General features: G+C 43.0%; 44 protein-coding genes and 1 other annotated feature. Of the genes, 18 read left to right on the plus strand and 26 right to left on the minus strand.

Going from position 1 to position 54,810, the window contains the following annotated elements; genetic code table 11:
• Positions 1–413: 413 nt before the first annotated feature.
• A complete protein-coding gene (locus tag LKE01_RS06655; protein WP_054769774.1) occupies positions 414–1,598 on the plus strand; it encodes a thiolase family protein in 1,185 nt (394 codons plus the stop codon).
• A 54-nt stretch (positions 1,599–1,652) separates the two neighbouring features.
• On the opposite strand, the gene LKE01_RS06660 is transcribed toward LKE01_RS06655, so the two are convergent.
• Positions 1,653–3,236 (minus strand): hypothetical protein, encoded by a 1,584-nt coding sequence (locus tag LKE01_RS06660; protein ID WP_056981536.1) that lies wholly within the window; start codon positions 3,234–3,236, stop codon positions 1,653–1,655.
• Positions 3,237–3,412: 176 nt separating this feature from the next.
• Here LKE01_RS06660 and LKE01_RS06665 point away from each other — a divergent pair, with 176 nt between their 5' ends.
• The 3 genes from LKE01_RS06665 to LKE01_RS06675 all read left to right on the plus strand — a co-directional run bounded on the left by LKE01_RS06665 (position 3,413) and on the right by LKE01_RS06675 (position 4,620).
• A complete protein-coding gene (locus LKE01_RS06665) occupies positions 3,413–3,619 on the plus strand; it encodes a CsbD family protein (RefSeq protein WP_054769775.1) in 207 nt (68 codons plus the stop codon).
• Between the two features lie 233 nt (positions 3,620–3,852).
• On the plus strand, positions 3,853–4,386 hold the full coding sequence (locus LKE01_RS06670; protein WP_056981539.1) for a GNAT family N-acetyltransferase: 534 nt from the start codon (positions 3,853–3,855) through the stop codon (positions 4,384–4,386).
• A 42-nt stretch (positions 4,387–4,428) separates the two neighbouring features.
• Positions 4,429–4,620: a hypothetical protein gene (locus tag LKE01_RS06675; RefSeq protein ID WP_054769776.1), complete on the plus strand. Its 192-nt coding sequence runs from the start codon at positions 4,429–4,431 to the stop codon at positions 4,618–4,620.
• Positions 4,621–4,715: 95 nt separating this feature from the next.
• On the opposite strand, the gene LKE01_RS06680 is transcribed toward LKE01_RS06675, so the two are convergent.
• From LKE01_RS06680 to LKE01_RS06690, 3 genes are read right to left on the minus strand one after another with little or no spacing between them, the layout of a single operon-like run.
• The gene (locus LKE01_RS06680; protein WP_054769777.1) at positions 4,716–5,861 is read right to left on the minus strand and encodes a trans-sulfuration enzyme family protein; all 1,146 of its coding nucleotides are present in this window, start codon (positions 5,859–5,861) and stop codon (positions 4,716–4,718) included.
• A 32-nt stretch (positions 5,862–5,893) separates the two neighbouring features.
• On the minus strand, positions 5,894–9,649 hold the full coding sequence (gene addA / locus LKE01_RS06685; RefSeq protein ID WP_056981541.1) for a helicase-exonuclease AddAB subunit AddA: 3,756 nt from the start codon (positions 9,647–9,649) through the stop codon (positions 5,894–5,896).
• On the minus strand, positions 9,639–13,199 hold the full coding sequence (locus tag LKE01_RS06690) for a PD-(D/E)XK nuclease family protein (protein ID WP_056981542.1): 3,561 nt from the start codon (positions 13,197–13,199) through the stop codon (positions 9,639–9,641). The genes addA and LKE01_RS06690 overlap by 11 nt, the downstream gene beginning before the upstream one ends.
• A 923-nt stretch (positions 13,200–14,122) precedes the next feature.
• On the opposite strand from LKE01_RS06690, the gene LKE01_RS06695 reads away from it, so the two are divergent.
• Complete coding sequence (locus LKE01_RS06695) at positions 14,123–14,884, plus strand: acetoin reductase (protein WP_056981546.1); 762 nt, start codon at positions 14,123–14,125, stop codon at positions 14,882–14,884.
• Positions 14,885–14,935: 51 nt separating this feature from the next.
• On the opposite strand, the gene LKE01_RS06700 is transcribed toward LKE01_RS06695, so the two are convergent.
• Complete coding sequence (locus LKE01_RS06700; RefSeq protein ID WP_054769305.1) at positions 14,936–15,289, minus strand: hypothetical protein; 354 nt, start codon at positions 15,287–15,289, stop codon at positions 14,936–14,938.
• 18 nt (positions 15,290–15,307) lie between these two features.
• The gene (locus tag LKE01_RS06705) at positions 15,308–15,865 is read right to left on the minus strand and encodes an NAD(P)H-binding protein (RefSeq protein WP_054769306.1); all 558 of its coding nucleotides are present in this window, start codon (positions 15,863–15,865) and stop codon (positions 15,308–15,310) included.
• Positions 15,866–15,964: 99 nt separating this feature from the next.
• Between LKE01_RS06705 and LKE01_RS06710 the strand changes: the two genes are divergently transcribed.
• From LKE01_RS06710 to LKE01_RS06725, 4 genes are all read left to right on the plus strand, one after another.
• Positions 15,965–16,906, plus strand: a complete 942-nt coding sequence (locus LKE01_RS06710) for an aldo/keto reductase (protein WP_056981548.1) — start codon at positions 15,965–15,967, stop codon at positions 16,904–16,906.
• Between the two features lie 213 nt (positions 16,907–17,119).
• Positions 17,120–18,430 carry an NCS2 family permease gene (locus LKE01_RS06715; RefSeq protein WP_054769307.1) on the plus strand — a complete coding sequence of 437 codons (1,311 nt, stop codon included), beginning with the start codon at positions 17,120–17,122 and terminating at the stop codon, positions 18,428–18,430.
• Between the two features lie 233 nt (positions 18,431–18,663).
• Positions 18,664–19,182: a QueT transporter family protein gene (locus tag LKE01_RS06720; protein WP_056981549.1), complete on the plus strand. Its 519-nt coding sequence runs from the start codon at positions 18,664–18,666 to the stop codon at positions 19,180–19,182.
• Between the two features lie 129 nt (positions 19,183–19,311).
• On the plus strand, positions 19,312–20,412 hold the full coding sequence (locus LKE01_RS06725) for a glycerol dehydrogenase (RefSeq protein ID WP_056981551.1): 1,101 nt from the start codon (positions 19,312–19,314) through the stop codon (positions 20,410–20,412).
• 290 nt (positions 20,413–20,702) lie between these two features.
• Here LKE01_RS06725 and LKE01_RS06730 read toward each other — a convergent pair whose 3' ends face one another.
• Positions 20,703–21,389: a GTP pyrophosphokinase gene (locus LKE01_RS06730; protein ID WP_054769308.1), complete on the minus strand. Its 687-nt coding sequence runs from the start codon at positions 21,387–21,389 to the stop codon at positions 20,703–20,705.
• A gap of 18 nt (positions 21,390–21,407) precedes the next feature.
• The gene (gene cls / locus LKE01_RS06735; RefSeq protein ID WP_056981553.1) at positions 21,408–22,868 is read right to left on the minus strand and encodes a cardiolipin synthase; all 1,461 of its coding nucleotides are present in this window, start codon (positions 22,866–22,868) and stop codon (positions 21,408–21,410) included.
• 262 nt (positions 22,869–23,130) lie between these two features.
• Here cls and LKE01_RS06740 point away from each other — a divergent pair, with 262 nt between their 5' ends.
• Positions 23,131–24,705, plus strand: coding sequence for an MFS transporter (locus LKE01_RS06740; protein ID WP_056981555.1), 1,575 nt, complete (start codon positions 23,131–23,133; stop codon positions 24,703–24,705).
• Positions 24,706–24,866: 161 nt separating this feature from the next.
• Here LKE01_RS06740 and LKE01_RS06745 read toward each other — a convergent pair whose 3' ends face one another.
• The 3 genes from LKE01_RS06745 to LKE01_RS06755 form a co-directional block, all read right to left on the minus strand.
• Positions 24,867–25,652: a carbon-nitrogen family hydrolase gene (locus LKE01_RS06745; protein ID WP_054769309.1), complete on the minus strand. Its 786-nt coding sequence runs from the start codon at positions 25,650–25,652 to the stop codon at positions 24,867–24,869.
• Between the two features lie 80 nt (positions 25,653–25,732).
• Positions 25,733–26,044 carry a SemiSWEET family transporter gene (locus LKE01_RS06750; protein ID WP_054769310.1) on the minus strand — a complete coding sequence of 104 codons (312 nt, stop codon included), beginning with the start codon at positions 26,042–26,044 and terminating at the stop codon, positions 25,733–25,735.
• A 56-nt stretch (positions 26,045–26,100) separates the two neighbouring features.
• Positions 26,101–26,439, minus strand: coding sequence for an iron chaperone (locus tag LKE01_RS06755; protein ID WP_054769311.1), 339 nt, complete (start codon positions 26,437–26,439; stop codon positions 26,101–26,103).
• A gap of 102 nt (positions 26,440–26,541) precedes the next feature.
• Positions 26,542–26,809: a binding site (T-box leader), on the plus strand.
• A gap of 186 nt (positions 26,810–26,995) precedes the next feature.
• Between LKE01_RS06755 and trpD the strand changes: the two genes are divergently transcribed.
• From trpD to LKE01_RS06790, 7 genes are all read left to right on the plus strand, one after another.
• The gene (trpD, locus tag LKE01_RS06760; RefSeq protein ID WP_054769312.1) at positions 26,996–28,021 is read left to right on the plus strand and encodes an anthranilate phosphoribosyltransferase; all 1,026 of its coding nucleotides are present in this window, start codon (positions 26,996–26,998) and stop codon (positions 28,019–28,021) included.
• Positions 28,018–28,806, plus strand: coding sequence for an indole-3-glycerol phosphate synthase TrpC (trpC, locus tag LKE01_RS06765; protein ID WP_054769313.1), 789 nt, complete (start codon positions 28,018–28,020; stop codon positions 28,804–28,806). Before trpD ends, trpC begins: the two co-directional genes overlap by 4 nt.
• A 19-nt stretch (positions 28,807–28,825) precedes the next feature.
• Complete coding sequence (locus LKE01_RS06770; RefSeq protein ID WP_056981557.1) at positions 28,826–29,413, plus strand: phosphoribosylanthranilate isomerase; 588 nt, start codon at positions 28,826–28,828, stop codon at positions 29,411–29,413.
• Entirely contained in the window at positions 29,410–30,627 is a 1,218-nt protein-coding gene (trpB, locus tag LKE01_RS06775) for a tryptophan synthase subunit beta (protein ID WP_056981560.1), read from the plus strand. The genes LKE01_RS06770 and trpB overlap by 4 nt, the downstream gene beginning before the upstream one ends.
• Entirely contained in the window at positions 30,620–31,411 is a 792-nt protein-coding gene (gene trpA / locus LKE01_RS06780; RefSeq protein WP_054769315.1) for a tryptophan synthase subunit alpha, read from the plus strand. Before trpB ends, trpA begins: the two co-directional genes overlap by 8 nt.
• Positions 31,412–31,858: 447 nt before the next feature.
• Positions 31,859–32,374 carry an NADPH-dependent FMN reductase gene (locus LKE01_RS06785; protein WP_056981562.1) on the plus strand — a complete coding sequence of 172 codons (516 nt, stop codon included), beginning with the start codon at positions 31,859–31,861 and terminating at the stop codon, positions 32,372–32,374.
• 12 nt (positions 32,375–32,386) lie between these two features.
• Positions 32,387–33,244, plus strand: a complete 858-nt coding sequence (locus tag LKE01_RS06790) for a hypothetical protein (protein WP_054769316.1) — start codon at positions 32,387–32,389, stop codon at positions 33,242–33,244.
• Between the two features lie 51 nt (positions 33,245–33,295).
• Here LKE01_RS06790 and LKE01_RS06795 read toward each other — a convergent pair whose 3' ends face one another.
• The 6 genes from LKE01_RS06795 to LKE01_RS06820 all read right to left on the minus strand — a co-directional run bounded on the left by LKE01_RS06795 (position 33,296) and on the right by LKE01_RS06820 (position 40,382).
• The gene (locus LKE01_RS06795; RefSeq protein ID WP_056981564.1) at positions 33,296–34,903 is read right to left on the minus strand and encodes a putative polysaccharide biosynthesis protein; all 1,608 of its coding nucleotides are present in this window, start codon (positions 34,901–34,903) and stop codon (positions 33,296–33,298) included.
• A 182-nt stretch (positions 34,904–35,085) separates the two neighbouring features.
• Positions 35,086–35,349, minus strand: a complete 264-nt coding sequence (locus LKE01_RS06800; RefSeq protein ID WP_054769317.1) for a hypothetical protein — start codon at positions 35,347–35,349, stop codon at positions 35,086–35,088.
• A gap of 194 nt (positions 35,350–35,543) precedes the next feature.
• Positions 35,544–36,011, minus strand: coding sequence for a hypothetical protein (locus LKE01_RS06805; RefSeq protein WP_054769318.1), 468 nt, complete (start codon positions 36,009–36,011; stop codon positions 35,544–35,546).
• A 78-nt stretch (positions 36,012–36,089) separates the two neighbouring features.
• Positions 36,090–38,045 carry a S53 family peptidase gene (locus LKE01_RS06810; protein WP_056981566.1) on the minus strand — a complete coding sequence of 652 codons (1,956 nt, stop codon included), beginning with the start codon at positions 38,043–38,045 and terminating at the stop codon, positions 36,090–36,092.
• A 183-nt stretch (positions 38,046–38,228) separates the two neighbouring features.
• A complete protein-coding gene (locus tag LKE01_RS06815; protein WP_054769319.1) occupies positions 38,229–38,969 on the minus strand; it encodes a glucose 1-dehydrogenase in 741 nt (246 codons plus the stop codon).
• Between the two features lie 108 nt (positions 38,970–39,077).
• Positions 39,078–40,382 carry an MFS transporter gene (locus tag LKE01_RS06820; RefSeq protein ID WP_056981568.1) on the minus strand — a complete coding sequence of 435 codons (1,305 nt, stop codon included), beginning with the start codon at positions 40,380–40,382 and terminating at the stop codon, positions 39,078–39,080.
• A 100-nt stretch (positions 40,383–40,482) separates the two neighbouring features.
• Here LKE01_RS06820 and LKE01_RS06825 point away from each other — a divergent pair, with 100 nt between their 5' ends.
• Positions 40,483–41,484 carry a helix-turn-helix domain-containing protein gene (locus LKE01_RS06825; protein WP_056981571.1) on the plus strand — a complete coding sequence of 334 codons (1,002 nt, stop codon included), beginning with the start codon at positions 40,483–40,485 and terminating at the stop codon, positions 41,482–41,484.
• Between the two features lie 43 nt (positions 41,485–41,527).
• Here LKE01_RS06825 and LKE01_RS06830 read toward each other — a convergent pair whose 3' ends face one another.
• The 9 genes from LKE01_RS06830 to LKE01_RS06870 all read right to left on the minus strand — a co-directional run bounded on the left by LKE01_RS06830 (position 41,528) and on the right by LKE01_RS06870 (position 54,476).
• A complete protein-coding gene (locus LKE01_RS06830) occupies positions 41,528–43,408 on the minus strand; it encodes a S53 family peptidase (RefSeq protein ID WP_056981572.1) in 1,881 nt (626 codons plus the stop codon).
• Positions 43,409–43,688: 280 nt separating this feature from the next.
• On the minus strand, positions 43,689–45,485 hold the full coding sequence (locus LKE01_RS06835) for an oligopeptide ABC transporter substrate-binding protein (protein WP_054769320.1): 1,797 nt from the start codon (positions 45,483–45,485) through the stop codon (positions 43,689–43,691).
• 97 nt (positions 45,486–45,582) lie between these two features.
• Positions 45,583–46,536 carry an ABC transporter permease gene (locus tag LKE01_RS06840; RefSeq protein WP_054769321.1) on the minus strand — a complete coding sequence of 318 codons (954 nt, stop codon included), beginning with the start codon at positions 46,534–46,536 and terminating at the stop codon, positions 45,583–45,585.
• A 13-nt stretch (positions 46,537–46,549) separates the two neighbouring features.
• Complete coding sequence (locus LKE01_RS06845; RefSeq protein WP_054769322.1) at positions 46,550–47,509, minus strand: ABC transporter permease; 960 nt, start codon at positions 47,507–47,509, stop codon at positions 46,550–46,552.
• The gene (locus LKE01_RS06850; RefSeq protein ID WP_054769323.1) at positions 47,509–48,489 is read right to left on the minus strand and encodes an ATP-binding cassette domain-containing protein; all 981 of its coding nucleotides are present in this window, start codon (positions 48,487–48,489) and stop codon (positions 47,509–47,511) included. Before LKE01_RS06850 ends, LKE01_RS06845 begins: the two co-directional genes overlap by 1 nt.
• Positions 48,476–49,507 carry an ABC transporter ATP-binding protein gene (locus tag LKE01_RS06855; RefSeq protein ID WP_056981574.1) on the minus strand — a complete coding sequence of 344 codons (1,032 nt, stop codon included), beginning with the start codon at positions 49,505–49,507 and terminating at the stop codon, positions 48,476–48,478. The genes LKE01_RS06850 and LKE01_RS06855 overlap by 14 nt, the downstream gene beginning before the upstream one ends.
• Positions 49,508–49,725: 218 nt before the next feature.
• Positions 49,726–51,333 carry a hypothetical protein gene (locus LKE01_RS06860; protein WP_054769324.1) on the minus strand — a complete coding sequence of 536 codons (1,608 nt, stop codon included), beginning with the start codon at positions 51,331–51,333 and terminating at the stop codon, positions 49,726–49,728.
• Entirely contained in the window at positions 51,330–52,685 is a 1,356-nt protein-coding gene (locus LKE01_RS06865; RefSeq protein WP_082619711.1) for a glycosyltransferase, read from the minus strand. The genes LKE01_RS06860 and LKE01_RS06865 overlap by 4 nt, the downstream gene beginning before the upstream one ends.
• 135 nt (positions 52,686–52,820) lie before the next feature.
• Positions 52,821–54,476 carry a Cna B-type domain-containing protein gene (locus LKE01_RS06870; protein ID WP_056981576.1) on the minus strand — a complete coding sequence of 552 codons (1,656 nt, stop codon included), beginning with the start codon at positions 54,474–54,476 and terminating at the stop codon, positions 52,821–52,823.
• Between the last annotated feature and the right edge of the window lie 334 nt (positions 54,477–54,810).

Consider the following 54,810-nt stretch of genomic DNA (forward strand, 5'->3'; position numbering starts at 1 on the left):
CCTCAATCAAAAGATCGAAGCGCCCTGCACATTTGTTTGTCGAAAATTTTGTTCAGTTTTCAAAGGTCTACATTGAAACACAAACATTTTTGATGAAACGATGAAAATCGTTCGCATATTCAAATCCTTACGTTCCTTGCCTCTAACAGCAATAACAATTATATAACAGCCAATCTTGCAAGTCAACAAAAACTTTTTAATTGGCAATTGGTATATGTGTTCATGTCATTGAAGCAACGAATAATATATTATCAGGAATTTGAACCGAGGTCAACAACTAATTTGAAATTCATTCAATTAATCGACAAATTGAAAGGTTAAAGATTGTTAATAGTGAGGTCAAAACCTCCCCAAAGCCCCTCGGATACCTGTATACTTGCAATTGAAATCATCACGAAAGGAACTGTAAGCTTTTGAAAAAAATCGTAATCATTGATGCCAAACGATCACCCATTGGCAGACTAAATGGTGCATTATCTTCATTAACGGCTGAACAACTTGGTTCAACAGTTGTAAAGAAATTACTGGCTTCAACTGTCATTGCACCCAGTCAGGTTGACCAGGTAATATTCGGAAATGCCATTCAAGCCGGAAATGGTCAAAACATTGCTCGACAAATTGAACTTAATAGTAGAATTTCTCAAAATAAAACAGCATATACCGTCAACCAGGTCTGTGGCTCCGGGCTTCAAGCCATCCATCAAGCATGTTCTTCACTTCTACTTGGCGAAGCTCAAACAATCGTTGCCGGTGGAACCGAAAGTATGTCCAACGTCCCTTACTTGAACATGTCGCAGCGAAAATCAACCAAGTTCGGCCCAGTTACCCTATACGATGGACTCCAACGAGACGGTCTCAATGACTCACAGACAAATGAACCCATGGGCATGACAGCCGAAAACGTTGCTGACCAGTACCACGTGTCACGGAATGAGCAGGATCAATTCGCCTTGCAGTCACATCAACGAGCCGCATTTGCAACTGCCCATCATTACTTTGACAAAGAAATGGTACCAATCGAAATGTCTCAGCGGAAAGCCAACAGTACAATCACCGTCAACCAGGATGAATCAATACGAACCGATACCAGTATTGAAAAGCTGGCTAAACTGCCTCCCGTGTTTAAATCAGGTGGAACAGTCACCGCGGGAAACAGTGCCCCGTTAAATGACGGTGCCTCCGCACTCTTAATGATGACTGAAGATCGGGCAAACGAACTGGGGCTGACACCAATGGCTGAAGTCCTCGGTTACACCGAATGTGGGATTGATCCAACTGTCATGGGATATGCACCCTATCTGGCAATTAATAAATTGGTTGCTCAGTTAAAAATGAACGTATCCAATATTGATTTATACGAAATTAACGAAGCATTTGCATCTCAATCAGTGGCCGTCGTTCGTGATTTGGGGATTTCAATGGATCGCGTCAATATTAACGGCGGGGCAATTGCATTGGGTCACCCGCTTGGTGATTCCGGTGCCCGGATTGTTACGACACTACTGCATAATCTGAAACGAACAAATCAGGAACTGGGGATTGCCGCTTTATGTATGGGTGGCGGTATGGGTTCCGCTCTTGCAGTGAAATTAATTTAAAGATACAAATAGACCGTCACCAAGTTGCAATTGGTGACGGCCTTTTAATTTACATTAGATTTTTGCGTGTTCATCGTCAGGTAAGCTGTCCTTAAATGACGATTGATACAACCAATAATATAAATGCTTGGTGGCTTTTGTCATATCCGCATATGCCGGATTAACGGCTTTGACTTCAGGTGCTACCCGCATTAAATGGCTGAACGCACTGAAAGTGCCTGCTTGTGATAATCCTTCGTAGTCTTTTTGACCGCGTTCAACTAATCCCATGAGCTGATCGATTTGATAACGCGCCAACGCATCCACATACTCAAGAAGATTGTCGACAAGATCAAAGTTCGGCTTGGAAACATTTCGGCTGGTTGTGTACTGACCATCAGCAATTTGCTGAAGCAGCTGATTTCGGATAGTTGTGTATTGAACCATTAGCGGCAGCAGAAAACTGTTTTGTAAGATGTGATGAGTCGTTTCAAAGATTCCATAGCTGACTTTAACCGTTTCACCACGATCATTGACTGCCGGCTGATCCTTTTCCAATACCCGGCTGTATCGTAATCGGTAATTCTGGTGTTTGGCATTTCGGGCACTTCCGGCATTACTTAAATCAAGAACGCCTAATTTGTCAGCCAAATCAGCACAGGATTTTGGTAAATCAAAATAACGGCCAACTTTTAAAATTGCTGTTCGCGTCTGTGATATAACGGTTTCCTGATCAATCGAATCAGTCGCCGGAGCACCGACCAAATCAGGGTTGGCTGGATTGAAGTCCTGATAAACGAGGGCATAGAGGCCTAGAGATGCCAGTGCATTCAGCATTCCCGACAAAGTATTATTAACGAAGGCATTGATGTCACCACTCAGAGAAACTTTCCCAATTGAATCAGTCATCATCTTGGGTAAGTCGTGCTCATCCGTGAAATCATCTTCATTATAGGAATAATTTTCAAGAAGTGACTTCTGTGAATCGCCAACTGGATGATTATTTAAATACCCATCGTTGATTTCTTTCGAAACTCCGGCAGCAATTGCTTCATCAGAATCCGATGCTTTCTTGGTTTCATTGTTAATCGGTTTAAAGGGAGAGGCCCCGTTCATATACGAATTGACTTGGTTAAACCATTTGTTGACGAGATCGTTTTGCTGGTTAAGATCCAGTTTCTGCAAGGCAGAATTAATCCGAAAGACAACCCCACCAGTCCCCGCAATTGCTCGGACAAATTGAATAACGGCCGTCTTATAGCCGACGACAAATTTGTCAGGCGTCTTGCTTTGACTGAGATATTCGGAAAAGTTCATCCCCGCAGCCCGGTCAACAACTGAGCTGTCACTGTCTCCAGTAGCCCAAAGTGACATGTAGTTAAATTGATCAATTGTCACATCTTTCAAGTCTTTAGCTGCAACCAAATAGCCCATTTGAATTTCTTTGGACATTTTAAATTCTGCTAACGAAGCACTTGGCAGCAGTGGCTTTGGTAAAAATGAACGTAATCCTCTGGTGATGCGTTCAGAATAAATTGAGCTCTTGGCGAATGTATTTTCTCCGAGGACTTTAGAAGTCATTAATCCCAACATGCTCAGTATTTTTTGCTGTTTTGAACGGGTATCGGAATCATTTGCCGATGGATTGGCTTTATTCATTTCGAAACCACCCCCTAGTATTAAGACTATAATATCATAAACGAGCGCTAATCAATGCTTCCAAAGGCACAATTAATCACTCTTTAATATTTTTTTGAATTTCCAAGCTTTATTTTTGTGCTTTAATCAAAAAGCAGTTATTCTTATGATACAAATAAGGAAAGGATGTGTGTATCATGGGAAAACTAAAAAACGAGACTGATAAATTAGTCGGCAAGGTAAAGGAAACTGTTGGTGACGTAACCGGCAACGATAAGTTGAAATTAAAGGGGAAAGCCCAGAAAACATCCGGTAATGCAAAAGATAAAGTTGAAGATGTAAAAGAAAAAGCATCGGAAAAAGTCAACGATGTTTTAGATGATGACAAAGGTGATAAGAAGTAATTCTTCCAATTGAATCACTTTTTATCTTCGCAATTGCTTTTAGAAACTCATTTTAAATAAGAAACCCGGTAGTCGCAAACGCTGCGATACCGGGTTTTTATGTCTAAAAATGAGAAAGCAGATTTTTTTGTTCCGTTTGTATTGCAAGCCAAATAATAATGCACTATAATTCAGTCTCGTGTTATTTTCATCTAATCAATTGAATTAGAAATTTAAGCAGGGACGTGATTTAATTGGCAGCAACATATCTACGACAAGCAACTAATCAAGATCTTTCAGAAATTAAAAAAATTATTGATGAGGCGAAAGCCTATCTTAAAAAGCAGGGCATCGATCAATGGCAAGACGGTTATCCAGCTTATGAAGACTTGGAAACCGATGTCAACAACGGAATTACCTACGTTTTGATTGTTGATGGCAAGATTGCCGGAACTGCCGCCCTTCACCAGGGCCTGGATGTTAACTATTTGAACATTCATGACGGTGAATGGGTTAACGGTGTTCATGGTCGTTACACCGCCATTCACCGAATCGCCATGTCATCGGAATTTCGGGGCCAGCATCTGTCAGACAAAATGATCAGCGGCCTGATTACCATTTCCGGAGTTCTTGGCTACAAAGACATTCGAATTGATACCCACCCTGACAATCTGGGCATGCAGCACGTTATTACCACCAACGGTTTTACCAAGCGCGGTGTCATTTATATGGCCGAAAACGATGGCGAGGCATCCCCTCGTTACGCCTATCAACTGGTTATTGGGTAACCGGACAAATTGGGGTACAATATGACTAATGAGGTGATATGAATGGCACAAGATGATGCTGCCGTGAAGACTGCACTGATCATAATGTACGTCATCGGTATTATTTGTCTGGGCATTACATTTTTCGTTCTCGATAAAGTCAACGGCAAATGGTTTACAAAGTTCTCCATCGGGCTTGTCAGTATTGTCCTGGTGATGGGAATTATTCTGATTAATTTAATTAACGTCAATTAAGCAAAAGACCGGCGCATAAGTATTTTCACTTATGCCCGGTCTTTTTTTATTATTTTTTCGATTAATTGCAGCACAAACGGTTGATCGGCACGTTCTTAAATTTGTTGAAATGCCTGATCCAAATCGGCAATCAAATCATCGGCGTCTTCCAAACCAACGGACAATCGAATCAACTCGTCTTTAATGCCCATTTTCAATCGCTCTGGCTTGGGGATTTCAAAGTGTGACATAAATGCCGGCACTTCAACCAAACTTTCAGCAGCTCCCAAGCTAACGGCTAGGATGATCAATTTTAAGCTGTTAACGAACTTGGCAGCATCCAGTCCATCCTTAATTTCAAAGGACAGCACACCACCGGCACCTTTGGCTTCATCGCTGATAATTTTGTAATCATTGCTCGATTTATCAACAGTTGGGTAATAGATTCTCGATACCTTGGGATTACTTTCCAAATAGGCAATAATCTTTTGGGCATTTTGAATATGACGGTCCATCCGCAGGTTCAGGGTTTGAATTCCCCGACGCAGTAGATTGGCTTCTTGAGGTGCCAAAACCGCACCAATCGTATTTTGGACAGCGTAAATCCGGTCGCTTAATTCCGGTGTCTTGGTAACAATCATCCCGGCAGTAAAGTCAGAATGGCCGCCGAGGTACTTGGTTGCTGAATGAAGGACAACGTCGGCACCCAAATCCAATGGTTTCTGCAGATAAGGTGTCAAGAACGTGTTATCAACAACGACCAAAGCATCGTGTTCATGAGCGACTTTGGCAATTTGTTTGACGCTTGATACCTTCAGCAGTGGATTGGTCACTGGTTCAAAGTACACGCCCTTGGTATTCGGCTTAAATGCCGCTTTAACGGCATCAATATCCTGTGTATCGACTTCAGTAAATTCCAGTCCACGAGGCTTCAAGAAATCGTTAACCAAACGGAAAGTCCCACCGTAGATGTTATCGCCGATAATAATATGATCACCAGGCTTAAAGAGGGCCAAGGCAGCGTGGATAGCAGCCATCCCACTTGAAAAGGCAAAGCCGCGGTCGCCATTTTCCAATTCGGCACAAACATCTTCAACGGCATCCCGAGTTGGGTTGCCTGAACGCTCATAATCCCATTTAACGTCAGAGCCCAGCTTCGGGTATCTAAACGTTGATGAATTGTAAATCGGCACGTTGACCGCGCCAGTTGAATTGTCGTTGGGCTTGCCGCCACGAACCAATAATGTATTAAATTTGACCATCAAAAGATCTCCTATCTAATCATAATGTGGAACTACTTCACTGGAACCAGTTGATCTGATGATAACAGATACAAGTACTTCTTTGAAATAGGTTTCCCAAGAATTTTTTCCAAAGCCTGCCCATAAAGTCGCAGTTGTCCTTCATATCGTTCAAGAATCGTTTCAACCGTCGTCTTTGGGGTTAAGCGATCAGTCTTGTAATCAAACAAGATGACCCCGTCGTTTGTTTCAACGTATCCATCAATAATCCCATGAACCAGGATGCGTTGATCATCATTTTTGTCAAAGTCCTTAAAGGCTTGATTTGCCTTCATCAATAAGGAGAACGGCACTTCCCGATACGTGGTATCAGGATTGGCCAAGACAGCTTGACCAAGCGGGCTTTGATAAAAGCGGAGAATGCCGTCAACGTTGATTTGGGCGGCCACGTTTTCCTGTAGAATCCCAGTCTTAACCAGGTTGCTGATGAGGTCAACAACCGTCTTCTTGGTCGGCTGTTGATGCAAATCAACCTGCTGTAAGACTAAATGAGTTGCCGTCCCAATCTCGGTTGGAGCCGGCTTTTTTGTGCCGTTTTCGGAAACAAATGTCGGCGTTGCCAAGCTTGGCTGGGTGTATCGGCCAGGCTTGATCATTTGACTGCTGTCGACTTGAGAATAATTGCCCAGTTGAACATTGTCGGGATCGTCAAATAATCGTTTGATTTCAGAAACCGACTGATAAGCGGTTGTCTGGGTGGCAGCCTGATGAGGATATTTGAAGTTCATTATGTCAACGATCTGTTGAGCATTCCCATTTGCCTCAGTGCCGGTCTGATTCTGCCGTTTAACCCATTCTTGGGGCTCGACGGCAGCGTTTCCGACTTGTTCTTTGCCTTCAACAACTTTGGTGTTGTCATAGAAAGTCAATGTGAAACTGCTTGGATCATCTTGGAGTTTATTGAATATCTGACTGTCACCATAGGTGTTTGTCACAACCGGATGTCTTGAAATTGCCGGGCCGATCCAGTCCAAATATGTTTTGGCCGAATTCCGTTCCGCTGTCGGCAGCAGGAGGTCAGTCTCCTCAGTCTTTGCCTGCCAAGCACCAACAACTGATTCAACGTCAAGTGTCGACCCTTTATCGCCACTTGCAGGATTCACCTTCCCCACCAAAAACAGTCGTTGTTCGGCACGGGTCAGGGCAACGTATAATTTCCGCATTTCCTCTGACAACCCAGCATTCTTGGTCACGTCAATGACGGCTTGCTTTTGCAATGGCTCTTGAATTTCTCTGGTTTCAGTATTCAAATAAGAAATGCCGATTCCCAGGTGGTCGTTTAATATCGCCCGGCCACGGGTATCTTGTTGGTTAAACTGCTTACCAATATCGTTTAAGAAAACAATCGGGAATTGAAGCCCCTTGCTTCCATGAATGGTCATCACGTGAACCATGTTGTCGGAAGTATTGGGAACCGCAGTCGCCAGATCATCATCTCTGTCCTGCATCCGTTCAATAAATAAAACGAATCTGAACAGCCCTTTGAAACCATTCTTCTCGTAGTCGGCTGCCCGTTCATACAAAGCGTGAAGATTGGTCTGACGTTGGTATCCACCGGGCATCCCGCCGACATAATCCAAATAACCGGTTTGTTGATAAATTTCCCAAATCAATGCCACCAAACCATCCTGCTGGGCAACATTTTTAAAGTGGGCCAATTGTTTGAAGAAGATATCAATAATCGGATAAACCGTTTGGCCATATTCGTTCGGCTCTGAATGCGGGTATTCACGATAAAATTTCAATACCGATTCATAGTAATTTCCAGTCTTTTGATTAATCCGCAAATAAGCCAACTGGTTTTCATCCAGGCCAACAATTGGCGACCTTAAAACCGCAACCAGCGGAATATCCTGGTAAGGATTATCAATAATGGAAAGCAGCGACAGCATCACTTGAATTTCAGTGGTCTTCAAATAACTTTTGGCACCGGTAATTTCTGCCGGAATACCGTAATCTTTGAAGACTTGGGACATCGTCAGCTGACTGTTTCTGGTTGGTGAAATCACAGCGAAGTCGCCATAGTCAACCGGCCGATAGGAATCACCATCGGCAATTTGTTTGTGGTTATCCATGATGCTGCGAATCTTTTGGGCAATCATTTCAACCTGACCCTGATCGGCATCCATCTGCTGTTCCGACGGGAGTTCGCCGTTATCAGTCAACGGCTTCTTCGCGCTATAAAGCATGACGGAAACGTCAGCCTTAAGATCATCCGGATAATATTTAGCGCCGAACTGGAGCTTGGCATCGGAATAGTCAATTTCTCCAACCTGGCGATCCATAATCTGTTCAAAAATCAGGTTAATAAAATGATCAATGTTTTCTGCGGACCGAAAGTTATCGGCCAGCGTGATTAATTCATTATTGTTATCAGCTAAAGCATAAGTATTCTGTTTATTGATGAACATCAAGGGATCGGCTAATCTGAATCGATAAATCGATTGTTTGGCATCCCCCACCATAAAGCGGTTGCCACCGTCTTTTTTGGCCAATTTATTCAAAATGGCATCCTGCAGCCGGTTATTATCCTGATATTCATCGGTCATAATTTCATAGTATTGATTTCGCAACTTTTCCTGGACTTGTTGCGCCTGTTCACTGTCACTATCCAAGATTCGATAAGCCGCCTGCTCGATATCAATGAATTCCATCAAATGTCGTTGGCGCTTTGTGGCTGTGTAGGCAGTTCGGAAATCACGGACAACCGCAATCAACTTGGCAACCCGCTTTTTAGCGGCAGCCATCAGATTAATATTGGCTTCTTCGTCAAGGCTGAAGTATTGACTGTACAGCTTTCCAAAGTCGGTTTTATTCTGATTATTGAGATCTTTAATTTGGGTGTGATAGGCCTTTTGATCGCCCTGAGGCTTTGACAGGGTCGGTAATTTAACAAATTCAAATCCCTGCAGTGCCTCACGAATCCCGTCAAATGTTGTAAGTTTTGAAATTGAGCTTTGAAGACTGGTGATAATGTTTAACTGATCTGTAAACGCCTTTTCGTCTTCGACCAAGTCGCCGCCTCGAGCCAGCTGAATGATATACCGATGATTCAGCTTAATTCGGGTAAAAACTTCATTCACTTTAGGCGCAATGTTGGTCTGGTAAAAGTCACTTTCATACAAACTTTTGCCATCGAGATCGTAAAAGTTGGTCACATCGTCCAGCCATCCCTCAGGATCGTCGGTAACGTTGGTGAACTCATCAAGCCGATAAATCAAGTCGGCCAAGCCGTCATCACTGCGGTCATTGGAAAAGTTTTCAGTCAGGCGGGCAAATGAACCGTCATCATCATTACCATAGAGGTCTTCACGAACAGCGTCCCAAACTTGATCCTTTAAGAGTGCCTTTTCAGTATCATCAGCTAAAATCCGAAAGTTGGGATCAATCCCTAATAAATAGTAGTAACGACCAACCAATTTTTGACAATAAGCATCCATCGTTGTGATATCGGCCACGGCAACTTTTTGAATCTGGGTCAGCAGCCTGCTCTTTTCATTCTCCGGGGCGTTGCTGAATTCTTCTCGAAGCGCAATTTGCAAACGTTGACGCATTTCTTTAGCGGCGGCGTTGGTGAAGGTTACAACCAACAGTTGGTCGATATCGACGTGCTGATTTTTAACCATATCGATAATTCGATCAACCAGGACACGGGTTTTCCCGGATCCCGCAGAAGCGGAAACCAGGATGTTGCCTTCGGGTCGGTCCTTGATTGCTTTTTGCTGATCAGGTGTGTAATTAAATGCCATCGGATTGGTCCTCCCCTAACTTTTTCAAAATATCTTTAACTGAATCGTTATCCACCGGCCGGTACTGATTCTCCGGTAAGATTGGATCAAAATTCATGATTGATTTGTACGGGGTAAATTGCATCCCTGTCACCTGGCCCTGCTTAAACGGCCACAGCTTATCGTCCCCGTCGAAAATCTTTGAAGCAGCGCTGACAATCAGCTTTTCAGTGTGCTCAAGAAATGCATCCAATTTCAATGGATCAATCAGCGACTTGGCACCCGTGAAACCTTTGGCAGTCTTTCGGAATGGATAAATCTGCGAAAAGCCGCTCTTTAACCCATCTTCCAAATCACCAAGCAAATCATCATCCTGTACCAGAATCCCGTTATACTCATGCTTCTTCAACAATGCTTGATCAAACGATTTGCCATTGAGCTCGTCGGGCTTGAACACCGCATTATAGATATGCAGATAAAGTGCGCCGGCAAGCGCCACATCCTTATCATCGGAATTAAGCTGTTGGAGATTGTTTTTCAACACGTCCAAATATGTCAGTAACTGCATTGAAGTTCCATCGTAGGCCGCATTGAAATCAAATTTCCGGTCAGATGACTTGTAATCGACAATTCCAAAATACCGTTTGTCTTTGGTGGTCATTGAATCAATTCGGTCAATTCGACCCCGAACTTTAACTGAACGATCATTGGGCAACTCGAACTGCAATCCTTTAAGGGCCTGTTTTTGATTGGGCTGGCCAAATATCAGCTCAGTATTTTTCGGCCGCATTGGCGTTAACGTCTGCTGATCGCGTAGTGTCCGAACCATCTGTTGAATCGTCGCCTGCAGCTGCATGGAAATGTAGTGCATCCGATTGGAACTGGTCAACACAACATAATCAAAGTTTTGAGGATCTTCAATCAGCTTCTGAACGTTTTCATTAACCAGTTCTTCAACATCCTTATCTGACAATGCTGCCAAATCAATAGACTGCGCGTGAATTTCCTTAACAATGTGATCCATCGCATCGTGGTAGAAAGTTCCGGTTGAAGCCGTTGAAAGTTCAAACTTCGGTCGTTCCTGAAGCTTCAAGCCATATTTCAAGAAGTATTCGTAGGGATTCTTATAGAAGGTTTCAAGTTGAGAAATTGAGATATTCAACTCGGAGCCATACAAACCAGTAATGATCTGGTCATCCAATTTCTTTGGCACATTTTTATAGTGGATACTCTTTAAAAGATTGGCGGTTTTCCTGCCAACCTCTGAATCATTGGTTAAATAGCGCAGGATACCTGCCCAATCCGGGCTTAAATTGAGGTTGTCTTTATAAGTATTTTGGGCAACCTGAATCAGGTGATGCAGAGTCCCCAGCTTGGTGCCGACGTATGGCAGCACCTGGTGTTCCACATCGGGAATGGCCGGATTGTTAACAATTTGTAGATTAAAGTACCGTTGAATCCGTGAAACATATGGTGAAAGTTTCACGGCTGTTTCATCATTTAATTTATTTGTGTAGGTAAAAATTAATTTTTCGGATGCCGTCATGAAGGCCAAATAGTTCAAATAAGGTTCAAAAGCCATTTGAACATCCGCCGGGTCATTTAAGTATTGATCATCGCCAAGATTACTCTGCAGCTGATTGATATCATCGTCACCAAACAAGTTATGGTTAACCAGCCGATCGGGCATATTATCATCGTTTGACCCAATCATGAACGTCACCTTGTGATCGGCCATTTGAACCATTCCACTTTCAGAAATGCTGACCTGATCCAAAGTTGAAGGAATTTGAGAATAATCGGCACCTTGGAATCCGGCATAGATCAAGGACCAGAAATCCTCTGGAACAAAGGGCTTGTCCCCTAAAATTTGAACACATTCATCCAATAGAGAACAAAATGTCCGCCAAACCTGTTCAACTTGGGTGGAACGATTCATGTCACCGGCATCAGTGGCATCGTCACGCCAACTTTTGAGCCGGTCAATGACGCCTGCATCCGCCAAAAATTGGTAGAGAATACCGGATGCTTCACGGTTGGTCTTGGCTTTATAGAACTTCTTATAAAATTTTGGCAGTAAATCCCTCACCAGATGACGGATAATGTTAATTTGTCGGGAAATGTCACGATCCTGATCGGTAATCTTAGTTGCTGTCTGTCCTTCATCGTTATCCGGAAGCCAGACATATTGCCAATCTTCTTTTTGAGTCCAACGGCTGTCGGCATATGCATTCTTCAATACCAGGTTATCCGTTAAAGCCAGTGCTTGACGATAAGCGTCAATTGACATTGGCTTGCCGTCAATCATTGGCAGGACAAGTTCGGACTTTAAGAAACGCATCACATCATCGTAGCGATAATTGCGTGCTCGATTGGGATCATAAATATCGAACAATGAACTTAACAGTTCGACCAATGGATGATCGGCCATGGACTTTTGAATATCTTTGAAGTACGGAATCTGTTGAGTCGTTAATACCGGATCTAAAATATTTTGATAGGCATCCAGGTGCCGTGTCAAAATCAAAAAATCGGAGTAGCGGTATTTCCCGCTTGCGACCATTTGATGAATCATCGTCGCAACTTGGTCTAACTCAGAATAGAGATTGTCAGCTTGATAAATCTGAACTGACTTGGGTGAAATTTGGTTATCACCTTTAGACGTCCCCAGACTGCTGGACGTCATCCAGTACTGCTCCAATTTTTGCATATCGGGGCTGATTCTCGGTTGGTCAGCCATAACTGCCTTTAAGTAGGGAACCTGATTGTCCGCTGCAAACCGGTACAACTGGTTAAAGAGCTTGGAAGATTGGAAGAACAGGTTGGGCTGTTGAGGTAGTTCGGTTGGATACGGCCGATCCAACGTCAAAGAAACCGTCACTGAGGCGGCCTGATTGATGAGTGTTTGAACTAAACCACATTCTTGAGCGGTAAATTTTGAAAATTCGGCAATGTAGAAGTGGTAGCCGGACAAGTCAATGTCCGCCAATTTTTCACTCAGTAGGTTGAGAACCGTGTGATTATCAAAGTAATTATCTGAAATTTGCTTGACGTATTGCGAGTAAATAATGGCAAAATCATGGAGCTTATCGCGCAAATCGTTGGTAATGGTGCTGTCTGAATTCTCCAGCATCTCAAGTAAATCTTCCGGAAGAACATTTCCGGCCTGCATTTCGGTAATTTGCGAAGCAATCTGGCCGATAAATCCAGGGTTGTGGATTTCGTGATCAAATAAGATTAATTTATCTTCATTATCAACAATAATTTGATACAGTAACATGTTGATCCCGGCGGTACTGATCCGCTGCTTTTGATATTCCGGCGTGTTTCTCAAAAAGAACCATGCCAATCGGGTGAACGACAATACCTGCACGTCACTTTGGGCAGTCGTTATGTCGTTTGGATCACTCAGTTGTTTTAAAATACTGACTTCTGATTCAAATTTAATATGATTTGGAACTAAATAAAAAAATTGGTCGTTAGGATGATTTAACTTTTGTTTTTGGAGGATCTCGACCATTTTTTCTTGATGATCAAGTCCATTTTTACCCAAGACAAATTGTAGTGTCACGGCTCTCACCTCTTTAAAATTACTTTAATTTTAACATAGTCTTTTCCTAATGTTTGGCAACCAGGAGAAGTCTTTGTGAAGGGTCAAAGAACGTCAAAGTCCTGATTTAACAAGGGTATTTACAGCTAACACAACAATTTGTGAAATTCAAGAACATTATTATTGAACATTAACAAAAAGAGTCTATCATAAGTGTTGGATGTAACCTACATCCATCTATTTGACCTAAATGAAAGCTTTATGCTTGCATTGATCTTGTTATGGAGCCTATTAGTGCATTCCACGATTAAGTATCGGAAGCAAGAATTTACGATCTACCCCCAATATGTCTTTCAAGTTCAGATACTAATAGGCCCTACTCCTAATAACGCCCAGCGAAAACTGGGTGTACATAAAAAACAGAGTTTGACAAAGCCCGGTTAACCCCGGTGTATAAGAAAGGAATAACCATGGCGAACTTGTTCGTCGTGGTTATTCCTTTTTTATACATTAGGGGTTCCAAGTAGGCTAGACGTGTTTCACACGGTCGTCGGGGCTGCAGGAACACGTTTCAGCTAGGTAGAAGAAAAGCTGAAAAGGTCACAATTAGACCCCGGAGCGTGTTTGAGAGGCAGCCGATACCAGATAATAAAATGAGTGAGCCTGCTCTGGCCCCGGAGTATGCTAAACAGACTTTCAGCCGTCAAAACACCGTTCAACTAAATAAAACAAACCGGAATCCCCCAACTAAACCAGACTTATTTAAGCCCATTCAGAATCTCGAATTTAAAATTCACAATGATTGTGTTTTTAAACAAATCATGATTAAATGTAAGCACATAGAATCCCTGGTAATAAAGCACTGTTATCGCTTACACATAATTGTTGTTCAAAGCTTACCGTTTGTGAATTTTTCGAACTATATTCCATAGGGGGATACAATTATGACAAGAATTGCAATTGTAACTGGATCCGGTCAAGGTATTGGCGAAGGAATTGCCCGTCAGTTGGTTAACGATGGACTGACAGTCGCTGTTGCCGATATGAATGAAGAAAATGCCCGAAGTGTTGCTGAAGACATTGGTAATAATTCCAAAGGTTATTATGTAGATGTTTCCGACAAGAAGAGTGTCTTTGATTTGGTTGATCATGTCATCGATGATTTTGGCAAGCTTGATGTGTTGGTTAACAACGCTGGAATTGCTAAAATCGGAACAATTCTTGATACTAAAGAAGAAGACTTTGACCAGATTATGGGCGTCAACATCAAAGGAGTCTTATTTGGTATTCAAGCCGCTGCCACTCAATTCAAGAAACAGGGAACCGGTGGAAAAATCATCAGTGCTTCCTCAATTGCCGGCCATCAAGGATTTGAATTACTCGGCCCCTACTCGGCAACAAAATTTGCGGTCCGTGGATTGACCCAAGTGGCTGCCCAAGAGTTGGCAAAAGACAAAATCACTGTAAACAGTTACGCACCAGGTATTGTCCTCACTAAGATGTGGGATCAAATTGACGCTGAAATGGCCAAAATCTATGATGTTCCAATAGGTGAAACATTGCAGAAGAACATTGACAGTATCGCCTTAGGCCGTGGTGAAACCCCAGCCGATGTTGCCAACCTGGTTTCATTCTTGGCAGATCCAAAGTCCGATTACATTACCGGTCAAACCATCATTGTCGATGGCGGAATTCAGTTTGTTTAATCAATCTAAAAGGAGCAGGCAAATGCCTGCTCCTTTTGAATTGGAATGATATTAAACTCGCACTTTATTTTCTTCCATCACTTTATTCGTATAGAATTCCAAATCATTAACCGCCTGGTCGTCTTGATCTCCCTGGGTGGTAATCGTGTGCAGATTCTGCTGGGCAACCGCCCAATAAACCAAATTGGTGGTAATTGGCAGAATATCTCGAATGATATGAAAATCGAAATTATCGCCGTTATTTTCCTTCATATTAAGGTAATTGCGCCAGTCAGTCACCATATCTATATTGCTGTGTTCTTTCTTTGAGAATGCAGATATAATCACAAAATGGGAATTCCGATTTGCTTCTGCCAATTGATCTTTTAATTGCTTAATTTGTTCCGGATCAAGCTTGATAGCCATTATATCGCCCTCCCATCGTTATTTATCAGTGATCCCGATCGAATGATTGATTAACTTTTGTTCAATCAACATCTCATACGCCAGCTTTGCAACTGCTTGTGGTGAAACAGTTCGGACAGGCATCTTACTTCCTTCATTATATAATTCATAATGGGTTGTGTGCATATCTTTTAACTGACTCATCCTAACTATAGAATAAGGAATTTCAGATTCATCAACAATCTTTATTGCATATCTTTGCTGTTTTATAAATTCTTCTTGGTCTTTTACATCCGGATACTCAACTGAGCCATCCAATTCATCATCCACTCCGGCATATGAAAGCATTACGATATCGCTGATCGGCGGCTGGATTTCGTCAACCGCTTCAAACAATGCTTCCAAATATAAGTCGGCGTCATTGGGGCCAACCGCAATAAACAGCAGGTTGGTGTCTGGCAGCACCTCTTCATACTTCTCTGCGGATTCCAAATCACCAGAATATTCTTGAATTTTGATATCATTATTTGGTTTACATAAATCGGTAAAAGGTGGAACAACTGGACTATTTTGATTAATGATCAATAGTTTTTTCAAATTGGGTGCTTCCTCATCTAAATGGTTTAAATTTTTGAATAAAGTACCATAATTAATGTGTACCATAATAACAATGGAAAATCAAAGGAGGACGTAAAAATGTCCGAAAATGTCAAAATTGGTCAGTCAGATGTTATCAGCACACCACTTGGATTTGGAACCAACGCTGTCGGCGGCCATAACCTGTTCCCAAATTTAGATGAGCAGGTAGGAATGGATTCCGTTCGAGCTGCGTTAGACAGTGGCATCACAATGTTGGATACGGCTTTTGCCTATGGATTTGGCCGTTCTGAAGAACTCATTGGCAAAGTGCTCAAAGACTATGACCGCTCAAAAGTTGTGATTGCCACTAAGGGTGCTCAAATTGTCAATGGCGATAAAGTTTCCATTAGTAATCAACCTGCCGACTTGGAGAAATTTGTAAAGAGTAGTCTCGAACGTCTTGGGACAGATTACCTGGATATCTTTTACATTCATTTTCCTGACAAGCAAACACCTAAGGATGAAGCAATCAATAAGCTGGTGGATCTCAAAAAGCAGGGGTTGATTAAAGCGATCGGGGTTTCCAACTTCTCACTAGATCAACTCAAGGAAGCCAACAAGAATCATGACGTCGACATTGTGGAAGACCAGTACAGCCTTGTTCATCGTGATGCCGAAAAAGAATTATTCCCTTATTTGGAAAAAGAGAACATCTCCTTTGTCCCCTTCTTCCCACTTGCTTCGGGCCTGCTGACAGGTAAATATGATGGCAGCCCGGTAAACTTCCCCGACGATGATTTGCGAAGTGACGATCCCAACTTTTCCGGCAGCCGATTCCATGCCATTACCGAATCGGTCAAGAACTTGCAGCCCATCGCAGATAACCATGACGCCACAATTGCCCAAATTGTTCTTGCATGGTACATCAAGAATCCAGATATCAGTGTTGTCATCCCCGGTGCCAAAACCGCTGAACAGGTTCGCAGCAACGCCAAGGCGATGAATGTGGCGCTGTCTGACGAAGAGTACAACACAATTGATAATGCATTTAGAATATAAAAATGACTCATTAATAAATGAACCTCAGTGGTCAAATCACTGGGGTTTTTGCTTACAAAAATATTGTAACCACTTTCATAACAATTTTAGCCTAACTATAAACAATTTCTGACTTTTACTTAATTTAATTCGTTTATTGAACCTATTTACGGATAATGCTAGAATTAATATGTAATTTTTAAATTATATCCGAACTATAGAAGGAGCTATTATATGTTAAATTCAATTGCTAAGTATTTCGAGTTCGATGAGCGCCATACGAATTTTCGTACGGAAATCATCGCCGGAATTACGACGTTTGTATCAATGGTTTACATTCTGTTCGTTAACCCCAACGTGCTTGGGGTAAGTGGAATGGATAAGGGTGCCGTCTTCACTGCGACTGCCTTTGCTTCTGCATTTGGCTGTTTCATGATGGGCTTTATTGCCAACTACCCAATTGCTATTTCAGCCAGCTTGGGAATCAACGCCTTCTTTGCCTATTCAGTTGTTATCGGCATGAAGGTCTCCTGGCAGACTGCCTTGGCCGGTGTCTTCGTTGCGTCAGTCATCTTTATGATTTTGACCGCATTGAAGCTTCGTGAAAAGATCATCGATTCAATTCCAGCCGATTTGAAAGCTGCCATCGGTGGTGGTATCGGGCTGTTCATTGCCTTTATCGGATTAAGTGATGGTGGATTGGTTCAAGCTAACAAAGATACCCTTGTCAGCTTGGGTTCCCTTCACGTTGGAACAACTTGGCTGACCATCTTCGGCCTGTTAATCACCGTTATCTTAATGAGTATGCGAGTACCAGGTGCAATCTTCATCGGAATGGTTTTAAACGCCATCCTGGGAATGTCCACTGGCCTGATTCCGTTACCACACCAATGGGTTTCATCAATTCCAAGCTTGAAACCAACCTTTGGTGTTGCATTGTCACACATTGGTGATATCAATTCTGTTCAATTAATCGTTGTTGTCCTAACGTTCCTGTTGGTAACATTCTTTGATACTGCCGGTACATTGGTTGGATTGGCTGAACAAGCCGGATTCATCAAGAATAACAAAATTCCTCGAATCGGTCATGCATTGATCGCCGATTCTTCAACCATGCTGGTTGGTTCAGTTCTGGGAACTTCTCCAATGGGTGCCTTCGTTGAATCATCAGCCGGGATTGCTGTTGGTGGCCGAACTGGATTCACTGCCATCATCGTCGGAATCCTCTTCATCTTGGGAACCTTCTTCTCACCACTCTTGACGGTTATTACTAGTCAAGTTACTGCCCCAGCCTTGATTATCGTGGGTATTTTAATGGCTCAAGCACTTAAAAATGTTCACTGGGAACAATTTGAAATTGCTGCCCCTGCATTCATTACCCTTGTCGGTATGCCATTAACTTACAGTATTGCTGATGGTATTGCCCTTGGCTTCATTACCTACCCAATCACAATGATTGCAGCTCGTCGTGGCAAAGAAGTCAGTGCCATGATGTATGCCTTGGCGGTTGTGTTCGTGATCTTCTTGTGGATTTTAAATAATTAGAGTGTGACAAGCAACGGGTGAGGCGGTGTGTAAGGCTGAAATGATTAAAATCCTGCTTTTGGATTTAAATCATTTTGGTCTTACACGTTAGCCTCAGTTGCGTCGAAACACGTTTCGGCAAAAAGAAAATAAAAACAAGGTAAGCCACCACCCCATTTTGACCTCAGCTCCCAAAAGCGGTAACCTATAAAGGTTGTTTAACAACTGAATATTTAACGAGGAAGGAATTTGTTATGAATTCTAAGACTAATTTATTTGGCATCAGCAACGTTCGTGACCTCACGAAAGCTGCTGTTGTCGCTGCACTCTACATCGTTATCACGATGGTCTTTGCACCCTTGGCTTTTGGCCCAGTTCAGTTCCGCTTTTCAGAAGGCTTGAATAACCTTGCTGTCTTTAATAAGCGCTACGTTGTGGCGATCACGCTTGGATGTTTTATTTCGAACATGATGTCATCTCTTGGACCTCTGGACATGGTTGTGGGAACTGGTGAAACGTTGATTGCCCTTTTGACCATCAACATTGTCACCCGGTTCATCAAGTCACTGCCATTAAAGCTGGTTGCATCCGTTCTGATCGGAACCTTTTACATGTTCATCGTGGCCGGTGAAATTGCCTATCTCGGAAGTAACGCCTTTTGGCCAACCTTCTGGGGTGCCTACTTGACCACTGGTATCGGTGAGTTTGTAACCATGACAATTGGTGCTGTACTGGTTTACATTATCAATGTGAAATATGATTTAAGTAAATAAACAATCTAAACTGCAATCAGAAATTTCTGGTTGCGGTTTTTTCGTCTATTCAAATAATTTACCTTCTATAAAAAATCAACTAAAATGTACCTGTGAACACAATCACAATTATGTTTGGAGGGGTTCAATATGAAAGAATTATTTGCAAGTCCCAATACCTATATCCAAGGTCCCGGCGAGCTGTTTAACAGCGCCGAATATATTGAAAAATATGGTACGAAAGTGCTCTTGCTTTCCGATCCAACAGTTTTAAAGATTGTTGGGAATGACTTTATTGACTATCTTAAAAATAATGACTTTGACGTCACCCTGGCACAGTTTAAGGGTGAAGCCTCCAACTCCGAGATTAACCGGGTAACCGCAATTGGTGAATCCAATGAAGATCAGATCATCATCGGATTGGGTGGTGGTAAGACTGCCGATTCAGCCAAAGCGATTGCCGACAACTTGGACATCGCTGTCATGATTGCCCCAACCATTGCCTCAACCGACGCGCCTTGCTCCCGTCTCTCAGTTATCTACACGGAAGACGGTGCCTTTGACCACTATCGTTTCTATAAGAAGAATCCTGAAATTGTCCTATTGGATACAAAGGTAATTGCTGGCGGTCCGGTTCACCTTCTAATCTCAGGGATTGCAGATGCCTTGGCAACCAATGTTGAAGCGACTGATGTCCGGGCAGCCAATGCCGACAACATGTTAAACGCCAAGCAAACCATCGTTGCCGGCTCAATTGGTCAAGCTTGCGAGGACAATCTGTTTGAATACGCAGACTTGGCAATTGCCGCCAATAAGGCCCACGTTGCGACGCCAGCACTGGAACGCATCGTTGAAGCCAACACTCTTTTAAGTGGCTTAGGCTTCGAAAGCGGCGGTTTAGCAGCCGCTCACGCCATTCACAACGGGTTTACCGCGTTGACCGGTGATATTCATCATCTCACTCACGGTGAAAAAGTTGCCTACGGGACTTTGGTTGAATTGATTTTAGACAACAGCGACCACGCCCGATTTGAAAAGTTCTTAAAATTCGATCTCAAATTAGGACTGCCAACGACGTTAGCTGATCTTCATTTAGGAGCAGCCTCAGACGAAGACTTGATGAAAGTTGCTACTCAGGCCTGCGATAAGAACGACACGATGGACTGTATGCCAATTGACATCACACCTGAAGATGTTTTCGCAGCGATCAAAGCAGTTGATGAATACAGTAAAGATTTTCAAAATAAATAATTTGACACAAAAAAGGATCCCATCGCCCTCTGAGTGATGAGATCCCTTTCTGATACATATACAATTGAAAGGCATGCGAACCAATCATTGACCAATTCATGGTCGGTATTTTTTCTCGTTAATATCTTCTGCAGGGTGGACCGGCAGACTACTCGGATCTAAGCACGCTGACTTAGCACCTACATTATTTTCGGATGTCCCTCGTCTGTCTTGCAGGTGATTAGTTCATTCACCTTTCACTATTATTATATGATGTATTAGCTGAATGTACAACCAAATCGACCCACAAATCAGCCTTGGAGATCTTCAAAAATTGCCTGCATTTTAGTTTCAATATTGTAGAGCTCACCAGCGTATTCTTTTAAATTACCAGCGTGCTCATCAACCTTTTCTTTTGGAACGTTTGTCTTATATCTCAACTTGTGCTCCAAGCTGGCCCACATATCCATTCCGATTGTGCGTAGCTGGACTTCAACTGGAACGTCAAAGACACCGTTGGACTGAAAGACCGGTACTGATACAACCAAGTGCAGGCTGCGATAACCACTTGGCTTGGGGTTTTTAATATAGTCTTTTCGCTTTAACAAGGTGACATCGGACTGCTGAGTCAAAGCACTCTCAACCCGATAAACATCATCAATATAATTGGTGATCACCCGAATGCCACCGATGTCTTGGATATTCTTTCGGATGGTATCCAAGTCCATGGACAATCCTTTTTTGACAACTTTCCCTGCAAGGCTGCGGACACTCTTCATCCGCTCTTCCATGTGGTGAATGGGATTATGGTCATAATTCATCGAATACTCATCATCCAGATTTTCAAGCTTTGTTCCAATCTCATTAACACCGGAATGACGCAGCTGGTACAGCTGGGCAAGTTCTTTTAAATTTTCAACTTGGCCTTCAAAGGGTGATCCCTTGAGATCATTCGTTATTTGTTTAATATCGACAAAATTGTTTCGTTCCAATATCATTTTTTGTTCCTCTAATCATTATAAAATTGGCGACAACAGCCGACTGAACGTTTGCTTAAACTTCAGCCAAAGTGACTGTTTCTCAAACATTTCCGGTGTCTGCAGCTCACTAACATCAATGTCATTCAAATAAATGTCACGTAAATCCGTTGAGAACTTCCGATCATAAATAAATGAATTAATTTCAAAATTGAGTTTAAAGCTCCGATAATCCAAGTTGGCAGAACCAACCGAAGCGATTTTGTCATCAATGACCATGGTTTTGGCATGTAAGAAGCCGTTGTTGTAATAATAGATTTTGACGCCTTCTTCAGCTAACTGACGGGCATAGTATTGCGTTGCCCGGTAGACAAACGGGTGATCCGGCATACTTGGCACCATAATTCGGACGTCAACGCCTGACATTGCGGCAATCCGCAAGGCATCCATGACACTATCGTCTGGAATCAGGTATGGGGATTGAATCCAGCAGTATCTTTTGGCCATCGTAATCAGCTTGATATAGCCCATCTTGATCTGCTGTAAATCGGAATCCGGACCACTGGAAACAATCTGCATGTTCACATTTCCCTTAGTCGTTGTAACTGGGAAGTACTTGGCTTCAACCTGGTCCTCATCGATTTGATCCCGCGGACTTGTTGCATTCCAATCAAGGATAAATCGTGCTTGAAGACCGAAGACGCCGGACCCGATAATTCGAATATGAGTATCACGCCAATTGCCAAACTTTTTCTTGCGGCCAAGGTACTGGTCGCCAATGTTAAACCCACCAGTGTAGCCGATGGTTCCGTCAATCACAATAATCTTTCTATGGTCACGAAAGTTAATACGGAAATCCAAAAGAACTGAGCGGGTATTCAAGAATGGAAAGGCTTTGCCGCCGGCATCAACCAACGGCTGGAAAAACTTCCGGGTTGTTCCCATTGATCCCCATGAATCATAGATGACCCGGACCTCAACCCCTTCACGGGCCTTTTGGACAAGCAGATTTAAAATCTCATTTCCAATCTTATCGTTGTAAAAAGTGTAGAATTCAATATGGATGCTTTTCTTGGCAGCTTCAATGTCACCAATCACTTTATGAAAGAGAGCGTTGCCCCCGGTAAAGATATGAACTTTGTTCTGCCGTGACAAAAATGCATGGTCGGTTGTCATGAACATATCAACGGCTGTTCTGGCATCACTAACGACTTCATCAGCTGGTGTTTTGTTATCATGCCCCAACTGACCACGTTGCTCTTTAAGACGTTCATCAAGCTGCATTTGAACGTGTTTATGTAATTTAAATAATCTGTTCTTTGGCAGTTTTCGGCCAAGAAAGGCGTAGGCAATAAAACCGACCAGCGGTAAAAATACCAGCACCAAAAGCCAAGCCCAAATTGCTGCGATATCGCGTTTCTCCCTGAACACGGTAAAAATCGCCAGGATGGCGTTAATTACAACTATGATATTAAAAATCATTGACCAATCAATGTTCATTTTTTCCTCCCGATAACCTGTTTTAGGCTAAAATAAGAATGCATACTGTAAGTATACTAGAAAGAAGCGGAAATATTATGGATTTATCGAATTTTTTTGTAGTGGGAATTCATGGTTTTCACTCCATATTCTTTTTTCATTTAATTTTTAGAGAACAGCCGATCCTTGGATTTGGGCTGATCTTGGCAATTGTTTTATATCTTATTTATCGAAAAATGAACCGTTAGCAATTATTCAAAAACTTATTCAAAGGAAGTTAGTAATGGAAAAGAAAAAGAAAATCGACCGTTGGATTGCCCTCACTGCGATGGGCCTCGGTGTGTTTATGGGACTGCTTGACGTTACCGTCGTCAACGTTGCCCTCCCAACAATGGCAAGAGGATTTAAAACAACTTTTACGGATCTGCAGTGGGTCTTAAACGCCTACACGCTGGTCTATGCGGTCACTTTAATGATTATGTCCAAATTGGGCGATATGTATGGCCGGAAGAAAATTTTCCTGGGATCACTCATCTTATTCGTCGTTGCATCGGCAATCAACGGAATGGCCCCCAGCCTATTCATCCTCGACATTGGCCGTGGGGTTCAGGCAATTGGTGGTGCCGGTATGATGTCACTCTCAATGGCCCTGGTTGCATCGAACTTTTCAGGTAAGGAACGGGGATTGGCACTGGGTATTCTGGGTTCAATCATTGGTGTTTCATCAGCCTCCGGTCCGCTGATCGGTGGTTACCTGGTCGAACATTTTGGCTGGCCGGCAATCTTCTTTGTAAACGTCCCATTTGGGATCATCGCGGTTTTTCTAACCGTCGTTTACGTACGGGAAACTCCAAGCTATGGTAAGAATCATAAAATTGATTTGGTCGGCATGATTCTCTCAGCTATCGGACTTTTCGCTGTCATTTATGGTTTGATTGTCAAAGAAGGCCATCCTCACTGGGCTTGGACGGATGCCCGGGTCAGCGGCCTGCTGATTAGTGGAATTGTCGTTATGATCGTCTTCGTCTTTGTCGAAATGCGCGTGGAAGATCCGATGATTGATATTAAGATGTTCAAACGCCCCCATTTTCTGGGAACCATCATCGTTGCCTTTGCTTTAGGATCAGGGATTTACGCCTACAACGCATTTCTGACCGCGCTGATGCAGAACTACATCGGTTATTCAGCCGTTCAAACTGGGGTTCGACAATTGACAATTAGTGCCTGGTCACTGGTTCTCGGACCAGTTGCCGGAATCTTAAGTTCCAGATATTCCAAGAAATGGATGATCGTCGGCAGCATGGTCATTGGTGGTATCGGCTTCTTCCTAATGGCCAATGCCATCAGCCCAGTAGTGACATTCGTTGAACTTTGGCCCGGCATGGTTTTGATGGGGCTTGCCAACGGAATGGTCAACCCACTTCTGAATACTGCCGGAATGGAAGGAACTTTGCCTCAAGATATGGGGATGGTATCCGGGTTGCTTAACGTTTTCAGGCAATTTGGAACAACGGTTGGTGTTGTTGGCCTGGGACTCATTCAGGATGCGCAATTTGAAAATCATTTGAATGCTCGAATGCCCAGCTTGGAAATGCCGGCTAAAATTATGAATAACATCAAAGATGCCCTGGTAAACGCCGGCCCATTCTCCGGTCACACAATTGCATTTTCAAGCAGAATGGAACACGCCCCATTTGCCAAAGCACTCCAGAAAATCGTCATTCATGCGTATGATAATGGAATGGCAGCCGTCGCTGTCACATCAGGCGTCATTGTGATCGTTGGTGCCATTGGTGCCGCCTTCTTAATGAGAAGTTATGTGGATAGCGTCCACGTTGAAATCAAACAGAATAAATAACTTAAAACAGCTGAATGAAGGACGTTTCTGTTAAGTATCATTGGTCCACAAAACGAGGCCGGGACAAAAGTGAATGCTTTTGCCTCGGCCTCGTTTTATTGTCATTTGATATGATTTTTCGGAAACGCGCAACAACTCTGGAACCAAACCGCCTTCAATTACTACCGATACAACTCCGGTCGGCGGTCTTCAAATACCGGCATGAATCCTCGAGCATCATCGGTTTCCTTAGTATCAATGGTAAATGTCTTTAATTGTGGCTGGTCATCCAACGTCAGAACTTCGTCACCCATTGGATTGTAAATGCCCGAGTGACCGCCAAATGCATTATCCGGATCACTGCCAACACGATTAACAGCCACAACAAAGCTTTGGTTTTCAATCGCTCTGGCAGCTAACAATCGTCGCCACTGGGGAATCCTTGACGTCGGCCATTCAGCTGGGACAAACAAGATCCGACTGTCATCCAGACTTAATGTCCGCAGCCACTCTGGAAAACGAATGTCGTAACAGATCACGCTGGCGGCGCTAACCCCTTTGATCTGAAAATGATCTTCCTCACAGCCGGCTGCCAAATACTCATCTTCGTGCATAAGGCCAAACAGGTGCACCTTATCATAGGATGTCAGCAGTTTGCCATCAGGTCCAAAAATATACGTGGTGTTGTAGAACGTATCATTTTTAGAGGTGGAAACCGATCCGCCATGAATCGTTATCTGATATTTCTTTGCCAAGCTTGCAAGCAGCTTTTGAGTTCGCTCGCCATCCACATCAGCGACCTCATCCAACCTTGTTAAATCGTAGCCGGTATTCCACATCTCAGGGAAAACCACCATGTCGGCATCTTGTTCCGCCGCCTTTTGAACATTGGGTTCAATCTGCGAAAAGTTCGCGTCCGGATCGCCAAATTTAATATCAAGCTGTGCCAATGCAATTGTTATTTTCATGTGACTGTCTCCCCCGTTTTTCCAAAATTATACAACAAAAAAACACATTCACCAATCATTGGCAATGTGTTGATTATCCACTATATAACAGCTGTAATTGCTGCGATGAGCCCAAAAATAACGCCGGGCACATCTGCCACAATCAAAATCCAATCCCGCTTTGGCTTAACCCAGCCATATGCAACCCATAATGCAGCGTTGATTGCCGCACAGAAAGGTTGAATAAATGACGTTGGCTGGCCATTCAAATTTTGCAGGATTTCACCTATGTATGAAATATACATGATCATATTCGCAACGGTCGCGATATCCCCGATCACTTTTTCCTCACTAAATACCTGTTTGTTCTCATGTAGTTGACTACCACCAGGGTGACTCAACTGACTTTGCACACTAACATCCCCTCGTCTCTCTTATGTACCGTGATACCATACTCCAGCAAAGAATACTAGGCATTTTGGAGATTGTATCGAACAATTTCCTGAATTAAATGAACCGGGAGCGGCTGATCAACTGGCAACTGGATGGCCCCGATGCTAGTCTGATAGTCTTTAAGCTGGTTTTTAAATTCAACAATCGCCTTTGACCCCGGATAAATTCCAATATGATTCTTAAAGTTTGCGAAGTGGATAATGTTTTTATGAAAGTGAAAGGTTGGCATCCCGTAAGAAATTTTTTCGTCATAATTTTCCGGCATTTGCTCACTGATAATCCGATAAAGTTCATTAAGCTTGGTTTGCCTTGATACAGGCTGGTTTTCAATGTATTCTCTCACAAGTTTTTCCATATATTCGGCCTTCTTTTTGAAATGTTTTTAAATTATTTAATTAAAATCTGTTGACAAACACATTATAAGGCTCTAATATACAAAGCAACAATTAATTCGTCCATAAAACCGATGAAGTGGAGATCAAGATCATTGTGCACGCAAAGAGAGCTGCCGTTGCTGAGAGTGCAGTCGAACGCAGATGATTAAATGGACCACTGAGGGTTCTTCCGAAAGTTACCGAGTACGGAGAAACGTGTTGACATACGTAAGTTGTCGGAGGGATGTTAGTCCCTTGCTAAGAGTGATTAATTGGGGAACTTAACAGATACAATCTATCTCCCCTGATTAATTGAACTAAGGTGGCACCGCGGAATAATCCGTCCTTAACAATCAACTTTGTTATGGACGGATTATTTTTTTGAATAAATGGAGGTCACACTTATGAAAAAAGAAATTAAACGATGGCAAATCATAGATTGAACTTTAAATTACTGAAACTAGACACTTACTAGAACAGCTGCTCCAAGCAGATAACCGCTTGGATCCGCTCACTAAATATTTGGAGGAACTCATTATGATAAAACAAGCCATTGAAAAAGTTGTAAACCACGAAGATCTTACATTTGAAGAAAGCCAATTAGTTCTTGATGAAATTATGAACGGTGAAACTTCTGAAATTGAAACTGCCAGCCTTTTAACCGCACTAACTGCTAAGAATCCAACCATTGATGAAATTGCCGGCGCTGCTTCATCAATGAGAAATCACGCTTTGAAATTCCCAGAAGCCGGCAACGTTTTGGAAATTGTCGGTACTGGCGGTGACAAAGCCAACACATTCAACATTTCAACGACCAGCGCGATTGTCGTTGCCGCTACCGGAACCAGAGTTGCCAAGCATGGCAACCGGGCCGCTTCATCCAAGAGCGGTGCTGCCGATGTCTTTGAAGCACTTGGCTTAGACATCAACGAAGATCCCGCAACCAGCTTCCAAAGCCTTCAGGAAAACAACCTTTGCTTCCTGTTCGCTCAGGAATATCACAAATCAATGAAGTATGTCGCTCCGGTTCGTAAGGAACTCGGAATCCGCACCATCTTCAATATTCTTGGACCTCTGGCCAACCCAGCTCATCCAACCAGCCAACTCCTGGGCGTTTACGATGAAAGCTTGATTGAACCACTGGCAAATGTTTTGAAGAAGTTAGGCGTTAAAAATGCCATGGTTATCCACGGCCGTGACGGTCTTGATGAAATGACCGTAACCGATGAAACCGCCGTTGTGGAATTACGTGACGGTAAGCTCACCAAATACACATTAACCCCTGAACAATTCAGCTTGAAGCGTGCTAAACGCGAAGATGTCGTTGGTGGAACACCAGAAGAAAATGGTCAAATTACCCGTGATATTCTTGCCGGTAAAAAAGGCCCCAAGAGAGACATTGTCTTACTTAACGCTGGTTCAGCATTGCATCTAGCCCACCCGGAATTAACCATTCAGGAAGGAATCAACTTGGCTGCCAAAGCAATCGATGAAGGCAAGGCTCAAGTAGAACTCAACCGAATGATCACATTCTCCAACAAACGCAAGGACGTGGTTGCATGATTTTAGATGATTTGGTAGCCGCAACTAAGAAACGGCTACACAGACATGAAGCAAAAAAGCCGTTGGCCGAATTAAAGCAGGAAGTTCAACAGATGCTTGCTGATTCCAAGCCCAACTTTCTGGATGTGTTAAATCAGCCAGGACTTCACGTTATCTCCGAAGTCAAAAAGGCATCCCCATCCAAAGGAACCATCGTTAAAGACTTTCCATATTTAAACATTGCCAAAAGCTACGATCAAGCCGGAGCCGATGCCATTTCCGTCCTAACCGAACCTGACTTTTTCAATGGTCATCTTCATTATTTAAAAGAAATCAGCCGGGAAGTCTCAGCCCCAACCCTTCGAAAGGACTTCACCATTGACCCTTACATGATTTACGAAGCCAAAGCCAATGGTGCTTCCATCATTTTGATCATCGTTGCGATTGTCAATGATCAACAATTGAAGGAATACCGGGAACTGGCCGAAAGCTTGGGCATGCAGGCAATCGTTGAAGCCTATACCGCTGATGAAGTGACCAGAGCATTAAAGTCCGGCGCCAAAATCATTGGTATCAACAACCGGAACCTCAAAGACTTCAAAGTGGATTTTCAAAACAGCTTGAAGCTGCGGGCAATGATTCCTGCAGGCATCCCGGTTGTCGCTGAGAGTGGCATCAAAACTCAAGAAGATGTTGAAACACTAGCCAGTGCCGGCTTCAATGCCATTCTTATGGGCGAAACGCTTATGAGAGCCAATAATAAACAGCAATTAATTAAAGAATTCAAAGAAGCTCCAATCAGTTAAACCTTCAGGAGGTGTAAGCATGGTTAAAGTTAAAATTTGCGGGTTAATGAAACCTGATGATATTCAAGCAGTTAATGAAGCTCAAGCCGACTTTGCCGGGTTTGTATTTGCCCCCAGCCGACACTATGTTTCATTAGAAACTGCCCTATCATTACAAACCGAATTAAATCCCGAAATTCAAAAAGTTGGCGTTTTTGTCAAAGAATCAGTTGCCGAGATCATTGCGATTCACCAAGCCGGTGCCATCGACATTGCACAGCTGCACGGTAAAAGCACCCCTGAAGAAATTGCCGAATTACAAGATGCCGGACTCAAAGTTATCCAGGTATTTGAACGTCAATCGATCAACGATCAATCATCCGCAGACTACTTGATGGTTGATAGCGGAAAAGGTTCCGGCCAGACACTGAACTGGGAATCCATTCCCCACACCAACCGAACAATGATCCTGGCTGGCGGTTTAAATCCAAGTAATGTCCGCCATGCAGTGGATGTTGTCAATCCGGATATCGTCGATGTCTCGACCGGAGTCGAAACCAACGGTCAAAAAGATCCGGCAAAAATCATGAACTTTATAAAAAACGCGAAAGAGGAATATGTGCTATGAAAAATTTAACTGAAGCAAAACAAACTAAACGTCCAGGAATCTTCGCCAATACATACGGCGGCCAATACATTCCCGAAACCTTGATGACTGAACTTGAAAAAGTTGATAAAGCATTTCATACCTTGAAAGACGATCCTGATTTTCAAGCTGAATTACATGATCTGCTGGTAAATTACGCCAACCGACCATCCCTTCTCTACTATGCCAAAAACATGACTGAAGACCTTGGCGGTGCCAAAATCTACCTCAAACGAGAAGATTTAAACCATACTGGTGCCCACAAGATCAACAACGTTATCGGCCAAGCCTTACTCGCCAAGCATTTAGGCAAGAAACGCCTAATCGCTGAAACTGGTGCCGGCCAACACGGTGTTGCCACTGCAACGATTGCGGCATTATTCGGGATGGAATGTGAAATCTTCATGGGTAAGGAAGACACCGACCGTCAAAAACTAAACGTCTACCGGATGGAATTATTGGGTGCCAAAGTTCATCCCGTTACCACCGGTTCAATGGTATTAAAAGATGCCATCAACGCCACTTTACAGGAATGGGCTAGTCGTTCCGAAGACACCTTCTATGTAATGGGTTCAGCTGTGGGTCCTTATCCATTCCCAGAAATGGTTAAATATTTCCAAAGTGTCATTAGTAAGGAATCCAAGCAACAACTCAAAGCCAAGGAAAACACATTACCTGATATGGTTGTTGCCTGTGTCGGCGGTGGTAGTAATGCCATTGGTAGTTTTGCCGATTACATCGACGACCCAAGCGTTAAGTTAGTCGGCGTTGAAGCAGCCGGAAAAGGCGTTAACAGTGACAAGACAGCCGCTACCATCGAACGTGGAACAGTCGGTATCTTCCATGGAATGAAGTCATTGTTCCTCCAAAATGAAGACGGCCAAATCAACCCGGTTTACTCAATTTCAGCCGGATTGGATTACCCAGGCGTTGGCCCTGAACATGCAGCGCTTGCCAAAGAAGGCCGAGCTCAATACGTTGGTATTACTGATGATGAAGCCGTTGCCGCATTTGAATATATTGCCCGTCAAGAAGGCATCGTTGCGGCAATTGAAAGCTGTCACGCAGTTGCTTACGTTGAAAAGATTGCCCCAACAATGTCCAAGGATCAGATTATTGTCTGCACCCTCTCAGGACGAGGCGATAAAGACGTTGCCAGCATCGCTAAATACAAAGGAGTAGATATCGATGAGTAATTTATCTGAAATTTTTAAAAACCATAAAGCATTTATTCCGTTTGTCGTTGCTGACGACCCGGATTTTGATACCACTGTTGCCAATATTGTTGCCTTAGCCGAAGGTGGCGCTGACATTGTTGAAGTTGGAATTCCCTTCTCCGATCCAATCGCTGATGGTGGTGTGATTCAAGCTGCCGACCTGCGGGCATTTGATGCCGGCGTCCGTACCAAGACGGTCTTTCAAATCGTCGAAGCAGCCAGAAAACAGACCGACGTGCCAATCGTCTTTCTGACTTACTTAAACATCGTCTTCAAATATGGTTACGATGCCTTTTGTAAAAAGTGTCAGGACTTGGACGTTTCCGGTCTGGTCATTCCCGATATGCCTTACGAAAGCCGGGACGAAATCGTCCCAATAGCCGACAAATATGACATTGATATCATTCCATTAATCGCCCCAACCTCCGGCCACCGGGTCGAAAAGATCGCAAAGGCCGCTTCCGGATTTATCTACGTCGTTTCATCACTTGGAATCACTGGTGAACGAAATGAATTCTTCGATGGATTAAAAGATCTGGTTGCTGAAATTAAAAAGTACACTGACGTTCCAACCGCAATCGGCTTTGGTGTCCATACACCTGAGCAGGCCAAGACAATGGCCGGCATTGCAGATGGTGTCATAATCGGCAGTGCAATTGTTGATATTGTTGCCAAGCAAAAGCAAAATGCCCCTCAAGCTGTTAAGGAATTTACCAAATCAATTCGAGCAGCAGTTGATGAAACTGAAAAAGCGAATGTATAAAAAGAGTTCCCGATGCAATGACGATATTGTATCGGGAACTTTTCTTGAGTTTATGTCTATTTTTATATAGTTATCCCAAATTAAATCCGGTATATTGATCATCGGATTTATGACATTAGTTGTGGAGCTGATAAAATTTGGCCAAAAAAATAACCGCCAATAACTTTAGCCAGTCTGCGGTTATTAATTAACTAAAGAAGTGCTACCGTCTTAAACGGTTTCCACAAGGGAAGTCCTGTTGTCGCAGGGCTTCTTTTTATGTTTTTATTATATCACGCACCCACTATAAACGGCAAAACATATCAAATAATTCCTAACATATATCCCTCCTTTACACATATTATCCATAATATCGCCCTAATTCATCCTTTAAGGGAATCCTAAAACCAATTGTACCCATGATATACTGAAACCAATAAATCATTTCAAATATTGGAGGCCAATACATTGGTAAAAATTGCAGTCATCTTGGGATCCGTCCGCAGTAAGCTCGGGGAATCCATTCTTAAATACCTACAATCACGTTTTTCAGATAATGAAGAAGTCACTTACGATTGGATTCGGTTGGAAGACTTTCCACTAGAACCCTATCACCATGACGAAACACCATTATCCAACCCCATCAGCCATTTAACATCCGGTGAACAGAAGTGGCTTGATCGCTTAAAGAACAACGACGGATACGTTATTTTAACCCCTGAATACGACCATGCCATTCCGGGAGTCTTAAAAAATGCCCTGGATTACGTTGGCCCTGAAGTCGATCACAAGCCGGTTCAAATGCTGAAGATGATCGTTTTGCCGACACCAGTGTTGTTATGGAACGCGAACGATAATTTTACTGAAGCCGGTAAGTTGATTACCAATGCCGATAACAGTGACCACTTTGAACAGCGCCTGAAAGAAGCCTTTCACGAAATTACTTTTTACACTCAACTGTTTCACGATCATCCATTTAAATAACAGAGGCGACTTATGCGACCAATTCTTCCAAATAAAACTGAATTTATCCCTCACGCACCAGCCAACGAACACGAGATCTTTATGGCCATGCGCACCTATCCGGATAACGTCAAAGTCTACCATCCCCACGGCCGCATTGACGCCACGTCGGTCTTTTGGCACAACAAATTACATCCAAATGCCCTAAACTTTGCGGTTTACGTTGATCCAAAAGCAACTGATCAGGACATTCTCTTCAAGCGAATTCTTGACGATATTGAAAAGCTGGCTTGGAAGTTTTCCGACGACCGCATGATCACCCGGGACTACGCGCCTCAGCATCCCTTTAACAAATGGCTGACGTCCAGACATTTCCGCCTGGTCAACAGCGAAATGACTGCGGATCTGCCTCTCGGCAAGCTGTCATTAGGGAATGCCAATCAGCCACAAAATATCGAGTTAATCAGCTTCGGCAAGCTGTTTCAACAGCCTGATTTATCCAAAACCGTTTTGGAAACCAGCCAAGCGGAATATCGCAACCAACAAAGTTTCAATCCGGCAGCTCCGGTTGCTCAAACTGATTGGGACGTGTTGGTATCCCATAATGCGATTCAAACCTGCCCATTTGCTGTACTGGATAACGATCACAGCATCGCTGCTTTCAGCTTCCTATACAAAATTGACGATAAAACCGCCCAACTGGGGATAATGTATGGCACCGATGCCAATTCGTTGAATACGTTGCTAAACCAGCAGCTGCAATGGCTCCAAAGCCACTATCAGACTTTAACCGGCGAATTTCAAATGCGCAGCAAGCTCGACATGAAGATTTTTCAAAGCCTGCCATTTGCCGAAGTGAACAAATACGAAACATATATGCGGCTATCATAAAAAGGCCAACCATCGTCATAAAGACGGTGATTGACCTTTTTGAATCGTTTTTTATTGGAAATGTTTGTATCTGAAATATTTATAGCCAAGCTTATGATTAAACATCGTGTCAGACAAGCCGGTGCGATTGGCCATGAAAATGTAAATTCCCAGTGTAACAAGACCAAATACGACACAGTACATGAATGCCGAAATGAGCCCGCTTGGGAAAATGAATTGGTGAACGCCCCAAGTCAATGCCATCACAATCGCAAAGAACAACAGGTTAACCAAAACGCTGACTTTTAATTTGCCAAATGGAACGTGGAATTCATACATAATCTCACCATAGCTCAATAGGCAGATGAAGCCAAAGCCGATTGCCGTTGAGATGATAGCACCAAATCCCTGGAGAAGAATGACCAAAGGAATTTGGAACAATAACTTGGCAATCAACCCGACGAACAGATAATACATGGCTTTCTTACTGTAGTGAAGTGCCTGCAGCAAGGTCAATCCGTTAATGGCCAAGCCCAGCATCAGACTTTGAAGAATGTTGGCTGCCAGGTATTTGCCGCCCAGTAAGCTGAACGAGAAGAAGATCCCATTGGTTTCATAAGACAGACCACATAGAATCGTCACGATCGGCAACAGGACAAACATCAGCATGTTGACGTTTTGAAAAATTAGGTCACCGACGTTGGATTTTTTGGATGCCTGACTGTTTGCCAGCAAAGGCAGTGTCGTCTCGGCAACGGCCAACGCCAACGAAACAACAACGGTTGTAATCTTCGTTGGGTTAGCGGAAAACAGCGTGTAAATATATTGCGTATATTCGGCAGAAAAGTGCTGAACGCCCTGCATAACCTGTTTGAAGAACAACTGGTCAATTAACTGACTTAACGTAATTCCGGATCCAACAATGACAAACGGAATTGATTCATAGGCAATCATCGTAAAGATCTTCTTGATACTGGTTAAATCAAACGGCTTACTCTTTTCAGCCAATTTGGCATAGTTTGCGGTTTGTTTTCGATAATAGATCCCCAGGTAGATATAACTGGCAACAGCACCGACAAAGGCGGCCATCACACTGAGATAAACGGCTTCAATATAACTGCGATGAAGAACGTTAATCACAATGTAAGTTGATCCCAGGATAAACACAATCCGGATAAACTGTTCCCAAAGTTGAGAAACACCATATGGCTTTAAATCCTGGTTACCCTGAAACCAGCCTCTAATACTGCTCATGGACGGTAAAATGACGATTGCGGGTACCAATACTCGAATGGATGTAATCGCACTCTGAGTGGAAACCACAGGGCTATTCTTGGCAATCACCGGGGCAATCACCCACAAAATGATTCCGCAGATAATTCCCGACAGCAGCATGACAAACGAACCAACCTTTGCTAACTGACGTGAATTCAAAAATTTATTTTGACCATTATAAATGGCAACCCGCCGGGCAATTGCTGACGGAAAGCCGGCAGTTCCCAAGGCAATAAAGAGACCATAAGGGTTATACGAGGCGTTGAATAAAGCCATCGCAACGTTCTTATGGGCAGGTGAACCAATCATATACAGCCAGGGAATTAAATAAATGATGCCAAGGACCCGTGAAAAGATACTTCCAAAGGATAGCCAGAAGGAACCTGACATGATTTTTTTATTCATGGAGAAACGCACACTTTCTATAATTTCTAGTAAACATCATTATAGTATGTTTTGAGTGAGTTTGCTATCACAGAAAAAAAGCCGGGGCAAAAGCATCAACTTTTGTCCCGGCCATTTAACTTTATCTGGTTTGTGGATTTGTTGGAAGTCCACGTTTTAAGCACAACTAAATGGAAACCCTGCTATTCATTTGATACCTGAGCGTCCTTTTGAATCTCTGGTGATAGATCATACATCTTGGCTGCTTCCGTCAGCATTGCGTGGTAGGCGTACGAACCGTCTCGATATGGTTCAATAACCACTTCATCAGCGATCTTTGAAAATGGCTTCTTGCCATCTTTCACCTGTGCTGAATCCAAGTCCGCAACAATTTTCTTTTCCACATCGGAATAGCTGCCTGGGATCTGTTCGGTCTTTAAACTGCCTTGAATAGAAATTTTACTCATATAAATTCCTCACAATCTATCGGTTTTTTGGTATATTCATACCGCAAAGATGAAAGCGGTATCTCTATATACATCATACCAATTTATTGTCTTCTATTTCACCAAAAATCGAAATTAATGTCAAATTTAATAATTAAATCGCAATATATTAAAAATCACCATCCCGACGAATAGCCGGAATGGTGATCTTTTAGTTATTTATGGTAAAAATAACTCGTTTGAACTTTGTTAGTATCAGCTGATTTATAGTACATCTTCAATGCGGTTTTACCATTATGCTTAACGTGCTTTAAGTAAACCGGCTGGTTCTCTGAAAGTAAGGTCAACTTCCAGTAACCATGCTTGTTGGCTTTGTTGGCAACATTAAACAGGAAACTACGGCTCTTGGTTGAATTGTACTTTTTAACATTCACATAATAAGTTCGGGCTTCTTTTTGCTCAGACTTCTTCGATGACCCCTGGCGGAATGAATATTTGGTCAGGCGGTATTTAACCGGCACGTTGCCAAATAGGTCATCGTGATATTTACCGTACCAAGTTCCCTGAATTGTCTTGGGAACGGCGTGGCTGGTTGTCTTTGCTTGTGCAGGCTGAGCCTCGGTTGCCACAAGAGCAACGCCAAGTGCTACGGCCAAGAATGATACAGTTTTGGTAAATTTCATACAACTATCCTTTCATTTGCAAAAAAGCAATTGGAAGTAGTTTAACAGAAATCACCCAGCCATGCAAAAATGACGCAATTACTTGTATGCTTTAGCCAATTTATCAAAGTTGATGGTTCCAAGACCGGTTGCTTGATTATAAATCGTGTTTGGCTGACCGGTATAGTACATATTGGAATTGTCAGTTGTACTGTTCATTGGGGTAAATGGCGAATCGCTGGTTTGTGCCAATTGATAAATCTGAGGATTCCAGAATCCCATTGGCTGACGACCCGACAAACTATTAATCACAGCAGTCGCACCCGCGATTTGAGGGCCAACGATACTGGTTCCGCCATTTTCCTGCCAACCATTTCCGTGCTTTGATTTCATGTAAACATTATAACCAGTGGTTGGATCGGCATTGGCCGCCACGTCAGGATAATTCCGGCCATAATCGGTTCCAGTGATCAAAGGCTGGCCAAAAATTGGTTGATTCAAATTAGACAGATAGGTTCGGGCAGCAAAAGTATTAACCCCTTTGACACCTTGTTGATAAGTAGGAGTTGAATACAGATGGCTGAAACCACCGCCACCACCGGCACCCAGAATCATTAATAGGCCGGGGGTGCTGTTCAACATCTCGGGATTGTTTTGGAGCACGTCCCAATAATAATCGGAACCCCATGCCCGTTCTTTTGACGCAGAAATAGTGGCACCGGATCCAAGCTTATGCGTGAATGGTAAGGTTGTTCCACCAACCGAAGTGATAAATGGATTGGTGTTGATTGGATCGGCAACATCAGTCTTACGGTCAAGCAGTACCCGGTTACCGCTGATTCCTCTCATTGAATACATTGGCGCACCGGTATCACCGGAAGCAGCAAAGGTTGAAATGCCCTGCAATGCACCTTGAGCAAATAACAAATTAAACAAATTGACGTAATGAGGATCCATCACACCACGATTAATCAAAAGATTGTAATACTCATCCGAACCGGTTCCCCAACTGAGCGAAAGTGAGGAAACCTTTGCTTCCTGATAGGCAGTTGAAAATGCGTTGGTAATATTTTGCAGGTTCGGCAGTGGATTCTTTGATTCATACATCCGAACATCTGCCTGAGGAGCAACCGAACCGGCATACTCAACATCCATGGTTGCTTCATCATCAGCAGGACTGAGAAAGTCCTTATTGAAAATATCTCCCTGAACATTTTTAACGGTAAAGCGGCTGCTTGCCGTGCTGGCATTTTCATGTTTCCAGAAGTGCAGGACATCGCTGCGACGCACACCACCAAACGTAATCAAGCCAACTGTCTGGCCTTTACCTGTGGCACCTTGCTGATACAGCTTGTCCAGATTGTAGCGGTTAACAAACCGGCTGGTGCCACCGGCTTCGTAATAGCCGGAATCACCTTTGGTGTCAGCGGACAGGTTAGCTGCTGGATTTTTAACATCAAATTGCATATTGGAATCAGGATAGAAATACTTTTTATTATGATCGGTCATTCCAATAACTGTGTAGACCGTATCAGATAATCTGCCCGGAATTTTTGGGGCATGCTTCCCAAACTGCAATGGATTTGAATGGTAGGTGGCTTTGTTGATATTGACCTTGAAAGTCTTATCAATATCCTTAATCTTCCCTTTAACAGTCATGACCAAGCCACTCTTAAAGGCATTTGCAGTTAAATGGTGCTTCTTCAAATAAGTCTTCCAGTCATTTGTAACTGAAGTTGGCTGACCATACTTGTCACGAATCCCGTCCTGAGTTATGTAATGCTTAAATTGTGAATTTCCAGGGGTATTAACAGCCAGCGCGTCACTGTACATCTGGCCTTCATTACGTGGCTTTAAAATAATATCAAAAGTTGTGGTATTATTCGGCTTTAACTGGGTCGGTGTCAGCATCTTTGCCGACGTCATGTTTGAGTATGTTTCCGTGATCGGATCAACTTTTTGTGGCGTCTTTTTGGCAGAAGCTTTCTGCCCGTTTATTCCAATCGCAAATAACGCCCCAAGCGTTACTGCGGCAAATTTTCCCCAACTACTCATAATAACCGCTCCTCAATTGAATCAATTTTTGCTTTCCAATTCATATAATACCACTGCCACTGGATTTGAATGGGTTTGAAGCTGTTGCTCAAACAAATCAAATGCCCCCAAATAAAAATTCACCACCCAAAAATCATGAATGGTTTTTGGATGATGAATGCTAGTTACCTAAATTATCAAATTTTATTGAGCAGTTGAACCGCCATCAACAACAAACTCTGAACCGGTTGAGTAACTTGAATCATCCGAAGCCACGAACAAGACCATCTTCGAAACTTCTTCAGGGTTACCGATTCGTTTCAGTGGAATTGCGCTGATAAATTCATCAACCGCTGATCCGATGTTATCTTGGTGAACCATTGGTGTATCAATCGCACCTGGGTGAACTGAGTTAACTCGAATTCCGTAAGGAGCAAATTCCAAAGCAGCTGCTTTGGTCATCCCACGAACCGCATACTTGGAATCAGTATAACCAATGGAGTTAGGTGTTCCGACTAATCCGGCAATGGATGAGATGTTCACAATACTGCCGTGACCATTCTTTTTCATTTCTGCAGACGCATATTTCATGCCAAGAAAGACTGAAACTTGGTTAACCTTAACAATCTTCATATAGTCGTCAACTGTCAGGTCAGAGATTGGTTTAGCAAATGTAATTCCGGCATTGTTAACCAAAATATCCAGTTTTCCAAACTTCTTAACGGTTTGATCAATGACATTCTTCCAGTCGTCTTCACTTGTAACATCCTGCTTAACAAACATTGCGTTATCGCCAAGTTCTTTTGCCAACTCCGTTCCTTTGTCTTCTTTGACATCGGTAATAACGACTTTTGCGCCTTCTTTAATAAATAATTTGGCGTGGCTTGCACCCATTCCTTGAGAAGCCCCAGTAATAATTGCAACTTTATTATCTAATTTCCCCATAATGATGTCTCCTTTTTACTGTAAGCGTTTCCTATCAACACCTACAGTATAAACACATCCATAGGAGAGTGTTCATTATTAGTCTCGGAATTGAGGCACCTCATTTAATCACTTGGATTGGGCTAAATCCGATTTTGCCGACACGTCTTCTTCGGATTCATCGACCTTGATTCCGGCAATAACCCCGGCGATTCCAAGCAGCAGGGCACAGATTCCAAAGATAATCCAGCTGTAAGTAATTCCCCGGCTGCCAATATTGGCAATCGTCAAGAAGAAGGCACTCCCAACTGGCGCACCAATCAAAACGGCCATGTTCACAAATCCCATTGAGGCGCCCAATCGATCATCAGGAATGATTCTGATGACCAGAGCCGACACTCTGGGGTTTAATTTCCCCAAAACGTACCCGCTTGTAAAACTTAAAATGGTTATCAATAGAATGGATTTACCAGTCACAAAGTAACCTGCCAGGACAACCAACATAAAACAGACATAAGTAATCATGGTCGAAAACTTCGTATGAGCCAAAAAATCACGCGAAATGAGCGATCCAAGAACGGTCCCAACAGATGTCGCAATACTTACCAGGGCAACCGTGGTTCCGTAATTTCCAAACCAAAGATTGTGATTATGAAGTAAGGAAACGTTGATCATCCCATTCATGGCACTGAAGAACGTATTCATCGCAAACGCAAACGATAGAATCAGCACGAGGATTTTTTTCGAAAACATAAATTTTGCGGTTGTCCGCATGCTTTTAAAAATCGGTTCCGGCTTATGCATGTCGGCATCCGGTTGATTGACGCTTAATTGCGGATCAATCTTCTGAAATATGGATTTACGCGTCCAAATAATCAGTGCCGCAACACTGAACGTCAACGCGTTAATTACGCCAAACAAGCCGTAATTATAATTCAGCCAAACAATGGCTACTGACCCGATGCCTTGAAAGGCCAACTGCAGCGTTGTGTCAGTTGCCATCTCAAAGCCCATTGCATCATTTAATTCGTTGTCCGGTACCAAGTGCCTAAAGTAAGGTAATTCCAGACCACTGGCAAACATCCCTAGACAGTCGCTTGATACATTAATGGCCAATAAGATTCCAAAGATCCAAAGAGATTCATGCATCCCAATCAGAAATGCCAACATCATGAACAATCCAAACTGAATAAGACGTGAGGATACCATCCATTCATATTTATGGTGCGTGTTATCGGCATAGTATCCCAGGAAGACATTAATAATCTGGGGAATATAGACAACAAACGACGCCAAACTAACCGCTAACGTTTTAAATGATAAACTGCCGGCATAGATGATAAAAACAATGTTGAACAGACTGTTTCCAATGCCATTAAAGAGAGCGGCATTAATCAGTGCCCGATACCCTTTACTTCTAAAATATGAATGCATGTGTCACGCCCTCTTTCCTGCTGTTGATAAGACTTTACAGCAGAAGTACAATGTGAGTAACGTAATTCCACTATATGATAATTTTTAGAAGGTGAACAAAGTGCAGGATTGGGGCAAGTTATTCCGGAAGCTCAGAAAAGACCGTCATTTAACCCTTCAAGAGGTTGCTGATAACTTCAACAGTGTATCCTTTATCAGTAAGTTTGAAAAAGGCGATTCACAAATTTCATTCAATCGTCTGATTCATTTACTGGGCAAAATCAACTTTTCGGTTGAAGAGTTTCTTTATATCAATGGTCGGCAGGCAAACAAAGCAATTGATTCTACTTTTATGTCTTACCGGCCGATTTATTTAACCGCCGGATTTATGAGTCCACTGGTCGCCTTCATGAATGATCTAAATATCTCAGATAGCGACTATCAACATGACAGAGACCGGATTAATCAGTATTTCACCAAAACAATTGCTCATTTGGATAGTCAGGGATCTTCAGATTGGCACCACTATTTGGCAATTCTTTACCGGGTTCAGCGACTGATTCTGCAAGCTGGGGCCCACCCAAATGAAAGCCCGAAAACAAAGGATCTCTTCAAAGAAATCCATACCGCCACGCGGCCAATTGTTTCCTATCTCTATAACATCGAAAATTGGAGTGCCTTTGAAATTCTCCTTTTCAGTGTCAGCCACTTTGCCATCCCAACTGAAACGGTTCATCAACTGGAACAAATTGCCATTAAACGAACGACCATCAGCAAGACATTTCCCATGATGCCCCAAATTCAATTCAGCCTGCTCTTTGGACTCTTTTCAACGTACATCAACTTTCGCCACATGGATTGGGCCAAGGAAACACTGGACCAAATCGAAGCCCTATTCAAACAGTCGGAAGATGCTGGCGTAGCGATCATGCTGCGCTTCTATCATGGCTGGTATGACTACATTCATTCAAAAGGCCAGTCTGGTATCGACAAGATGCAGGATTCTCTATCAATCGCTCATATTTTAAAGCTCACGAAGACTGCGGAAAGAATGGCCAATATGATCCCACTGATTAAGAAAAATCAGCAGGAACCTGCCAAAGCCATGATCTTCGTATTGTAAAAAAAGCGGCTCACCATTTCGGTGAGCCACTTTTCAAATGCGATTATTGATAAGCATCATATAATTTTTCGAAATTAACCGTTCCCAAACCAGTTGCCTGATTATAAACTTTGCCGGGTTGTCCGGTGTAGTACAAGTTTGAGTTGTTGGTATCACTGTCAAGAACTGTAAATGGATCTTTGTCAGGATCCTGAGCTAATTTATAAATCTGAGCGTTCCACAAGCCCATCCGGGTACCCTTACCACTATTAATAACAGCAGTGGCACCGTTAAATTGAGGGGCAACAGCGGACGTTCCACCAACATTTTGCCAGCCGGTTGCTTTCGTGTAAATCTGGTAACCGGTGTTTGGATCGGCGTTGGCAGAAACATCAGGATAATTCCGGCCATACTGAGTTCCACTCAACAGAGGCGGGTTAATTCGCGGCTGTAAGAGATTTGAGAGGTATTCGCGGGCGTTGAAGGTATTTACACCCGGTACGTCTTGTTGATACTGAGGCTTGTCATAGAGGGTGCTGATGCCACCACCGCCAGCATTATAGAGTGACATGAGGTCGGTTAAGCTGGTCTGGAAAGCTTTCCGGTTCTGACCATATGCTTTGTACATATAGTCGGCACCCCAAGCCCGTTCCTTATCAACTGAAACCTTAATGCCATTATCCAATTTCTTGCTAAATGGCAGCGTGGTTCCACCGGTTGCGGTTACCCAGGGATTATCAGCTGGAAAATCAGCATAAGTACTGTAATTTGGAATTGAGAATGATCCAAACTGACCGCCGATTCCTTGACTGTAAGCACCTGAGTCACCAGATGCCACAAATGTTGAAATTCCCTGCAGGGCGCCTTGAGCCATCAACAGGCTCATAGCTTGACCATAAACAGGTGTCAGCAGCTTGTTCTTATAGTAGTAATGAGTTAGATATTCATTCAGTCCCCAGCTTAGTGACAATGAGCTGGCTTTGTTTTCATCAAAGGCCGTTGCAAATGTATTCGCCATTCCAACGTCACTGAAGTTTGACTGGTAAACCCGAACGTCTGCTTGAGGGGCAATGGCACCTGATTGTTCAACATCAAGAGCGGTTTCCAATTGATTGCTGGCCGTGTTGGTTGTTTGAACAGCCGGTGCTTTAACCTTCTTAACGCTTAGTCGGTCAGGCTTGGTGTCAATTTCTTCACCCTTCCAGAAGGTTTCAGCGTCTTTCTTACTGAAGCCGGCAAAGGTCACAATTCCAACCGTTTGGCCCTGGCCTTCATAACCCTTGTCATAGAGCGACTGCAGATTGTACTGCTTTACAAATTTGCTTGGCGCTGACTTGGCCAATGGTTTGGATGTCTTGGTTTTATTCGTCGTAATCCCAGTTCCACCGGCACTAATGGTCGTGATTCCAAGAATCGTCATGACGTGATTGGCCAAATTATCCGGCATCACTGGCTTTTTACTTGAAAATTGAACCGGGTTTGAATGATACTTCGCGGTTTGCAGGTTAGTGGCGAATGCCTTGTTGATGTTCTTAACCTTGCCGTCAACCCGAATAATCAATCCGTTGCTGAACGCGTGGGACTTTAAATTGTATTTCTTGAAAAATGGCTTGAATTCACCAACAACGCTTGCCGGTTGGCCAAATTCCCCCCTGAATTTAGTTGGGGTATAAAAATTCTTAAAGTCACTGTTACCGGGTGTATTCACTGCATAAACCCGATTGGTCAACTGATCTTCATTCTGTGGCTTTAAAACAATATCCAATGAAATCGTCTTGTTTGGTGAAAGTTTCTTCTTCGCCAACAACTGCTTTAAAATCTTGTTAATGCCATACGGATCCTTACCAGCCGGCTTCTTCTGAGATGAAGCCTGGGCAGCTGGTGTCACTGCTAATAAAACCGCTAAACTGGCGATCCCAACAATCAACTTCTTAGCTTTTATCATGTTCTCAACCTCTTTCTAATCTTCCGATTTTCCGTGTAGTTGAGCAGCCCTCATCCCCAATGGTTACCAAAATCACACCATTTCAATCTATGTAAACAATAGCCATTCATAAGGTTCCCCTACCTTTCCGAACTAGTGTGAGAGTACACTTAATAACATTATATGTCAAGAATGTTACAAAGCCGGTTCACCGGCTTAACTGCACACAAAAAAGCCGTGAAAGTATTTTTGCTTTCACGGCTTTTGTTGAGCCTAAATCCTGTTTAACTGTATTGATCGATTATTTAGGATTTGCAGCAGTTAAGGTCATATCGCTCCAGAATTCATTGTTCTGTTCTGAAACATCATAACCCTTAACCCGCTTGTTAACTGGGCTCCATGAATAGCTGAACTGTTCAGGTGCAACGGCAGCTTGACTGTTCATGTATTCCTGCCACTTCTTGTATTGTTGAACACGGTACTTGGCGTTCCAAGCTTTATTGCTGTTCAAACTGTTAAGAAGTTCAGTGTTCTTCTTAGTTGCAAAGTGACCCATGTTGTATGGTGCATCAACACCATACAATTGAGTTGGAGTTGGTTCTGATGAAGTCTGCCAAGCACCCAAGAAGACATCCATCTTGTTTTGCTTAGGCTTCTGCAAAGTTGCATAGAAACTGTTCATTTCCATTGGTTTGCCGCCGGTCATCTTAACATCCAGGCCAGCTTTGTGCCATTGCTGCAAGTAGTACTGATAAGTAGCTTCAGTAGATGATGAACTGCTCATGGCACCAAGATGGATAACCAACTTCTTGCCGTTTGGATCAGTCCGCCACTTACCGTGCTTCTTATATCCGGCTTTATCAAGTAATGACTTGGCTTTCTTCATATTGTATGGGAAGCCGGCAGCCTTTGAATCGTAAACGTCTTTAAAGACTGGTGGAATCAAAGTATTTGCACGCCAGCTCAATCCATTACCAAACTTCTTGGCAACGGCATCAATATCTACCGCATACATCATGGCACGACGCAAGTTCTTGTTGGCCATCTTAGAGTTCTTGTCCATGACGTTCAGACCGGTCTTAGGGTCCATGTGTCCAACATTAAAGCCAAAGTATGAATAACTCAAAGCTGGTGTTCCGGCAAGTCCATAATCCTTTAACTTCTTAATCTTAGGATATTGCGCCGAACCGATTCCACCGAGAACAAAGTCATATTTCTTTGAATTCAAAGCGGCCACAATGTTGTTCATTGAAACAACTTGAATGGTAATGTGCTTAATTTGAGCTTTCTTGCCCCAGTAGTACTTGTTAGGTGACCAAGTTGTAGATTCACCTTGGACTTCTTTATCAAGCTTGTAAGGACCGGTAAAGATTGGGTTCTTACGAACTTGCTTAGATGAAGCAAGCTTTGAAATTGGTGTGCCTTTGTAGTACTCATAAGGTTCAACACCACCCCAAATGAATGAATTTCTTGAATACTTCATTGAAGGGGCCACCTTGGTTAAATGAATCACAACGCTTCGGCCTTTTTGACCATCTGGATATGTAATTCCTGAAATTGTCTTAGCTTTGCCGGCATGGTATGCTGCCATTCCTTTGATTGCGGCAAAGTCAGATGAATATTGTTGTGAAGTTGTGTCTTTATTACCAATGATTTCGTATGGATACTCGATATCTTTGGCGGTAACTTTATCACCGTTTGACCAACGGGCATTCTTACGTAAAGTAATCGTGACGGTCTTGTCTTTTCGGTTGATTCGTTGATTAGCCAACCCACCATCGACAATCTTCCAATCCTTGGTAACATTGAACAACTCATCAGCTCCACCTGGTGCACCTGGTGAAAAGACGTCTGAATCTTCAGCGTTTGAAGCTAATGTACCTGAAGCAATACCGGTAAATGGTGCGTCATTAACTTCGGCAATCTTCAAGGTACTGTTATTGCCTTCAGTTGTTGCTTTACCTGGGCCACTGTATTTGGCTGACATGGTAATATGTTTGACAGCTCCTGATTTATCACTGCTCTTATTAGAACATGCGGCCAATGCCATTACGGACATTGTCGCAATTCCAATTGTGAGCCATTTCTTTGTGCTCATAAACATCCCTCCAAATTATTTGATCATTAACTAATGAAAACTCACCTCAACATTCAAAAAAATGCATCATCTCCTTTAATGTCAAAATTGACGATCCTTAATTCTTTTCATTACCACGACGTTGAGCAGCATTTGTTGCCCGTCGCATAACTTGACCGACATAACTAATTGAAAGACATAAAATAATAATTTCCAGAGCTGCTGGCAGCCACGTCCACCAGTAACCGGTGATGTTTTCCGGATCATTGGCATTGGCAATTAAAGTACCAAGTGATGGGGTTCCCATCGGCAGGCCAAAGCCCAAGAATGAAAGCCCGGTTTCAACACCAATGTTCTCAGCAAATGACAACGTGGTATCAACAATAATCAACGATGAAATGTTGGGCATGATCTCCCGGAAGATAATCTTTAAATTACTGGTTCCAGAAGTCTTGGATGCAGCAACATAATCCTTTTGTGATTCAGCAAGTGTTCGTGATCGAATCAGTCGAGAAGTTCCCATCCAATAGAAGATGGAAAGAATCAGTGTCAAAGTGATGGCATTGTAATGGGGAATGATTGTCACGATAACAATGATGGTCATTAACATTGGAATAATCATCATAAAGTCATAAACCCGTTGCATCGCCAAATCGACCATCCCACCAAAGTAACCAGAAACAAGTCCCCAGCAAATACCAAAGGTGGATGAAATAATCGTCAAACCAATCGCAATTGAAATCGAGTTTCGCGAACCGACAATTAACTCCTTGGCGATTGAACGGCCACCTGAATCAGCACCCAGCCAATATTCAGGGGTAAATGGCTTGGCATAGTATCCCATCAGGTTGGTCTGAATCATTTTCGGCGTATTAATGAACAATGAAGCGATAATGACAAATAGTATAAAAAATATCAATACGAATAGCGACACCATGGCCGGCTTATCAGCTTTAAACTCACCCCACATGATTCTAGCTCGAGATGGGGTGGCCTCTGCAGCGGCCTCTTTGGTTAACTTTCCAAGGTCTTCGGCAGAAATTGATGTTGCATCTTCAATATCTCTTTTCATTTCTGCACCCCTCCTACTCTATCCGAACTCGTGGGTCAACAATGCTTAAGACAATATCAGAAAGCAGTGTTCCCATCAGGTTCAAGAATCCATATAACAGAACAAGTGCGGTAATAACGGTGTAATCACGGAAGTTGATGGCATTCAAGAACAGCAGTCCCATACCTGGATATGAGAAGACCATTTCAGTAAAGATTGAACCGCCAAGCAATCCGGTAATTGAATAACCTGCGAATGCCGCGATCGGCAGCAATGAGTTTCGGAAGATGTGGTGACGATAAATATCCTTCATTGGAACACCCTTTGAACGGGCAGTCCGAACGTAATCTGAATGTTTGGCATCAATGACTTCTGATCGCAGATACTGAACAATATTAACGGTTCCAAACAATGCCCCCAGTAATCCCGGAAGAATGATGTGCCCGAGTCGGGACATGGTTGTTGCACCAAGCCCGGACGCCGTTGCGGAAACCGATCCGCTGGTTGGGAACCAGTTCAAAGCGTATCCAAAAATCCAAATACCCAAAACCAACACAACGAAAAATGGAATCGACATTGTTACATATGTATAAACACGTACCAATGTGTCTTGCAATTTACCTTCGTGATGAGCAGCGTATAGACCTAAAGGAAGGCCAATAACGTAGGTCAGGACCATTGTGAACAATGCCAGCCACAAAGTGTTGGCACCACGTTGCTGAATCAGTGTGACAACCGGTTCCTGATACTCATAACTCATTCCAAGGTCACCATGGAACAAATGGACAACCCAGTTCCAGTACTGCTGGTACCAAGGGTCATACAAGCCGTGGATTTCCATTAAATGGTGAATTTGAGCAGGATCAGCTTTGGGGTTAATCGATCCGGTAAACGGATCTCCGGGCATCGCTTTTGCGAGCAGGAAAACCAAAATGCTTAAGATAATGAGTTCTGGAATCATAATCAGAACCCGTCGTAAAATTGTTTTCCACATCAGACGTTTACCCCCTCATTTTCAGATTGTTGTTCAAATTCTTTGGCAAGATGCGGTGGCAACGCAACTGAATGAGTTGGCGAAACCTTAACAAGTGGGAATGCCATCCCATCCTTGTCATAGTATGTTGACTGTTGTTCTTGATAGATCTTTTCAATTTCCAATCGGTGCTTGCGGTGTTCATCCCGGTGATTAACGTTGGTTTCTGGAATGGCTGCCAACAAACGCTTGGTGTAAATATGCATTGGATTATTATAAATATCATCCCTGGTTCCAACTTCCACGATCCGGCCGCGGGTCATGATGGCAATGTTCTTGCACATATGACGGACAACCCCTAAATCATGTGAAATAAACAGGTATGAGATACCAAATTGGCGCTGAATTTTCTTCATGAAGTTTAAAACTTGAGCTTGAACGGAAAGGTCCAAGGCAGAAACCGGCTCATCGGCAATAATCAACTTGGGGTGAGTGGCAACCGCCCGGGCGACACCGATCCGTTGTCGTTGGCCGCCAGAGAATTGGTGGGGATATTTGTATAGGGCATCGGCATCCAAACCAACGATATCCAGCAGCTGAAGAACCCGGAGCTTTTCCTGCTCCTTATCCAAATGTTCGAAGTTACGAAGTGGTTCGGCAATCACATCTTCAATACGTTTCCGGGGATTCAGACTTGAAAGTGAATCCTGAAAAATCATTTGCACGTCATGGTTGTAATCCAACTTACGGCGGTTCTCACCCTTGGTAACGTCTTTACCTTTATACATGACGCTGCCGGAAGTGGCTTTTTCCAAACCAATGATGGCTTTGGCAGTCGTTGATTTACCAGATCCCGATTCACCAACCAAGCCGTATGTTTCACCGGCTTCAATGTTGAAAGTAACGCCGTCAACAGCCTTAACGTTATCAACAACCCGATTCCAAAAGCCACCACGAATTGGGTAGTGAACCTTTAAATCTTTAATTTCAATTAGACTCATGTCCGGCGCCCTCCTTTACTTGGTCTGGAAAATAAAAGTTCTTGTAGCAGGTGCAGCGGACCAGATGATTGTCACCGACATCGTGCATTTTCGGCTGAGCTTCATGGGCTGAAGCGGGAATCCATGGAATTCGGGGTGCAAAACGGTCACCTTGTTTAGGCATCTTTTGAAGTGACGGCACCATTCCTTGGATAACGTATAATTCATCGTTTTCATTCTCCCGTTGAGGCATCGAACGCAGCAAAGAACGCGTATAAGGATGCTTGGGTTCGTTAAAGATTTGAGCTGCGGTTCCCTGTTCAACAATTTGGCCGGCATACATAACTGCAACTCGATCGGCTGTCTCGGCAACGACTCCCAAATCATGCGTAATTAAAATGATTCCGGCATGATTTTCTTTTTGAATATCGCGAAGGACATCCAAAATTTGAGCTTGAATCGTTACATCCAAAGCAGTCGTCGGCTCATCGGCAATAATCAAATCCGGCTTGCAGGCAATGGCGATAGCGATAATAATTCGCTGACGCATCCCACCGGAAAGTTGGTGTGGAAATTGGTGAGCGGTCCGTTCCGGATCCTCAATTCCAACTTGGTTTAAGAGTTCAATGACCCGGGCATGACGTTGCTGTTCTGTCATCTTCGTGTGATAAATCATGACTTCTTGAATCTGATCTTCAATTCGTTTCAATGGATTAAGGGCAGACAGGGGGTCTTGAAAGATCATTCCAATCTTGGCTCCCCGAAATTGGTTGTACCCTTTTTCATCCAACTTCAATAAGTCGGTTCCTTCAAAATCAATTTCACCTGAAATCTTAGTTTCTTCCGGATCATGCAGGCCCATGATCGTTGTTGCCAAAGTACTCTTACCACAACCGGATTCCCCCACGATTGCGAGGATCTCATCATGTTTTACCTCGAGGTTGACGTTTGAAACGGCATCATAGTATTGGCCATTAATCTTGAACGCAGTGCTGACGTTTTTGATGTTCAAAAATTGGTCGCTTTTTGTCTCAACCACGTGAATATCTCCTTTTGAAAATGTATTTATGTACGTTCATTAAAATATGATGAACAATGTTGTTATTTTTAATTTAAAAAGCATTATAATCTCATTGTATTCTCATTTCAAATCATGTTAAGGATTTTCTGTAAATATTTGATATTTATACATAAAAATAGCAGGAAGATCGTATGTTTAACGGTCTTCCTGCTATTTCTTAAGATTTTTGATATAGATTAAATCTTATTTGTAATACCTACCATTGGCTTGGATTCACATTTTCTTAGTGAAAAATCAGGAACCATGTAGCTCATTCCCAGACTACTGATAACCATCCAGGGAATGTAGAAAGCCACTTGATAACGGCTTTGAACTTCAACAGCCATGAAGATCAGCGTCATGCCAATCATCACAATCTCATTAACCAGCACCCCGTTTCTCTCCCGAATGCCAGATAAATCATTTGCTTTCGGAATCAGTTGTGAGAACAAGCCGATGAGTACTAAGACCAGGACAGCTATTTGAAAGCCGGTCACCATATTGGTCAGAAAGCCGATCTCAAATGGCGTTAAATCCTCCCACATATAATTGGGGCGACGGGTATTGTTCCAGAAAAGAACTGGGCCATAGTCCGGCTGCATCAAAATCTCGTTCTTTCGGAATAAGAAACTCTTCCACTTGCCATTCTTTTTTAAAGCATCTGTGTTGACTTTCAATTGCTTTTTAAGGACTTCGTCAAAACCACTGAATTTTTCTGCAGGTGTCAGTGTCCGATCATGATTATACTTTTCCAGCTTCTTGACTAATGTTGAGGACCACATACCACCGGTTTTGACGGTTGTTCCAGTTGCCAGAGTATATTCCTGCCCAATCGATGATTTCGCAATTGGCACACCATATAAGAATTGGTCAACCTTGGGTTCAATTTGAGTCAGTCCAAAGAATACCAACACAACTGCCAGGATGCCGATTCGTGGCACCCAGATTGCTTTGGCATTTTCATGGCGTTTGAGCGGTTCTTTGAATTTAAACCAAACAAACAGCCCGTAGGCAATCACAATTACCATTGAAAGTGGCCGAATATTTTGAGCAAAGTACAGGGCGACAACTATCCATCCTGCATCCATCCAAAAGTGGCGGTCCTTTAGTGATTGATACGTAACCAATCGATTAATCAAAGACATACTCAGGAGAAGTGCAAACAGCCAGACAGGTTCAGCTCCCAGAAGCGTGGTATAAATGTACCAAGTTGGTAGGAAGAAGAATGTTAATGCGGCAAACATCCCGGTCTGGCGGTTAAAAAAGTAACAGACAATGTTCATAATTAAAATCGCACTCAAAATGCTGATCCCAATGTTGAACCATTGAACGACCTTTGGTGAATTCACGACAACCTTATAAAGATAGTGATAGAAGTTGCCAATATGAATCACATGGGGAAAAATACTGTCCAAATCCAGTGCCCGCAAGCGGTACAGCCACCGCCAACTATCACCGTTGGCCCTGGAACCGCCCAAAACATTATAGCTCCACATGTCTGAAATGAGGTTCAATCGAAATGAATACAGCATGATGATCTTGGGAATTGACATGATGCTAAGAAACAGCAGCAGCCAACCCGTGAATCTGGTCGAGAACCATTTTGCCAGATACCACAACAGGATTAAGAAGATGAGGCTGCCAAAGATGGTCCCGATCAACTGGTTGGTATTTGCATGAAACGTATCGTACGGAAATTTGTAATAACCGGTAATCGTTCCGGCAAGGGCCCAACCAACTGCAATGATCGCTAACATTGTCACACAAAAATACGTTATTTTAATGAGCTTTGGTTGCTTAATCATCGTCTCACCGCCCCATCCTCAGTACTCGTCATTTCATAGGACTTACCAAGGACTGTCGTCTTGGGCATTGATCTGTGAAATGATTTCTGAGCAGTCTTACTTTCGTGAGCAGTTTTCGTCCAGTCACAGCGATTGGTCATCAGGCGATAAAAGGAAATAAAGGCGACCGGTGTCAGCATCCACGAATAAAGCAAGTTGCCTGCAATCATGACAACAATGTCACGACGACTAAAGTGATAAGTCGACATTCTCATAAATCGGTTTGCCACCAGAATCATCAAATAAGTAATCAGCATTCCAAATAGCAAAACTGCGCCGACCGCCATGATTGTCTTCTGTGGGAACACGAGCAAATGATAGGCCATTACGATCGTTGCCAAAAATGAGCTGAACGTAAACAGCATTGAGAAGAACGGCAAAATCATAAAAATAATCAAGTCGGTCTTCAAGCAAGGTGGAATCTTGTTTGAAAGAAAGACGCATTTTCCATAACGGCGTAAGCACTGCATACCGCCCTGACACCAGCGGACCCGCTGCTTCACTAATGGTCGATAGCTGTTGACACCTTCCTGAGGCATAAACGTGTTGGCTAAAAAGCCGCCTCTGAATCCGTGAAGCAGGCCATTAATGCTGAACTCCAAATCATCGAGCAACGAGTTATTCCACTTAATCTGAATAGCCATCTTCAGAGTCATGAACTGACCGTTACCGGATGCAATCGCACTTCCCCAGCCCATCCGAATAATCTGCTGGAGCAAGTTTGGAACCCCAAATTCAAATTCCTGCATTAACGTCAAAAAATTGTGAATGTTGCTGATGGCAATTCCGGTTTGCAGCAAGTCATAATTTGAATGGGTAAAGCCATCGAAAATGTTCAATAGAATTTTAAAGCTGGGCTCTGAATCACTGTCAATCACACCAACGACCGTGTGATTAAAGTCGTGGGTCTGGGTTGTAATCCAATCCAAGCCGTCATTCAAAGCTTTGCCTTTGCCTTCACGGGCGTGGGGCAGCTTCCTGGTTAAAATATGAACCCGCTGGTTATCTTCAAACTGCTTTAATTTTTCATCTGTTCCGTCGTCTGATCCATCGTTAATGACAATCAGCGTCGTCTTGCATGGCAGTGGGCTCATTGCCCTTAAGAGACGGTTAACCGTCACTTCAATTTCATTCACTTCGTTAAGAGCCGGAACCATGATATACATATGTTGAATTTTTCGTTGGATATCTGCTGAAAAGTGCTCACCGGCATCTTTATGGCAAAAAATGTTGAAGAGATTTAGGATGCCAAATCCCCCTGTGCTAAACAGAGAAATAAATAAAAAGATCCAGATAAATGCCCATATTTCCATGTAATACCTCCAAATGTCTTAAGCGCATGATTGCAATTTATTATGTAAATACAGCAATCATCCCTACCAATGGGAATAATTGCTGTATTAAATCAACTGTTGGAATTACTGTGGTTCATTGATCGCATCGCTTTATCAGCACCAGAATGGAAAGATAATGCAGTGATGCTTCTTTTGATAAACGTTGATCAAATTAACATTGTTATTGGCATCAGGTGTTCGTTGACCCGGTGTCTGAGTCTTGTAGCCAAATGGAACGTGGTTTTCAGCGACTGTATAGACATATTTGTTTCCCTGTTGATCATATTGTGGCAGGTAGCGGAATGTCGTCTGATAACAGTTCAAAAAGCTTAAGGTCCTAAACTTATATGGCGTACCATTTCGATATAATGTGACCCGGACACATGGTGTACATTTCCAGAACGGAACGTTCTTCCATGTCTTCGTCACATGAATATAAGTGAAGCATTGAGGCTTCTTTTGATAAACATTAACAAGTGTGACAACACCATTGCTGTCGGGACTAACCGGCTGGTTGCCGTCGGGATCACTCTTGTATCCATCCGGAACCGATGCTTCGTTAACCGTATAGCTAATAGCATGACCATCTTGGGCAAATTTATCCAAGCCGGAAAATTCAGCTTGATATGAATTGCTTGAGCTTAATTCGACTGTCTTACCAGTGTCCACACCGTCGGCATAAAGCTTGGCGGTAACGGCTGGTGTCTTCACGCCATCCGGAACCCCCTGCCATACTTTCTTGACGATCAGGCTGGTGGTTTCATCAGTATGATCACCGACTGCAGAACCTTTTCCCATTGTCAGGACAACGGTCTTGGTGTTGGACGTCGTTACCGGAGTCCCGGTAGCGGATTTCGTCACATCATTGGCAGTAACCGTGGCAGTGTTCGGTAAATCAAGTTCCGTGCCATAGAGGCTGTATTCATTGTCGCTGCTGACATCGGTCTTGGCCATGATGTTAATCGCTTTGTCCAAAGTGCCGTTCCACTGGAAGTTAAATCCAGTTGCACTTGGCGTAACGGTGTAATGACTGGCAGCGATTGTTGCGCCACTGGCATCATCAGTAACGTAAATTGATTTGGTATTCAAAGTTTGAGCAGAAGTATTGCCCAAAGTATCGTTAACCTTTACGTTATTTAACTTGTGGTTGTTGGGATTAACCAAAACCTGCCAGTTAACCTGAGATAATGTCCCATTAGAACGAACTGATTCGTTGAGGCCCCAACCATTCTTGGCCAGAAAGACGTTGGCTGCATAGCTGGGAACAAATTTGCGGGTCCCAGTTACGGCAAATTCCAGTGATCCATGACGATTCTTGTTGTACTTAGCCCAATAGGCAGCGTTACTAAAGGTAATCTGACCAGTAGAAGCCTTTGGGTCAGCAGTAAATTGACCAACGGTTTCATTGGTGTTGCTGGACTTGAGATCGAACTTTTCCGGTGTTCTAAAAACGGCGCCGGAAGGTAAGGTGACCGTGGCAGTATCACCGTCATTAACGGTGGTGCCATCGGCAATCTTAAAATCATAATCCAGTGTATGTACCGGACCCTCGTACCACTGTTGTGAAACGGCAGGTGAAACTGTCGTTCCATCTTCCTTTGCGGAAGTAGCCGTCAATCCGGTAACCGCCGAATCAAGGCTGGCAGCGTGAACGCTGTTTGAAACTGTGACTGCTGAAGCAAACGTCAACAATAAAATTGCGGCGATTTTCAGTAGTCGAACGTGCTTAACAATAAAATCGTGTATTTGATGAAAATAAAAATTCATCATACATTCCCCCCTAGGATGCAATGTTACCGATGTGCAGACTTGGACCGTTCTATTACACATCAATAATGCATAAAAAATAACGTATTCCCAGTACGTTATAGTCCAAATTCCCCCACAGAATATCGGTACATTTAAATCCTAACGCAAGAACCCTATAGTGACAAGAACTTTTTGATTTGGAAAAATATTGATCAGAGGTTACTAACAAAATGTAACTATACTAAATTAGTTATGTGGGTGCCCATAATTTATTTTTTAAGCAAAAAATCAGCCAATTTCTAATCTTAGAAATTGACTGATTATAACAATTGTGTTATTTAATTATTCTAAGAAA

The organism is Lentilactobacillus kefiri, from assembly GCF_007989105.1.
Classification (GTDB): Bacteria; Bacillota; Bacilli; order Lactobacillales; family Lactobacillaceae; genus Lentilactobacillus; species Lentilactobacillus kefiri.

Bases quoted from the DNA above. Each gene is read 5' to 3' on its own strand.
- cls (WP_056981553.1), bottom strand. From the start codon at position 22,868: ATGAACATTGATTGGTCAATGATTTTTAATATCATAGTTGTAATTAAC.
- LKE01_RS06865 (WP_082619711.1), bottom strand. From the start codon at position 52,685: ATGGAAATATGGGCATTTATCTGGATCTTTTTATTTATTTCTCTGTTT.
- LKE01_RS06725 (WP_056981551.1), top strand. From the start codon at position 19,312: ATGAAAGAATTATTTGCAAGTCCCAATACCTATATCCAAGGTCCCGGC.
- addA (WP_056981541.1), bottom strand. From the start codon at position 9,649: ATGGCATTTAATTACACACCTGATCAGCAAAAAGCAATCAAGGACCGA.
- LKE01_RS06815 (WP_054769319.1), bottom strand. From the start codon at position 38,969: ATGGGGAAATTAGATAATAAAGTTGCAATTATTACTGGGGCTTCTCAA.
- LKE01_RS06820 (WP_056981568.1), bottom strand. From the start codon at position 40,382: ATGCATTCATATTTTAGAAGTAAAGGGTATCGGGCACTGATTAATGCC.
- trpC (WP_054769313.1), top strand. From the start codon at position 28,018: ATGATTTTAGATGATTTGGTAGCCGCAACTAAGAAACGGCTACACAGA.
- LKE01_RS06695 (WP_056981546.1), top strand. From the start codon at position 14,123: ATGACAAGAATTGCAATTGTAACTGGATCCGGTCAAGGTATTGGCGAA.
- LKE01_RS06860 (WP_054769324.1), bottom strand. From the start codon at position 51,333: ATGATTAAGCAACCAAAGCTCATTAAAATAACGTATTTTTGTGTGACA.
- LKE01_RS06660 (WP_056981536.1), bottom strand. From the start codon at position 3,236: ATGAATAAAGCCAATCCATCGGCAAATGATTCCGATACCCGTTCAAAA.
- LKE01_RS06835 (WP_054769320.1), bottom strand. From the start codon at position 45,485: ATGAGCACAAAGAAATGGCTCACAATTGGAATTGCGACAATGTCCGTA.
- LKE01_RS06745 (WP_054769309.1), bottom strand. From the start codon at position 25,652: ATGAAAATAACAATTGCATTGGCACAGCTTGATATTAAATTTGGCGAT.
- LKE01_RS06710 (WP_056981548.1), top strand. From the start codon at position 15,965: ATGTCCGAAAATGTCAAAATTGGTCAGTCAGATGTTATCAGCACACCA.
- LKE01_RS06740 (WP_056981555.1), top strand. From the start codon at position 23,131: ATGGAAAAGAAAAAGAAAATCGACCGTTGGATTGCCCTCACTGCGATG.
- LKE01_RS06665 (WP_054769775.1), top strand. From the start codon at position 3,413: ATGGGAAAACTAAAAAACGAGACTGATAAATTAGTCGGCAAGGTAAAG.
- LKE01_RS06805 (WP_054769318.1), bottom strand. From the start codon at position 36,011: ATGAAATTTACCAAAACTGTATCATTCTTGGCCGTAGCACTTGGCGTT.
- LKE01_RS06830 (WP_056981572.1), bottom strand. From the start codon at position 43,408: ATGATAAAAGCTAAGAAGTTGATTGTTGGGATCGCCAGTTTAGCGGTT.
- LKE01_RS06715 (WP_054769307.1), top strand. From the start codon at position 17,120: ATGTTAAATTCAATTGCTAAGTATTTCGAGTTCGATGAGCGCCATACG.
- LKE01_RS06850 (WP_054769323.1), bottom strand. From the start codon at position 48,489: ATGAGTCTAATTGAAATTAAAGATTTAAAGGTTCACTACCCAATTCGT.
- trpB (WP_056981560.1), top strand. From the start codon at position 29,410: ATGAAAAATTTAACTGAAGCAAAACAAACTAAACGTCCAGGAATCTTC.
- LKE01_RS06720 (WP_056981549.1), top strand. From the start codon at position 18,664: ATGAATTCTAAGACTAATTTATTTGGCATCAGCAACGTTCGTGACCTC.
- LKE01_RS06730 (WP_054769308.1), bottom strand. From the start codon at position 21,389: ATGATATTGGAACGAAACAATTTTGTCGATATTAAACAAATAACGAAT.
- LKE01_RS06680 (WP_054769777.1), bottom strand. From the start codon at position 5,861: ATGGTCAAATTTAATACATTATTGGTTCGTGGCGGCAAGCCCAACGAC.
- LKE01_RS06845 (WP_054769322.1), bottom strand. From the start codon at position 47,509: ATGTGGAAAACAATTTTACGACGGGTTCTGATTATGATTCCAGAACTC.
- trpD (WP_054769312.1), top strand. From the start codon at position 26,996: ATGATAAAACAAGCCATTGAAAAAGTTGTAAACCACGAAGATCTTACA.
- LKE01_RS06810 (WP_056981566.1), bottom strand. From the start codon at position 38,045: ATGAGTAGTTGGGGAAAATTTGCCGCAGTAACGCTTGGGGCGTTATTT.
- LKE01_RS06770 (WP_056981557.1), top strand. From the start codon at position 28,826: ATGGTTAAAGTTAAAATTTGCGGGTTAATGAAACCTGATGATATTCAA.
- LKE01_RS06795 (WP_056981564.1), bottom strand. From the start codon at position 34,903: ATGAATAAAAAAATCATGTCAGGTTCCTTCTGGCTATCCTTTGGAAGT.
- LKE01_RS06700 (WP_054769305.1), bottom strand. From the start codon at position 15,289: ATGGCTATCAAGCTTGATCCGGAACAAATTAAGCAATTAAAAGATCAA.
- LKE01_RS06840 (WP_054769321.1), bottom strand. From the start codon at position 46,536: ATGAAAAGAGATATTGAAGATGCAACATCAATTTCTGCCGAAGACCTT.
- trpA (WP_054769315.1), top strand. From the start codon at position 30,620: ATGAGTAATTTATCTGAAATTTTTAAAAACCATAAAGCATTTATTCCG.
- LKE01_RS06675 (WP_054769776.1), top strand. From the start codon at position 4,429: ATGGCACAAGATGATGCTGCCGTGAAGACTGCACTGATCATAATGTAC.
- LKE01_RS06870 (WP_056981576.1), bottom strand. From the start codon at position 54,476: ATGATGAATTTTTATTTTCATCAAATACACGATTTTATTGTTAAGCAC.
- LKE01_RS06800 (WP_054769317.1), bottom strand. From the start codon at position 35,349: ATGAGTAAAATTTCTATTCAAGGCAGTTTAAAGACCGAACAGATCCCA.
- LKE01_RS06755 (WP_054769311.1), bottom strand. From the start codon at position 26,439: ATGGAAAAACTTGTGAGAGAATACATTGAAAACCAGCCTGTATCAAGG.
- LKE01_RS06790 (WP_054769316.1), top strand. From the start codon at position 32,387: ATGCGACCAATTCTTCCAAATAAAACTGAATTTATCCCTCACGCACCA.